This is a genomic window from Pseudomonas prosekii (assembly GCF_900105155.1).
Taxonomy (GTDB): Bacteria; Pseudomonadota; Gammaproteobacteria; order Pseudomonadales; family Pseudomonadaceae; genus Aquipseudomonas; species Aquipseudomonas prosekii.
This window is the reverse complement of sequence record NZ_LT629762.1, coordinates 1373283-1428501: the sequence shown is the minus strand read 5'-3', so window position 1 is coordinate 1428501 and position 55219 is coordinate 1373283. Positions and strand designations below refer to the sequence as shown.

Genomic DNA, 55219 nt, shown 5'->3' with positions numbered 1-55219 from the left:
ATCTGGGCGGCACCATGCGTCTCGGCGCACAGGATTGCCTGCTGGAGCCGGGTTCGCTGGTTCACGATTGCTACGCCAAAGACGTGATCGTCGAACGTCACCGTCATCGTTACGAAGTGAACAACAACCTGCTGCCGCAAATCATGGAAGCCGGCCTGAAAATCTCCGGTCGTTCCGGTGATGGCGCGTTGGTTGAAGTGGTCGAAGCACCGGATCATCCTTGGTTCGTCGCTTGCCAGTTCCACCCGGAGTTCACCTCGACACCGCGCGACGGTCACCCGTTGTTCACCGGTTTCGTTAAAGCAGCGTTGACTCAACACCAGAAGAAGGCTTGATTCCAATGGCGCAGAAGATCATCCGTGTAGGCGATATCGAGATTGCCAACGACAAGCCAATGGTGCTTTTCGGTGGCATGAACGTGCTGGAAAGCCGCGACATGGCGATGCAGGTCTGCGAAGAGTACGTAAAGGTTACCGAGAAACTCGGTATCCCTTACGTGTTCAAGGCCAGTTTCGACAAGGCTAACCGTTCCTCCGTGACCTCTTACCGTGGCCCCGGCCTGGAAGAGGGCATGCGCATTTTCCAGGACATCAAGCAAGCCTTCGGCGTGCCGATCATCACCGACGTCCACGAGCCTGAGCAGGCTGCGGTCGTCGCTGAAGTCTGCGACATCATTCAGTTGCCGGCCTTCCTGTCGCGCCAGACCGACCTCGTGGTCGCGATGGCCAAGACTGGCGCGGTGATCAACATCAAGAAAGCCCAGTTCCTTGCGCCGCACGAGATGAAACACATCCTGAGCAAGTGCGTGGAAGCGGGTAATGATCAGTTGATCCTCTGCGAACGCGGTTCGAGCTTCGGCTACAACAATCTGGTCGTCGACATGCTCGGCTTCGGCATCATGAAGCAGTTCGAATACCCGGTGTTCTTCGACGTGACTCACGCGCTGCAAATGCCTGGTGGTCGTTCCGATTCCGCTGGCGGGCGTCGCGCCCAGGTCACCGATCTGGCCAAGGCCGGCATCAGCCAGTCGCTGGCGGGTCTGTTCCTCGAAGCCCACCCGGATCCGGACAATGCCAAATGCGACGGCCCTTGCGCCTTGCGCCTGGACAAACTGGAGCCATTCCTGGCCCAGCTCAAAGCGTTGGACGAACTGGTTAAGAGTTTTCCGACGGTAGAAACCGCGTAAACCTCTTTTCTCCGGTAAAGTACCGCACGATTTAATGTTCAGGCCCTCGGGCCTGAGCCTTATCGTCCGCAAGACTGCCCGCTGCACATCACTTGCCGACGGTAAAAGATTTCCTCTAGCTGCGTCGTTTTCGTCAACTTTGGAGTGTTTACAACAATGGCAAAAATCGTCGACATCAAAGGTCGTGAAGTTCTCGACTCCCGTGGCAATCCCACCGTCGAAGCGGACGTGCTTCTCGATAACGGCATCATCGGTAGCGCTTGCGCGCCGTCCGGTGCTTCCACTGGCTCGCGTGAAGCACTCGAGCTGCGTGATGGCGACAAGAGCCGTTACCTGGGCAAAGGTGTACTCAAAGCCGTAGCCAACATCAACGGTCCGATTCGTGACCTGCTGTTGGGTACCGATCCAAGCGACCAGAAAGCCCTCGATCACGCGATGATCAAGCTCGACGGCACTGAAAACAAAGGTTCCCTGGGCGCCAACGCGATCCTCGCCGTTTCCCTGGCCGCGGCCAAGGCAGCAGCACAGGACCAGGACCTGCCGCTGTACGCTCACATCGCCAACCTGAACGGCACGCCGGGTGTTTACTCGATGCCGGTGCCGATGATGAACATCATCAACGGTGGCGAACACGCCGATAACAACGTCGACATCCAGGAATTCATGGTTCAGCCGGTTGGCGCCAAGTCTTTCTCGGAAGGTCTGCGCATGGGCACCGAGATTTTCCATCACTTGAAAGCTGTGCTGAAGGCCCGTGGCCTGAGCACTGCAGTTGGTGACGAAGGTGGTTTCGCGCCGAACCTGGCGTCCAACGAAGACGCTTTGAAAGTGATCTCCGAAGCCGTGGCCAACGCCGGTTACAAGCTGGGCACCGACGTGACCCTGGCACTGGACTGCGCGGCCAGCGAATTCTACGAAGACGGCAAATACAACCTGTCCGGCGAAGGCCAGGTGTTCACCGCTGAAGGTTTCGCTGATTACCTGAAAGGCCTGACCGAACGTTATCCGATCATCTCGATCGAAGATGGCCTGGATGAGTCCGACTGGGCTGGCTGGAAGATCCTCACCGACAAGATCGGCGAGAAGACCCAATTGGTAGGCGACGACCTGTTCGTGACCAACACCAAGATCCTCAAGGAAGGCATCGATAAAAAGATCGCCAACTCGATCCTGATCAAGTTCAACCAGATCGGCACTCTGACCGAAACCCTGGAAGCCATCCAGATGGCCAAGGCTGCCGGTTACACCGCCGTGATCTCGCACCGCTCCGGCGAAACCGAAGATTCGACCATTGCCGACCTGGCCGTGGGCACTGCGGCTGGCCAGATCAAGACCGGTTCGCTGTGCCGTTCCGATCGCGTGTCCAAGTACAACCAACTGCTGCGTATCGAAGAGCAGTTGAATGGCAAAGCCAAGTACAACGGTCGCAGCGAATTCCGCGGTTGAGCTGTACGTGGTAAAAAGCGCTACACGGTAAAAAGGTATGGGATTGTGTCGAAATAAGTCGCGACAGCGATGGATTTGCCACTAATCTGATGTCTCAAGAGCACAAGCCTGGGTCTTCCAGGCTTCGTGCTATCAGAAGCTTCATAGTTTTGGCATGGCTGTCTTTTTTCACTGGATACCTGATATTCGATGCGCAGTCCCAATTGGTTGTTCCTCGTCTTGCTCCTGCTGCTGGCTGGCCTGCAATATCGCCTGTGGGTGGGAAATGGCAGCCTGGCGCAAGTGGCCGAGCTGACTCAGCAGATCGCAGATCAACACGCTGAGAACGAAGGCTTGCTGGAGCGCAATCGGGTGATGGACGCCGAAGTCAGTGAGTTGAAGAAAGGCATGGAGACCGTTGAAGAGCGAGCTCGTCATGAGTTGGGCATGGTCAAGGACGGTGAAACCCTTTACCAGTTGGCTCAATGATCCAGTCGTTACCGGCCTTCTGGGCCGTGATTCCTGCCGCGGGCGTCGGTGCCCGAATGGCTGCGGACCGTCCCAAGCAATACCTGCAACTGGGCGGCCGAACAATTCTCGAACACAGCCTCGGCTGTTTCCTTGACCATCCTTGCCTGAAAGGCCTGGTGGTCAGTCTTGCTGTTGATGATCCTTATTGGCCAAACCTGGCCTGTGCTGACGATGCGCGGATTCAGCGCGTCGACGGCGGCGTCGAGCGTTCCGCTTCGGTGCTTAATGCCTTGCTGCATTTGCACGCGTTGGGTGCCGACGAAGAAGACTGGGTGTTGGTGCACGACGCTGCGCGGCCCAATCTGGCGCGCGATGACCTGGACAAATTGCTCGGTGAACTGGCCGATGATGCGGTCGGTGGCTTGCTCGCAGTGCCGGCGCGGGACACGCTGAAACGCGTCGACAAGCACGGGCGCGTGGTTGAAACCGTGGATCGCAGTGTGATCTGGCAAGCGTATACGCCGCAGATGTTTCGCCTCGGCGCGCTGCATCGGGCGTTGGCTGACAGTCTGGTGGCGGATGCCGTTATCACTGACGAAGCGTCGGCGATGGAGTGGGTGGGTCTGGCACCACGCTTGATTGAAGGGCGCTCGGATAACCTCAAGGTTACGCGGCCGGAAGATCTGGAATGGTTGCGGTTACGTTGGGCTAATCGCCGCTGAGTTTTTTGTTGACTGGCCTGCCGCCATCGCGAGCAAGCTCGCTCCCACAGTGGATTTGAGTTCGACGCGTAACCCCTGTGGGAGCGAGCTTGCTCGCGATGGCGGTGGTTCGGTCAACACATCACTCAGACCCGATACTCCGGCCGCTCAGCCAACCCTTCCTTCAAATAATCCACCAACTTCCTAACCTTCGGCGACAGATGCCGTTGCTGTGGATACAGCGCCCACACCGCGGTATTCGGCGGTTGATGCGCTTCCAGTAACGAAATCAATTCGCCGCTTTTCAAATGCTCCAGCACGTAATAATCCGGCAACTGACACAACCCCACGCCCAACAGCGCCGCATCCAGCACCGCTTGCCCACTGTTGCAACGCCAGTTGCCCTGCACTCGCTGGGAAAATTCGCGGCCGTTCTGTTCCAGTTGCCACAGATCCGAACTGCCGATCAGGCAATTGTGCCGACTCAATTCCGACAAACTGTGTGGGCGACCATACCGTTCCACGTAGGACGGTGACGCGCACAGGTACATGCGGCGCGGCGCCAAGCGTGCGGCCACCAGTCGGGAGTCCTGCAAGCGACCGAGGCGGATCGCCAGATCGAGGCCTTCATGCACCAGATCGAGTTGGCGATTGCTCAGCTCGATGTCGATCCGCAGTTGCGGATACAGCGCCATGAACCGTGTCACCAGCGGCACGATAAAGCGCTCGCCGTAAGCCACCGCGCAAGTCATGCGCAGCATGCCTTTGGGCTCGCTGGTCAGATCGCCGACCGCACGCAGCGCTTCTTCGCGGCCATCCTGCAAACGCTGGCAATGTTGCAGGAAGGTTTGCCCGGCTTCAGTCAGCGTCACTCGGCGCGTGCTGCGATACAGCAATCGCGTCTGAAGTCGTTCTTCCAGACGTACGATTTGTCGACTGACATGCGAGGAAGAAACCCCAAGACGCTCCGCAGCAGCGGTGAACTGGCTGCATTCGGCAACGGCGACAAATTCGTCGATCCCTTCCCAACGATTCTCAGACATCGTTGATTATCCCTGTACGGCAATAATATTTTGCATTTGGCCCGATTATTCATCGTTCGGCCATGTATTACACTCCTGTTCTTGTTTTTTTATTCATTGGATTCTCTGGAGAGTCAGCATGATCAAGTCGCGCGCCGCCGTAGCCTTCGAGGCGAAGAAACCCCTTGAGATCGTTGAAGTCGATGTCGCCATGCCGAAGGCCGGTGAAGTTCTGCTTCGCGTCGTGGCTTCCGGGGTTTGCCACACCGACGCTTACACCTTGTCCGGCGCCGACCCGGAAGGCATCTTCCCGTCGATCCTCGGCCACGAAGGTGGCGCCGTGGTTGAAGCCATCGGCGAAGGCGTGACCTCGGTTGCGGTGGGCGATCATGTGATTCCGCTGTACACCCCGGAATGCCGCCAGTGCAAATTCTGCCTGTCGGGCAAAACCAACCTGTGCCAAGCGATTCGCTCGACCCAGGGCAAAGGCCTGATGCCGGATGGCACCACGCGCTTTTCCTACAAGGGTCAGCCAATTTTCCACTACATGGGCACCTCGACCTTCTCCGAGTACACCGTGCTCCCGGAAATCTCCGTTGCGAAGATTCCGAAAGAAGCGCCACTGGAAAAAGTCTGCCTGCTCGGCTGCGGTGTCACCACCGGCATCGGCGCGGTGCTCAATACCGCCAAGGTCAAACCGGGTGACACCGTGGCTATTTTTGGCCTCGGCGGCATTGGCCTGTCAGCAGTCATCGGCGCTGCCAAAGCCAAGGCTGGGCGGATTATCGCGATCGACATCAACCCGGAGAAATTCGAAATCGCCAAGCAATTGGGTGCGACCGATTGCGTCAACCCGAAAGACTTCGATCGTCCGATCCAGGAAGTCATCGTCGACATGACCGATGGCGGCGTCGACTTCTCCTTCGAATGCATCGGCAACGTGCAACTGATGCGTGCAGCCCTTGAGTGCTGCCACAAGGGTTGGGGCGAATCGGTGATCATCGGTGTCGCCGGTGCTGGCCAGGAAATCGCCACGCGTCCATTCCAACTGGTCACCGGGCGCGTCTGGCGCGGGTCGGCGTTCGGTGGCGTGCGCGGTCGTACCGAGTTGCCGAGCTATGTCGAAATGGCCGAAACCGGCGAGATCCCTCTGGATACTTTCATCACCCACACCATGGGCCTGGAAGATATCAACAAGGCATTCGACCTGATGCACGAAGGCAAGAGCATCCGTACCGTCATCCATTTCTAAAAACAGCGACAGGCCTCCCGCCAAAAGCTGCAAGCGAGCGCGCCTCGACTTGCAGCTTGAGGCGGGTGGCGTGCAACTGGGAGGATTCCCGTGAGCCTGGAAAACATCTCTTGCCAGAAAAGCTTCGGCGGCTGGCACAAGCGTTATCGGCACCGTTCCGAGGTGCTCGGTTGTGACATGGTGTTTGCCGTATACCTGCCGCCGCAAGCGGAGCAGGGCGGCAAGTTGCCGGTGCTGTACTGGTTGTCCGGTTTGACCTGCACCGACGAAAACTTCATGCACAAGGCTGGCGCGATGCGCATGGCCGCCGAGCTCGGGCTGATCATTGTTGCGCCGGACACCAGCCCGCGCGGCGCCGATGTGCCGGGCGATCCGGATGGCGCCTGGGATTTCGGCCTCGGTGCCGGTTTTTACCTGAATGCCACACAGGAACCCTGGTCGCGGCACTATCGGATGCATGATTACGTGGTGCAGGAATTGCCGGCACTGGTCGAAGCGCATTTCCCGGCATCGACCAAGCGCGGCATCAGCGGCCATTCCATGGGTGGCCACGGTGCGCTGGTCTGTGCGTTGCGCAATCCCGGGCGTTATCAGTCAGTGTCGGCGTTCTCGCCGATCAACAACCCGATGGATTGCCCTTGGGGTCAAAAGGCCTTCTCCCGCTACTTGGGCGAGGACCGTTCAAAGTGGCGTGAATGGGATGCCTGCGCGCTGATCGCCGAGGCCGACGAGAAGCTGCCGTTGCTGGTCGATCAGGGCGATCGCGACGATTTTCTCGCCACTCAACTCAAGCCTGAAGCCCTGCAGCATGCCGCGAAACTTGCCGGCCACCCGCTGACGTTGCGCCTGCAACCGGGCTACGACCACAGCTATTTCTTCATCGCCAGCTTCATTGACGATCACTTACAGCATCACGCACGCGCCCTAGCCGAGTAATGCGGGTAGAATCACGCCCTGACAAAAATCGGGGCGTTTTTTTATGCGTATTGGCCACGGCTATGATGTGCACCGTTTCGCTGAAGGCGATTTCATTACTCTGGGCGGCGTGCGCATTGCACACAGCTTCGGGCTGCTCGCTCATTCCGACGGTGACGTCCTGCTGCACGCCTTGAGCGATGCCTTGCTCGGCGCGGCTGCGTTGGGCGATATCGGCAAACATTTCCCGGACACCGACCCGACCTTCAAGGGCGCCGACAGCCGCGCGCTGTTGCGTCACGTGGTCGCGCTGATCCACGCCAAGGGCTGGAAAATCGGCAATGTCGATAACACCATCGTCGCCCAGGCCCCGAAAATGGCCCCGCATATCGAATCGATGCGCGCGCTGATTGCCGCGGATCTTCAAGTTGAGTTGGATCAAGTGAACGTGAAAGCTACCACCACCGAGAAGCTCGGCTTCGTCGGTCGCGAAGAAGGCATCGCCGTGCATTCCGTTGCCTTGTTGCTGCGCGCATGAACGAAGCGCAATTGCTCGGCCCGCGTGCGTATGGTGATGCCCTCGGCAGCGCCGTGCTGAAAGCCACGGCGGAAGATTTCCAGGTCGATGAAGTCCTCAATATTCCCCTGAGTGGCGACGGCGAACACCTGTGGATCTGGGTGGAAAAACGCGGTTTGAACACTGAAGAAGCGGCCCGGCGAATTGCCAAGGCTGCCGGCGTGCCGTTGCGCACCGTCAGTTACGCGGGGCTCAAGGACCGTCAGGCATTGACGCGCCAGTGGTTCAGCGTGCAACTGCCGGGCAAGGCTGACCCGGATCTGTCGGCGGCTGAAAACGACACGTTGAAGATCCTCAAGACCGGTCGGCATAAACGCAAACTGCAACGCGGTGCCCATTCGGCCAACGGTTTCACGTTGCGCCTGACGCAATTTGCCGGCGACAAAGCGGCGATCGAAGAGCGTCTGCAATTGATCGCCAAGCAGGGTATTCCCAATTATTTCGGCGCCCAGCGCTTTGGTTTTGACGGCGGCAACGTCGTTGATGCGCGTGCCTGGGCGGCGCGCAAAGCGTTGCCGGAACAGCGCAATGTGCGTTCGCGTCTGTTGTCCACGGCACGCAGTTTTCTCTTCAACCAAGTGTTGGCGGCGCGGGTTGCCGACGGTACCTGGCAGCGTGCGCAGGTCGGCGATCTGCTGGCCTTCACCGACAGCCGCAGTTTTTTTCCGGCGGGTGAGGCTGAATGCAGCGATCCGCGCCTGGCGATTCTTGACCTGCACCCGACCGGCCCGCAGTGGGGCGAAGGTGACTCGCCGACGACGGGCGCTGTCCATGAACTAGAGCAGGCAATCGCCAACCGCGAAGCAGACTTGCGCGACTGGTTGATTAACGCCGGTATGAGTCACGAACGCCGCATCCTGCGGCTGCCCATTGCTGGGTTGACGTGGCATTATCCCGAGCCTGACATTCTGCAACTGGAATTCGTCCTGCCGGCCGGATGCTTCGCCACCGTATTGGTGCGCGAACTCGTCGATCTGGTGCCGGTGGGGCAGACGGACAGCCCATGCGTATTCTGATTTCTAACGACGATGGGGTAACCGCACCCGGTCTCGCCGCGCTTTATGCTGCGCTGGCGGATTTCACCGAGTGCGTGGTTATCGCCCCGGACCAGGACAAAAGCGGCGCCAGCAGTTCGCTGACGCTCGACCGTCCGTTGCACCCGCAAACCCTCGCCAACGGCTTTATCAGCCTGAATGGCACACCGACCGATTGCGTGCACCTGGGCCTCAATGGCCTGCTGGAACGCGGTCCGGACATGGTGGTTTCGGGGATCAACCTCGGCGCCAACCTCGGTGACGACGTGTTGTATTCCGGCACGGTGGCGGCGGCCCTCGAAGGGCGCTTCCTCGAACGTCCTGCGTTTGCCTTTTCGCTGGTCTCACGGCAAGTGGAGAACCTTCCCACAGCCGCTTACTTTGCGCGCAAACTGGTCGAGGCTCACGCCGACCTCCAATTGCCACCGCGCACGGTACTCAACGTGAACATTCCCAACCTGCCGCTGGACCACATCCGCGGCATTCAACTGACCCGCCTCGGGCACCGCGCCCGCGCTGCCGCGCCGATGAAAGTGGTGGACCCACGCGGCAAGTCCGGTTACTGGATTGCCGCGGCCGGCGACGCCGAGGATGGCGGCCCGGGCACCGACTTTCATGCGGTGATGCAGGGCTATGTTTCAATCACTCCACTACAACTGGATCGCACCTTCAATGATGCCTTCAGAAGTCTCGATGGCTGGCTGGAGGGGCTGCACTAATGGGTCGTGAACAAGACGATATGCTCCGTCGCGGCATCGGCATGACCTCGCAACGTACCCGCGAGCGCTTGATTCAACGGTTGTACGAAGAGGGCATTTGCAACGCCAAAGTGCTGGAAGTCATCCGCCGCACGCCTCGTCATCTGTTCGTTGACGAAGCCTTGGCGCACCGCGCCTACGAAGATACCGCGCTGCCGATCGGCAACAACCAGACCATTTCCCAGCCTTATATGGTGGCGCGCATGAGCGAGCTGCTGCTGGAGGCCGGTCCGCTGGACAAGGTCATGGAGATCGGCACCGGCTCGGGTTATCAGACTGCTGTGTTGTCGCAACTGGTTGAGCGGGTGTTCTCGGTGGAGCGCATCAAGGTTTTGCAGGATCGAGCCAAGGAACGTCTGGTCGAACTCAACCTGCGCAACGTGGTGTTCCGCTGGGGCGATGGTTGGGAAGGCTGGCCGGCACTTGCGCCGTACAACGGCATTATCGTCACCGCCGTCGCCACTGATGTGCCGCAAGCGTTGCTCGATCAATTGGCTCCGGGCGGACGCCTGGTGATCCCGGTCGGCTCCGGCGAGGTCCAGCAATTGATGCTGATCATCCGTGAAGAACAGGGCTTTTCCAGACGTGTGCTGGGGGCGGTGCGCTTTGTGCCACTGCTCAACGGGCCGCTGGCCTGAGCATTTGTTCGGCGGCGCTGAATTCTCACAGATCGGCCGTGTCTTACAGCGGCGACGTTTGTTTAAACGGGATTCATCGGCGGGCAGCAAACGTGTGCGAGCGGTGAATTCGCTTCATTAAAGGTAAAGCCTGCATCGCCCGTTATACTTGCGACATTTCGTGCCGAAACACGGCAATCCATATTTTCAGCCACCACAAAGGGAGCGGCGGGTGAGTCTCACAGTCATTGCGCAGCGTATGGGTACAGCAAGCTTTCAGCGCCTGGTGACTGGCCTTGTCTTGAGCACGTTGCTGGTCGGTTGCTCCAGCACCAAGTCGAGCACCGTGGGCGTGGTCGATCGCAACAAATCGGTCAACCAGCGTCCGGCAGTGACCACCGGGCAATATGTCGTTCGACCAAAAGACACCTTGTTCTCGATCGCTTTTCGCTACGGCTGGGACTACAAAGCCCTCGCCGCACGGAACAATATTCCTACGCCGTATACGATCCATCCGGGTCAGACAATTCGCTTTGACGGTCGCGCCGGTTCAACGCCGCCGACGGTGTCGAGCTCGTCCACTTCAACGCCTTCCTCGACGTTGAAAACCACGGTAATCCGCCGCCAGCCGAATGGCGCAACGACCAGCACAGCGGTGGTTGCACCGTCCGTCGCGAGCAAGGTTCCGCTTGCTCCACTGCCTCCAGCGGGCCCAGCCCCGACCGGCTGGGGATGGCCATCTAATGGCATATTGATTGGTAAATTCTCTTCAAACGGTAGTTTGAATAAAGGAATTGATATCGCCGGGGATTTGGGACAGCCTGTTTTAGCTGCGTCTGATGGGACGGTGGTATACGCCGGGAGTGGCTTAAGGGGCTACGGCGAATTAGTCATCATCAAACACAGCGATACCTACGTCAGTGCCTACGGACATAACCGCAGGCTTTTGGTTCGGGAGGGACAGCAGGTCAAAGTCGGGCAGACAATTGCCGAAATGGGGTCAACGGGCACAGACCGGGTGAAACTGCATTTTGAGATTCGCCGCCAAGGTAAACCTGTAGATCCGCTGCAATTCCTGCCGCGTCGTTGATTTGTTGTCAGCCTGTTCCGTCACGTAGAGGGGACAGGCTTCAGCGCTGCCAAGGATAAAGGCGCCGCTTGAGCTTGAGGTCGAACTCACCAAAGGACTATAACAATGGCTCTCAGTAAAGAAGTGCCGGAGTTTGACATCGACGATGAGGTTCTCCTTATGGAGACCGGCATCGCCACGGAATCGATGTCGGACGATGAAGGGGCAGCTCCACCTTCCGTTCGTACTAAATCCAAACACTCCGCTTCGCTAAAGCAGCACAAGTACATCGACTACACACGGGCACTCGATGCTACGCAGCTGTATCTCAATGAAATCGGCTTTTCCCCTCTGCTTTCCCCGGAAGAAGAAGTGCATTTTGCCCGTTTGTCGCAAAGTGGCGATCCGGCTGGGCGCAAACGCATGATTGAAAGCAACTTGCGGCTGGTGGTGAAAATCGCCCGACGCTACGTCAATCGCGGCTTGTCGCTGCTGGACCTGATCGAAGAGGGCAACCTCGGTCTGATCCGCGCAGTGGAGAAATTTGACCCTGAACGCGGCTTCCGCTTCTCGACCTACGCAACCTGGTGGATTCGTCAAACCATCGAGCGCGCGATCATGAATCAGACCCGGACCATCCGGCTGCCGATTCATGTGGTCAAGGAACTCAACGTGTACCTGCGGGCTGCACGCGAGCTGACGCAAAAGCTCGATCACGAACCCTCACCCGAAGAAATCGCCAACCTGCTGGAGAAACCAGTGGGCGAGGTCAAGCGCATGCTGGGCTTGAACGAGCGGGTTTCTTCGGTCGACGTCTCGCTGGGTCCGGATTCGGATAAAACCCTGCTGGACACCCTTACTGACGATCGCCCGACCGATCCATGCGAACTGCTGCAGGACGATGACCTGTCCCAGAGCATTGATCAGTGGCTTTCGGAGCTGACCGACAAGCAACGCGAGGTGGTCATTCGCCGCTTCGGCCTGCGCGGTCACGAGAGCAGCACGCTTGAAGACGTGGGCCTGGAAATCGGTCTCACCCGGGAGCGGGTCAGGCAAATCCAGGTTGAAGGCCTCAAGCGACTTCGCGAGATTCTCGAGAAGAACGGCCTGTCGAGTGAGTCGCTGTTCCAATAAAGCGGTCATTCACTGGCAATGAAAAGCCCCGACTGGTTCGGGGCTTTTTGTTGTCGGCAGGAAACCACTGGATCGTAGACTCGTGCTGTAAGACTTCGCTTACTCTCTCGTAAGTGTTCGTTATTTTTACAGGTTGGCAGTTGGCGCTTTTGTTGGGTGTTGGTCTTTAACTAACTGAAAATTAAAGATATTTATTTTCATTAAGCTCATATGACAGCCCGAACCAGCTGCGCAGGCCGGTTGCCGATGTCAGGGATTTCTCTAGTATCTGAACTGTGTCGACGGACAGACACACCCTTCAAGGATGAGGGGAAAGGACATTGCAGGACGCAATTCATCAGGACGATGAAAAGGATTAAAGGGAATAAGGACGAAATGTGGGCGGGTCAAACCGCCCCTTTTTTTCGCCTGCAGAAAAGTCGTTTGCTGCTGGAAAAACAAAAAAGGCCCGCGAGGGGCCTTTTTCGAGAACGCGGGGCAATCAGCGTTCGAGATCCTTGATCTTGCCTTTGACGCCATCCCACTCTTCGGCATCGGGCAACGATTCTTTCTTCTCGGTGATGTTTGGCCAGATCTCGGCCAGATCAACGTTCAGCTGGATGAATTCCTGCATGTCTTCCGGGACTTCATCTTCAGAGAAAATGGCCACGGCCGGGCATTCCGGTTCGCACAGTGCGCAGTCGATGCACTCATCCGGGTGAATCACCAGGAAGTTCGGGCCTTCGTAAAAGCAGTCCACCGGACAGACTTCTACGCAGTCGGTGTACTTGCACTTGATGCAGTTGTCGGTGACGACGAAGGTCATTTCTAATTTTCTCCTCAGGCGGCGGCAGCGGAGCCCCTTCACGTTGGGGTCGCCAGGTTTGGGAGCGATAGTCTGCAGGCCGGCTAAACGCCTGCAGCATCCCAAACCGCGCGAGATTCTAACAGCTTGCAGGCAAGTGCGTTAGATCCGTGTCTTTAGTGCATAGAGCATTTCTAACGCACGACGCGGACTCAGATCATCCAGGTCGAGTTTAGCCAGTTCGTCGAGCACCGGATGCGGCAGGCTGGCGAACATGTCGCTCTGCTGCGGCGCGGCCGGTTTGCCCTTGACCGGTTTCGGTACTTCGTGGGGCAGGGCGGTGGCCTCAAGGCGACCCAGATGCTCGCGAGCACGCACGATCACTTCGCTCGGCACGCCGGCCAGTTGCGCGACCGCCAAGCCGTAGCTCTGGCTCGCCGGGCCGGGCAGCACGTGGTGGAGGAAGACGATGCGTTCGTTGTGCTCGGTGGCATTCAGGTGCACGTTGGCCACCAGCGGTTGCGCTTCCGGCAATACGGTCAGTTCAAAGTAGTGCGTGGCGAACAGCGTGTAGGCGCGCAGATAGGCCAAGCGCTCGGCCGCCGCCCACGCCAGCGACAGGCCGTCGAAGGTGCTGGTGCCGCGACCGACTTCGTCCATCAACACCAGGCTGCGCTCGGTGGCGTTGTGCAGGATGTTCGCGGTTTCGCTCATTTCGACCATGAACGTCGAACGCCCGCCGGCCAAGTCATCGCTGGAGCCGATGCGGGTGAAGATCCGGTCCACCAGCGACAGTTCGCAACTGGCCGCCGGGACGAAACTGCCGATGTGCGCCAGCAACACGATCAACGCGGTCTGGCGCATATAAGTGGACTTACCGCCCATGTTCGGGCCGGTGATCACCAGCATGCGCGTGTTGTCGTCGAGGCTCAGGTCGTTGGCCACAAACGGCGTGCTCAGCACTTGCTCGACCACCGGGTGACGACCCTGGCTGATGCGCATGCACGGCTCTTCGACGAAACGCGGGCAGTTCAGATCGAGGTTCAGCGCACGTTCGGCGAGGTTGCTCAGCACGTCCAGTTCGGCGAGTGCAGCGGCGGTGTCTTGCAGCGGCGGCAGTTGCGCGATCAGGCTTTCGAGCAGCGCTTCATAGAGCATCTTCTCGCGCGCCAGGGCACGGCTCTTGGCCGACAGCGCCTTGTCTTCGAACGCTTTGAGTTCCGGCGTAATGAAGCGCTCGGCACCTTTAAGCGTCTGGCGCCGGATGTAGTCTGCAGGCGCCGACTCGGCTTGCTTGCTCGGCAACTCGATGAAATAGCCATGAATGCGGTTGTAGCCGACTTTCAGGTGCGAAAGGCCGGTGCGGGCCTTTTCGCGCGCTTCGAGATCAATAAGGAACTGCCCGGCGTTTTCGCTGAGCGATTGCAGGTCGTCGAGTTCGGCGTCGTAACCGGTTTTCAACACGCCGCCGTCACGGATGACCGCTGGCGGGTTGTCGATAATGGCTTTTTCCAGCAGCGCCGCCAGTTCCGGGTAGGTGCTGGTGGTCGCGGCCAATTGAATGATGTGCGGGGCTTCGAGCTCGCGCATCGCCACTTGCAACTCGGGCAGCGCGCCGAGGGCATCACGCAGGCGAGCGAGGTCGCGAGGGCGGGCGTTACGCAGACCAATCCGCGCCAGAATTCGCTCGATGTCGCCGATTTCCTTGAGCTGCGGTTGCAGCTTTTCGAAACGGTAGCTGTCGAGCAGATTGGTGATCGAGGTCTGACGCGCGAGCAATACAGTCAAGTCGCGCAGTGGACGGTTGAGCCAGCGGGTCAGCAAGCGGCTGCCCATGGCGGTCTGGCAGCGATCGACCACCGATTGCAGGGTATTGTCGCGCCCGCCCGCCAGATTGGTGTCGAGCTCGAGGTTGCGACGGCTCGCGCCATCGAGCACCACGGTGTCGTCCAGGCGCTCATGACGCAAACTGCGCAAGTGCGGCAGGGCGGTGCGCTGGGTTTCCTTGGCGTAGCTGAGCAGGCAACCGGCGGCGCCGATCGCCAGCGTCAGGTTTTCGCACCCGAAGCCTTTAAGGTCTTGCGTGGAAAACTGCTGGCAGAGACTTTTCAACGCCGAGTCGCGTTCGAAATCCCACGGCGCACGGCGACGAACCCCACGACGTTTCTCCGCCGGCAGGTCCTTCGGCCAGTCATCCGGGATCATCAGTTCCACCGGATTGACCCGCTCCAGTTCCGCCAGCAGATTTTCCCAACCCTTGATTTCCAACACGGTGAAGTTGCCGCTGGTGATGTCGAGCACTGCCAGACCGAACAGACGCTCATCGCCCAGCACCGCAGCGATCAGGTTGTCGCGACGCTCATCGAGCAACGCTTCATCACTGACTGTGCCCGGCGTAATAATCCGCACCACCTGACGATCAACCGGGCCTTTGCTGGTCGCCGGATCGCCGACCTGCTCACAGATCACCACCGACTCGCCAAGCTTCACCAGCTTCGCCAGATAACCCTCGGCGGCGTGGTAAGGAATCCCACACATCGGAATCGCCTGCCCCGCCGATTGCCCCCGGGCCGTCAGGGTAATGTCCAGCAACTTGGCGGCCTTCTTCGCGTCTTCATAGAAGATCTCGTAGAAGTCGCCCATGCGGTAGAACATCAACTGGTCGGGGTGCTGATTCTTCAGACGCCAGTATTGCTGCATCATCGGCGTGTGGGAGGACAGATCGGAGAGTGCTTTATTCATCGGAAATCAGGAAAACTCGTTGAAAGATGTAGGGCAAAGGAGGGGCATCGGCCCGGCTTTTCCGCGATGGGCGCAAGGTTAACATGGGTGGTCTGTGGGGCGCAGGCATCTGAGCCCGATGGCGCCTCGGACCATTACCGTGGAACAAAAAAAGCCCGGCATTTGGCCGGGCTTCTCGATGATCTGCGAAGTGCTGTCAGCCTTGTTTGGTCTCGACTTGCATCATCACAAGATTCTGCTGTTTGGTCGCCTCGATCAAAACCTCACTGTAAACGCGTTTTTTTTGCTCCGATTTAGCGTTACGGATAAAGTCGGCAAAAAGGCTTTTGGCACCCTTGTTACTGCCTGGCTTGATCGAAATCATGATTTCGCTCCTGATGATAATTCGAGCGTGGCCTCAAGATCGGCCCGCGTATGGCGCTCAGGTATATGGTAGTCAATCTTATCGACGCCGGCTTTGTAAAGACGTCCTGAGTTATCGATATGTTTGAGCAGCAAATCCACATGTATATCGCTGCCGTACTCTAGCTTAAGTGCGTTTACAACGTCACGCGCTGCGAAATACTGATCGATGAAATGCGCCTTGCGAATTCTTCTGCCCTCCGCTTCCTCTCGGGCTTTGACAAAGCCCCAGGCAAGTTGTGGATTTTGATAGACGTACAGGATTTGTACAAACCGTCCCTTTTTCAAGGATCTCTCGACATTTTTTCTGGCGACATCAATGTTTGAAAACGTGCCGTCGAGTAGAAAAGATTGTCTCTGGTCGAGAGCGAAGTCGAGTATTTTTTCGACGAGGATCGAAACGCCGCCCTGAAAAAGCCAAGAGTTAGCACCGGTGTATTCCGAAAACTCGTTCCGAAGCTCGTCCGGATCAATCCTCAAGATTTTCGTATCGGCGAAAAGATTCAAAAGGGCGATTGATGCTTCAGTTTTACCAGCCCCAGGGGAGCCCGCCATGAACACCGACACCGGTGCTTCTTCCGGGGGATAAATTGCTTGGTTCGTCCGACGCGTTCCGATTGCCTTCTTGTTTGCACGAGCGAAGCTCACCGCTTGGGCAGATACCTTTATCTCTCCAGGCGTCATTTGATGCCTTGCGGGTATCGTCTCATTCACCACGAGCAAACTCCTTTTTGTTAGTCGTAATCTTCGGAGCTGCGAAGCTTAGCCCGGTCAGTCAAGGTTGAAGCGGTAGTAAATGAAAACAAGAATTGTGTGCCTACTTTGCAGGGCAGGGTCAGCAAAGCACTCACAGAAGCTGGCGGCAGACCTCTTTTTTCAGGTTTATGCATATCTGCATTTGTTTTCCTGAAAAACATCAAGCATTATTCGCGTTATGCAAAAACGCAACGTTTCCTCAGTCTTAAGAGCATTGCTCGATCAGCACGGGATCTCCCCCACGGAGCTTCACCGTCGCACGGGTGTGCCGCAATCCACGCTTTCGCGGATTCTCAGCGGGAAGATTGTCGATCCTTCGGATAAACACATTTCGAAGATCGCCGAATACTTCGCCGTGAGCACCGACCAGTTGCGCGGGCGCATGGACCTTGCGCCCGCCGCTGGCGGTGGCCGCGATCATCTACATTCCGAACTCAAGGACATAAGTTTGTGGGACGACGACACCCCAGTTGATGACGACGAGGTGTCCGTGCCCTTTCTTCGCGAGGTTGAATTGGCGGCAGGATCAGGAAGATTCGTCATCGAAGAGAGCGAGCGCTCAAGCTTGCGCTTCGGCAAACGCAGCCTGCGGCACAACGGGGTGCAGTTCGATCAAGCCAAATGCGTGACGGTACGCGGCAACAGCATGTTGCCGGTGCTGCGCGATGGCGCGACCGTCGGGGTCAACGCCGGCAAGTGCGGGATCGGCGACATCGTCGACGGTGACCTCTATGCGATCAACCATAACGGCCAGTTGCGGGTGAAACAGCTTTACCGCTTGCCGACCGGTATTCGCCTGCGCAGCTTCAATCGTGACGAACACCCGGACGAGGACTACACCTTCCAGGAAATCCAGGAAGAGCAAATCGTCATCCTCGGTCACGTCTTCTGGTGGGGCATGTACGCCCGCTAACGTCACCGCCCGCCGATAAAACCCGCTGCCCGGCGGGTTTTTTTTCGTCTGCAGAAAACTGCCAACACCCGCATTCGCGGGGCTTCCATGCGTTTGCGCATCCATCATGCATAAATAAATGCATTTACGCATTGACTGTATATGCATCCATGCATATTCTTTGTCTCAAGCGGCTCAACAAAGCAGCTCGAAACCAGGATCTTTAGTTCCACGACAAAGGCAGCGATGAACCGGCCTCAACGGTTCAGAGGGTTGGCAACTGACCCGGGTGTGCAGCGTAAAGCACCAAAAGCAGTTATCCGGCGGGCAGGGACCGCGGTCGGAAAAACAATTTGAATCGATCCGTACCGCGCCAGTAGCGCCGAACGATCAGCGAAGGACCGCATTACTGAAAAGCCCGGCGCGCTGCCGGGCTTTTTGGAATGCCTACCTGATGTCAGGCACGTCGAGAGACAAGGTTTGAAACACCTATCCATTCCTCTACCCACACACAAAGACAACCAACTCATCCTTCATCAATTACACCAGGAGGTGTGACATGACAAACGAGCAACAAGCGTTGCTGGACATGCCGATCTGGCTTGTCATCGTCCTCGCCCTGGTGGGCGGGGTGTCTGGCGAAATGTGGCGCGCCGACAAGGAGGGCGCCCGAGGCTGGGCGCTGATCCGGCGCCTGGCATTGCGCTCCGGGGCCTGCGTGATCTGCGGGGTCTCGGCAATCATGTTGCTGTACGCCGCCGGGGTGTCGATCTGGGCGGCTTGCGCATTCGGTTGCCTGACGGCGATGGCCGGGGCGGACGTGGCCATCGGGCTTTACGAGCGTTGGGCGGCGAAGCGCATTGGTGTCTGCGATGTGCCGCCGCGTGATTCTCGTTCTGATCAGCCATAAGCCGCAGCCCTGGAGGCATCAATGACCGTCGTACTGGAAAAACCTTCGCAGCTTGTTGCGGCCATCGCCGAAACGCTGCGGATTGCCTTTCCCGGCCTGAAGACCGGGCTTCACCAAGACTTTGCCAGCGACGACGAATCCGCCTGGATTTTGATCGCGATTGACCACGACGAACCCGGCGACCGCGCCAATAACGGACGTATTGCACATGCCCTGACGGTGTCGCTGCAAATCGTCCTGCCGACCGCGCAACCGGGTTGGGATCTGGCCTGCGAGTTGAAACACCTGATCACCGATAACTGCTGGAAGCTCCCCGGTGATCAATGCGACGTGCCGCTGAATATCGATGGCCTGCCATCAGTGTTCCTCAGCGCGACACGGCAATACCACGCCTGGACGGTTTCTTTCACCCAGACGCTGTACCTCGGCCCGCTGTTGCTCGACGACCCGATCGGCGTGGCGAAATTTGCCCGCACCTGGGAAGTGTCGGACATCGACGACCCGGCTCAATACACCGCACTGGAGGACTAGCGCATGTTGGAAGCGCTGCTAACGATGCAACTGGGGCCGATCATCGAACGATTGGCGCAAATCGACACCGAGCTCGATGACCTGTACCGGCGCGCCGACAGTTTTTGTCGGATTGGCGTATGTCAGCAGGTCGATCCGGCGAGCAATACCTGCCGCGTCAGCCACGGTGATTTGCTGACACCGGCGATTCGCTTTTTCAACCCGAGTGCCGGCGCCCAGAGCGAATCGCGGATTCCCTCTGTCGGCGAGCAATGCCTGCTGCTCAACCATGGCGGGGGCGAGGGCGGCGGCCAGTCCGTTGCGCTGTTCGGGCTTAACGGTGACCAGTATCCGCCGGCCTCGACGCAGGCTTCGTTGACGCGTCGCCTCTATCAGGACGGCAGCGAAAATGGTTACGACCACGCCGCTCATGTCTTCCACTGGAAAAACGGCCCGGCCGCGTTTACCGGCTCTCGCGAGTCTCTGGAACTGAACATCGGCGCGGCCCGACTGGCGATGACGCCGCAGGCAATTACCTTGCAGCTCGGCGCGGTCGGCCTGCTGATCGACGCCGGCGGCGTGCACCTGAGCGGCCCATTGGTGGATCACCAGGGCCGCGTCATCAGTACCGCATAAAGAGTCTTCCCCATGATCGGAATCGATAGAAACACCGGCGCCAGCGTCGACGATTGGCCGCAGTTTGTGCAGCGCGCCACTCGGGCGTTGACCACGCCTCTGGGCACTCGTCAAAAACGCCCTTTGTATGGCAGCACTCTCCCCGAACTACTCGGGCAAAACCTTGGCGACGATGTGCTGATCCTCGCCCAGAGCCACGCTGCGCAAGCCTTTTACAACGCGCAAAACGGCATCGGTGATTTCGAGCCGCAAGTCATCGTCGCCAGTCGGCAGGGGGCGGGATTGCTGCTGCGCTTCGCCGGCACCTGGAAAAACCGTCAACAGACCTTCGAGGTGGTGACATGAGTATGTTGATCCCCGGCCAAAACCAATTGGCCGAGCCGGCCATCGTCACGGTCGAGGTCTTTGAAGACTTGCTCGCCGAGTTCAAGACCTTTGTCGTGGAATACGTCGGCGCCCGTTCGCCCGAGAGTGCGGCAAAACTGCTGGTCAGCCTCGACAACGAAAGCGAATTGCTGACCCTGGCGCTCGAAGCCTTTTGCGTGCGTTTGCAAATCCACGAACGTAAATACAACGCCCGGATCAAGCAGATGCTGGCGTGGTGGGCCACTGGCAGCAACCTTGATGCACGCCTCGCGGACATGGGCCTTGAGCGTCAATTGCTGGACCCCGGCGACCCGGCGGCATTCCCGCCCGTGCCGCCGGTTTACGAAAGCGACGATGACGCCCGGTTGCGTTATTACCTGGCGCCGCATGCACCGGCGGCGGGGTCGCGGATGCAGTATCGGCGGGAAGTTTTCACCCTCGGCGAACGGCCCGCAGTGAAGGTCGACAGCGCCTTTGCCGGGGTGCTGACCGTCACTTACACCTTCAGCCCGGACGGCTTCGCCGCACAGGTCAAGGATGGCAACGGCCGTCGCACTGCGCCTGGCGAAGTGCGGGTCACGGTGCTTGCCCGAGAGGGCGATGGCACGCCGTCCGCTGAACTGTTGCAAGGCGTGCGCCAGCACTTTGCCCGGCCCGACGTGCGCCCGGAAACGGACCTCGTCACTGTGCAAGGCGCGCAAATCAAAAACTACAAAATCCGCGTCGTCGCGAAGATCAACGCCGGCCCGGATTCCGGATTGACCAAAGTCGCCGCGCAGCAGCAGTTGCAAGCCTATGCCGATGCGTGTCATCGCCTCGAAGGACGCGTCGACCCGAGCTGGATCGACTACACGCTGCACAGCGCCGGCGCGGTTCAATTGCAAATCCTTGAACCGCTGGCGCCGATTGTCACAAGCGCATTCCAGGCCCCGTATTGCACGGGCGTCGAGGTTGAGGTGGACACGCTATGAGTGATCACCGACCGCGCCCGAGCCTGCTGCCGGCCAACAGTTCAGCGCTGGAAAGGGCACTGGATATTGGTTTCGGCAGATTGCTGGAGCGCATTCAACCGCCGTTTCCGCAGTTGATGAATCCGGCTGAGACACCAATGGCATTCTTGCCATACCTCGGCGCGGATCGCGGGGTCAGCGAGTGGAGTTCCGAAGCGCCTGAAGCTGAGAAGCGCTTGACGGTCGAACTCGCTTGGCCCACCGCACGGCAGGCCGGTACTCGAAAGGCGCTGGAAAACGCCGCCAAAGGTTTGCGGCTCCAACCCGATGTGCGGGCCTGGTACGAGCAAACGCCTCCGGGCGCGCCTTACAGCTTTTCCGTCAGGGCTTTTACCGAACAGCCTTACAGCGAAGAAATCGATGCGCGCCTTGATCGACGCCTGGCGGACGCCAAAGGTGAGCGCGACACCTTAAAGGTCTCCGTCGGCCTGAGTGCCTTCGGCAATCACGTCATCGGCGCCGCCACCCTATGCGGCGAACTGACCACGGTTTATCCGATTTTCATCGAAGGGCTCGAAGCCTCGGGTCAGGCCTTCATGGCCGCCGGGCTCTACACCGTCGAAACCTCCACTATTTATCCTCAGGGGTCCTAAATGGCCGACTACTACACCCTGCTTACCAACGCGGGGATCGCCTACGAAACTGCCTGCAAAGCGGCGGGCCTGCCGATCAAGTTGTCCCAGATTTCCGTCGGTGACGGCGGCGGTGCGGTTTACAACCCGGCCGCCACCGACACCGCACTCAAGCGCGAAGTCTGGCGCGGGCCGCTCAATGCACTGTTCCAGGATGAGAAAAACCCGAGCTGGCTGCTCGCTGAAGTGACCATCCCACCGGACGTGGGCGGCTGGTATGTGCGCGAGGCCGGGATCTGGACCGATACCGGGGTTTTGTACGCCATCGTCAAATACCCGGAGTCGTTCAAACCGGTTCTGGCCACGTCGGGGTCGGGGAAAGAGTTCTACATTCGCTCGATTTTCGAAACCAGTAATGCGTCCTTGGTGACGTTGCTGATTGACGACACCGTGGTGAAAGCGACACGTGCGTGGGTTACTTCCTATGTCGCTGACGAACTCGCCAAGCTCGACAGCAAGCAATCGGTACGCGTCGCGACTACCGCTAACATCACGTTGGCCGGACCTCAAACAATTGATGGCATTGCAGTTGTTGCGGGTGATCGGGTTCTGGTTAAAAACCAGACGGCCGCGAAAGATAACGGCATCTATGTTGCCGCAGTCGCGGCCTGGGTGCGGGCGAAAGACGCGGATGTCAGTGCAGACGTGACGTCGGGTCTGATCGTCTCCGTGGAGCAGGGGGCAACGCTGGCCGATACCCGCTGGCAGTTGATCACTGATGGAGCAATTGTCCTGGGCACCACGGCGTTGACGTTCCAGAACGTGACGCAAGGCTTTGCGCCGCTCAATGCGCCTGCATTGGTCAGCCCTACGGCGAATACGCCTCCGCTGTTTGATGATTCGAAAGCGCTTGCCACGACGTCGTTCGTTCAGCGAGCGTTGGGTAACGCGTCTGGGGTTAAGCCTCTAGACGTCGCTACTACCCTGCTACCAGCAGATAGCGGTAAAGAGATTGCATTGTTTGGTTCTTCAACCTTCAGCGTAACTTTGCCACTCGCCAGCGGGTTGATTCCGGGGTGGAGAATTACGGTTTCGTCGGTAAACACGGGGGTGATTACTTTCATCGCCCAGGGTGGAAGCCCTATGTCTATGGGCAGCACCGACACCCCCAGCCTGCCAGTGAAAGCGGGAGACACCGCAGAGATTCTTTGGAACGGTTTGTCCTGGCGCATAGCGGGAGGCTCCCAACTCAAGTACTCGCCAGCGTTTGCAAGTTCAATGCTTCCAAATGGCAGCCAGAAGTTACCGAGTGGCCTGATTATGCAGTGGGGTTATCAGAACCTTCCCGCTAGTGCCACCACGACCTACTCGTATCCTATTGCCTTTACGAATGGATGCTTAAGCATCGTTGCGACTTTTGGAACCCCGGCGCAGGGCACGGTCAACGCCGATATGGTCAGCGCTAGCCAATACAAACTTCAAAACCTGTATGCAGGTCAGCAAATTGCGCGATGGATTGCCATCGGCTACTAAGGAGATCCTATGTTCTATTCTGCGCAAACAGGCGGTTTTTACAGCGCCGAGATTCATGGTGCTCGCCTGACTATGACTCAGGACCCTGCTTGGATCAGGCCAAAGATCAATATCGTCCTACTGCCGGGGGAGTCGGTGCAGGTTGGCGATGAGTTGATGAGGAACGAGGGTGAAGAGCCGACAACGATACGGAATGTACTCGATATGAGTGCTGTTCCCGACATGCTTGAAGTCGTCAGCCAGAACTGTTTGATTCCCGAAGATGCGGTAGAAATAACGGACGAGTGCCGCCACGAAATGTTGCGAGGGCAATCTCTTGGCAAAATGATTGCTCCTGATGATCGTGGTTATCCGATACTTATCGATCGACCACTACCTTCCCTGCAGGAGGCCGCGTTAGCAGAGCGGACATGGCGTGATGCCCGGCTTACAGCGACCGATGGCGTGATAACACGCCACCGTGATGAGTTAGAGGAGGGAGTTACGACTAGCTTAACTGCCGAGCAATACGCCGAGCTGCAAGTCTACCGGCGCAAGCTGCGCGACTGGCCGCAAGGCGCGGAGTTTCCTCTGGAGGATCACCGCCCCGTTGCACCCACCTGGCTGTCCGGCCAGCTCCAATAAGCGCCCCCACCGTCGGGGCGTTTTCTTATCCGCTACATCCCAACACCACCCGAAAGCCCCAATCGAATGGGGCTTTTTCGTTTCTGGAGAAACCAAAATGGCAGAACGCCAAACTTACACCGTCCTCGTCCCATTCCCCGTTGGGCGTGGTCATTGGTCGACCGCTGGCGAGGACCTCGACTTGCTCGACGTCGAAGCCAACGCACTGCTGAGTGCCGGTCGCCTTGAGCTGAAAACTCCTACCACCCAGGCCGATAAGGCCGCTGCCAAGAAGGCTGAATAACCATGGCTGAGGTTTTGAACTTCGAGCACAACGGCATTACCGTCAATGCCACTGAATCGCCCGAGGCCATGGGTGGCCTGGGCGACAACGTTATCGGTCTGGTCGGCACTGCGCCCAACGCCGATCCGCTGATCCCGCGCAATTCGCCGTTTCGCATCAACAGCTTCACCACCCAAGGGCTGCTCGATCCGACGGGCGCCGAGTCGGGCACGCTGTTTCACGCGGTGTACCAGATTCTCAAAGTGGTGAAAGTGCCGGTCTATGTGGTCATCGTCGAAGCGGGCGGCGCCGCGGCGGACACCGTCAACAACGTGATCGGCGGTGTCGAGCCGGTGACCGGACGCAAACTCGGCTTGGCTGCGTTGGGCGGTGTGCCGGAAGACCTGACCATCATCGGTGCGCCAGGCTTCACCGGGACCAAAGCAGTGGCCAGCGAATTCGCTTCGTTCGGCAAGCGCATCAAGGCCCGTGTAGTGCTCGACGGCAAGGATGCCGCGGTCGCTGATCAAGTGACTTACAGCCAGGAACTGGGCGGTGCGGACCTCGGTTTCGACCGTTGCCTGCTGGTGCACAACATGCCGGCGGTGTACTCCAAGGTCGCGAAGAAAAACGTGTTCCTCGCGCCATCGAGCCTGGCCATCGCCGCGCTGGCGAAGGTCAAGCAATGGGAAAGTCCGGGCAGCCAGGTGACCTACGCCGAGGACGTTTCGCGGGTTGTCGAATACAACATTCTCGACACCTCCACCGAGGGCGATCTGCTTAACCGCTACGGCATCAGCTATTACGCCCGGACCATCCTCGGCGGCTTCTCGCTGCTGGGTAACCGTTCGATCACCGGCAAGTTCATCAGCTACGTCGGCCTCGAAGATGCGATCAGCCGCAAATTGGTCAAGGCCGGACAGAAAGCCATGGCCAAAAACCTGACCAAATCCTTCATGGATCAAGAGGTCAAGCGCATCAACGACTGGCTGCAAACCCTGGTCGCCGACGAAACCATTCCCGGCGGCAGCGTGTACCTGCACCCGGAATTGAACAGCGTCGAGAAGTACAAGAACGGCACCTGGTTCATCGTCATCGACTACGGTCGCTTCGCGCCGAACGAACACATGGTTTATCAACTCAACGCCCGCGATGAAATCATCGAGCAGTTCCTGGAGGATGTTCTCTAATGTTTACCAACCGTGTAAGACAGGCCATTGCGGCCACCCTGCAGGGCCTGCCGTTGTCGGCGACCGTGGACGATTTCACCCCGCCGAAGATTGAATTCGACGTGGAGGACATGCGCGGCGGGCGCTTTATCGTCGAGCAAATGGTCAAGGGCGCCAAGCCGCTCGCCTGCACGCTGACCCTGCAGGGCATGGGCCCGGAAGTGATGCTGGCGATGGGCGTGAACATGGGTGATGACATTCTGTTGAGCGTGCGTGAAGCCGGTCAGGATCAGGATGGCAACACGTGGTTCACCTACCACACGGTCGGCGGCAAGCTGAAAATTCTGACCGAGACCAAGATGAAGATGGGCGACAAACCCACCACTGCGCTGGAACTCACTTGCCGCACGTACAACCGTATTGAAAACGGTATCCCTGTAGTCGACATCGACGTGCGTACCCAGAAGTTCATGCTCAACGGCGTCGACATCCTCGGCGACGCCCGCCGCGCGGTGTTGATTACCTGATCCGCGCCACCGCCGCCGGTTAAACGCAAAACCTATGGGAGCGAGCCTGCTCGCGGTAGCGCCGTGCCCGACACATTGCTGCCGGATGAGGCCAAGCCTTCGCGAACACGCTCGCTCCCGCGATGCACTTTGATTGAGCGGTATGGCGCGATACCTCCCCACGATCCACCAAGGAATCCCTTCATGTCCTGGATACCTCCTACGCATGTGCTGCTGTCGCCGATTACCGCTGACGACGAATCGCAGATCACCCAGATCAAACTCAAACCGCTGTTTTACGCCGCGCAAAAAGACGCTTTGGCCCGCGCCGGTGACGATGAGGACGATCAGTTTTTCGAACTGGCGAAATTGGCCAGCGGTTTGTCGGTCAAGGAGCTCGATCAGCTCAAACGCCCTGACTACGTGAGCATCGCCCAGTACGTGCACGAAATGTCGACGCGTCCGGCCTCGCATTTCCTGCAGCAGGCCAACGCCGCCGAGGAAAAATCTGACCTCGCGCAATCGCCTGATCCCGATCAAGTGCAATTGCTGCAACCACTCAATGCGGGCGGCCGCAGCATGACCACGCTGAGCCTGGAAATGCCGGTGCTGCGCGCGACCAAAGCGATGAAAAAACTCAAGACCGCCAAGGAACGCGCCGAATTCATTACCGCGCATTGCACCGGCCTGATGCTGCCCGATCTGGACCTGTTGACCGTGCCTGACTGGACCCAGTTGCAGGTGCGCATAGACGATTTTTTAAACAAACCGGCGGCCTTCTTTCAGAGCGCGACATCGAAGTAATCCTCGATGTGGTGCCGCTCATTTACCCGGTAAGTGAAGCGCAGATTCTGGAGTGGGACGCTGGCAAGGCATTGCGCCGCTACGACATCGCGGTCACTCGCCTTGGCCTCAAACAGGAGTAGAGCGAGATGGCGGAAGATACTTATTCGCTCAAGTTCAGCGCAGTCGATCAAGACGCCTGGGCGTTGAATGGCGCTGGCAAACACGCCGATCTGGCGCCGCCCGATACCTCGAGCACGGTTGCCCCGGATGCGCAGCAGGGGTTCGCCGGGCTGAGTCTGGCGCTGGCCGGGGCGAGTCAGGAAATCAACGCGCTGACCAAAGAGCAGGGACAGTTGCGCGCGGTGCTGGAATCCCTCAATACCACGCTCACCTCGCAACGTTCGTTGTTGCAAGGGATGAACGACAAGTCTGGGCCTATGGTCGGTTCGAGCGCTGGCGCTGACCTGAGCAGCAAAAGCGCGGGCAGTGACAATCAACCTTATGCGCCGTTGCGGCCCGCGATCAATCTCGACGCGGCGATGGCCGATCTGGCGTTGGTGATCAAGTTCGAAGGTGATCAGCGCCGGGAACTGGCGATCACCAACGAGAAAATGGCCAGTGAGCGATTGGTCGCCCCGAGCAAAGCGAGCGCGGTGGATCTGACCAATGTCGAGATCGCGGCGGCCAAGGCTGGTGTGGGTAACGACCAGCGCGACGCCCGCGGAAATGTCGATACGCTGAAGCGACAGGACAAAATTGTCGAGTTCACCCGCGACGCGGCGATTACTGCGTCGGCTTTCAAGCTGAATGTGCAGGACGCCTCTGAGCTGTTGATCGGCTGGCGCACCTCGATGAATCTGGATCGTCCGCAAACGCAAGACCTTGCCGACGCGACGAGTGTGCTCGGCAGAAACATGAGCGCATCGGAGGCCGATATCGGCTCGATCCTCAGTCATTACGGAGCGGCTGCAACCAATGCCGGCATGGCGCCCGAACAGGCTGCGGCGCTCTCGGCGGCGTTGCTCAATGCTGGGGTCAAAACGACTGATGCGGGGGTCGCCTTCGAAAAAATCACCACGACCTTGGCGTCGGGTGAGGCGAAGACCCCAGGCCAGCAAGCGGCGTGGACGCAACTGGGGCTTGATCCAGGATTGCTTGCCAGCGGCATGCAAGAACGTGCGCCGCAGACCATCGTTTCCGTGCTCCAAGCATTGAAGGCACAACCCGCCGCCGAACGCTCCGGGCTCGCCACGCAGTTGTTCTCTGTCGACAAGCCGATTGTGCAATTGCTGCAGAACGTCAGCGAAGTCGAGCGCGCCTTCAAGCTGGTCGCCAAGAAGGAAACTTACGCGACCTCTGAAGGCGTCGACAAGAGCGCGGTGCAACAAGCGGCGCAGATCCGGGCCGAGAGTTCGCAAGCGCACTGGGACGGTTTCAACGCGCAATTGGAACGACTGAAAATCTCGGTCGGCGACAGCGTATTGCCGCTGTTCAATGGCCTGCTGCTGCCAATCGGCGCGGCCACCAATAGCCTGAGTAGTTTCGCCGAGATGTTTCCGGTGGTGACTGGGGCACTGGTCGTGGGCGCCGCAAGTTTCAAGACCGCGAAAATGCTCGACACAGTCAAAGGCTGGTTGGGCGCCGACGACGGTTCTGGCAAGGCTGGAGGCAACAAACCACCCGGCCTCGGCAGCAGGCTGATGACCCGCGCTGCCTCGATGAGCAGTCTCGTTACTGAAAAAATCAGCAGCGTGTACAACTCGAGCGTTTCCCGAGCGACGGCAACCGCCGAGCAATTCAAATCCGTGGTCAGCAGCCGTTACGCGGGCATGACGTCCAGTGCCGGTCGAAGCTTGATCGGTCAATCGAGCCGCATCGGTCGCGTCGCGGGTCCGCTGGCAACGCCGCTGATGCTGGTGGATTCGGGTATCGACGTGGCCAAGGGCGTCCGCAACAAGGACGCCAGTCTGGTCGGCGCGGGCGTCGGTTCGGCGGTCGGTGGGCTCGCAGGTTTCTACGCCGGAGCCGCTTCCGGCGCCGCGATTGGCACGTTCATTTTCCCCGGCGCGATGACCGCCGTCGGCGGTTTGGTCGGTGGGGTGCTGGGCGGGATCGGCGGCAGCGCTGGCGGCAGGCAGGTTGGTTCGTGGCTGGGCGACAAACTCGTCAGCCCGGTCAATCGCCTGGCACCTCCCGAGCAGATGAGCAAGAACCTCGCCGGCGCGCAGGCGAATAACCGCAACATCACCTTTGCCCCCGTGATCAACATCAGCGGCCAGGACCCGACGCAGGCGCGGCAGATTGCCAAACTTGTGCAGCAGACGCTCCACGCGCAATTCATGCCGCTGATGCTGGGCAATCCACTCGCCGCGCGGCGCGACGCGGCGCTCACCGATGGAGGTGTTTGATGCGACAACAAATGGCCTTGGGCAGCTTCATTTTCGGTCTGTCCAGAGACTTCGCCTACAGCGGCCTGGTTCGCTCGTCGAGTGGCGGTTGGGTTGACCTGAAGATTCTCACCAGCAAACCGAAATCCAGCCAGACCGGACAAGCTCTGGAAACGCTGAGCATTTCCGGCAAATCGATGTACGCGGTGGCCATGCAGCGCCTCGACGAGTTGCGTGCGTTGCAGGCGTTGCGCGTGCCGCTGCCATTGGTCGACGGCATCGGCCGCAACTGGGGACTGTGGCGCATTGACAGTGTGTCTGAGACTCAGTCCGACATCATCGATGACGGCACTGCGATGCTGAATAGCTGGACCATTCAATTGTCGGAGTTCGTCAATGCGTAGGGTCAGAAGTATCGCCGGCGATTCAGTCAATCTGTTGCTCTACCGCGAGCTCGGCCGCAGCGATGATGCGATCGAAGAAGCGCTGTGGCGCTTGAATCCGAGCCTCGCCGAACACGGCCCGGTGCTGCCGGCCGGAGTGTCGGTGGTGTTGCCCGAAGTGTTGCCGCAGCTATTGGCCGCAGCGCCCGTTTCGGCGTGGGATTAAGGAGGTTACATGACACTTGGATTTACACCGGCCGTGGAGATTTACGGCGCCAACGCCAAGCTGCTCAACGAGCGGCTGGTCAGTTGGGTGCACACCGATGCGTCGGGGATCGAGTCTGACAAGATCAAACTCATTATTGATATTGAAGGGCTCGAAGGGCTGCCCAGCCTTGGCGGCAGAATCGGTTTTCGGGTGGGTTACCAAGAGACCGGGCTGGTCGACAAAGGCGTGTTTGTGATCACTCAGCGCAAGCCGTCTCTGTACCCGCTGCAGTTGTCGCTGACGGCGATGTCGGCGCCGTTCAGTGTCGGTGATGAGACCGGCTTCAAGCAGCGTCGATCTGCCAGTTATGGTCCCATCACCCTCGGCGCGCTGTTTCGCCAGTTGACCATGAAGCACGGTTTTTCACCGCGTGTGGCGCCGGAGCTGGAGTCGAAAAAAATTGATCACATCGACCAGAGCAACGAAACGGACATGGGTTTTCTGACGCGTGTCGCGGCTATTTATTTCGCCGTGACCAAGCCGATCAAGGGGCTTTATGTGTTGGCGTTGCGCGGGCAATTGACATCGATTTCGGGGAAACCGGTCACCGAAGTTGTGCTCTCCGTGACAAAGAACAATCGCCCGGGCGACCCGGCTTTTATCAGCGCGGTGCTTGATGAGAAGGCCCAATCCAAATATCAGGGCTGTGTGACGACCTGGTGGGATTCAGCGGCGGGCAAGCAGCGTACGTTCCAGTTGGGCGTCGCGCCGTTCAGAACCCTGCCACGGCGTTGCCAGAACGAAGATCAGGCCAGGGCTGCAGCCGAGGGCGAATTACGCAGGCTGGAGCGCGAGGCTTTCACGCTGACCATTACCTGTCCGGGCCATCCGGACCTGGCGGCGGAAGGGGTAATTCACCTCGACGCCACCTGGCCGAAAATCATGCAGGGCCGATGGTCCGTCAACACGCTGACCGCCAGTGGCAGCCGCGCAGAAAGCTATCAATGCACCCTCGTTGCGAACTGCCTCGATCCTTCGCAGTAAAAACTCGTCGCTATTTTTTTTGATTCTGGAGCGCTTTCATGATGATCAATCCGATCCTCGCGCCGCTGCCCCTTACGTCGGCACAATTGCAGCAACTGTTCCCCAACGCCCGCACCCAAGCGGGCGTTTTCATTTCCGCCCTCAACACCGCCATGAGCCACCGCAACATCAACACGCCGAAACGCATCGCCGCGTTCCTCGCGCAGGTCGGCCACGAGTCGGGGCAGTTGCAGTACGTGCGGGAGTTGGGCAGCGACCAATACCTGAGCAAGTACGACACCGGCAGCCTCGCCGCGCGTTTGGGCAATACCCCGCAGGCGGATGGCGACGGCCAGAAATACCGCGGCCGTGGGCTGATTCAGATCACCGGACGCGATAACTACCGAACCTGCAGTCTTGGCTTGTTCGGCGATGATCGTTTGCTGTTTATCCCCGAGCTGCTGGAAAAGCCGCAATGGGCCGCAGAATCCGCCGCGTGGTTCTGGGAGCAGAAAGGCTTGAACGAACTGGCTGATCGCGACCAGTTCAACAGCATCACGGGGCGCATCAACGGTGGTCTCAACGGGCTCGAGGATCGCCTGCAATTGTGGGCGCGGGCGAGGGCGCTGTTATGCCAGCCTTCGGCCTGATGTCCTGGCGAGTGATCGGGGTTGTGCTGTTGGTGGCTGTGTTGGCGGGTGTTGCGGCGGCGCTGGCCTGGCAGGTTCAGGATTGGCGGTTTGGCCGGCAACTGGCGGAGCAGGCCAGATTGCACGCTGAAACGCTGAGTCAATTGAGCGAAGCAACGGCCACCCAGCAACGGGCCGAGCAGGCTAGACGTCAGGCTCTGGAGCAGCGTTTGTCGGCCAGTGAGCAAACCCATTATCGAGTGCTAAGCGATGCCCAACGTGATCAGGATCGCTTGCGCGATCGTCTTGCTACTGCTGATGTGCGCCTGTCAGTCCTTCTCGACGCCAGCGACGTCGTCGCCAATTGCGCAATGCCCGCCGCCACCGGCGCCGGCGGCGTGGATCATGGCGCCGCACGAGCCCGACTTGACCCGGCGCATGCTCAACGAATTATCGCCATCACCGACGCCGGCGACCGCGGATTGATTGCCTTGCAGGCGTGTCAGGCGTATGTCAAAGCCTTGGATCGCTAACATTTGGACCCATGCTGCGGCTTGCAAGCGGCATTTGCTCGTGTACGGTGGTTCCATTGCGCTCGATCAGGAGAGGACTGTGAAAGAAATCACCCAGCTGGCCGCTGAACTTGGCAGACGCCTGCAGGTTCTCAATGCTCATGTCACCACTGCCGAATCGTGTACCGGTGGCGGGATTGCCGAGGCGATCACGCGTATTCCCGGGAGCTCGGCATGGTTTGAGGCTGGCTACGTGACGTACTCCAACCGGCAGAAAACCGCACAATTGAATGTCCCCGAGGCGTTGTTTGAATCGGTGGGCGCGGTCAGTCGCGAGGTGGTCGAGGCCATGGTGGTTGGCGCGCAGGGCAAAAGTCATGCGCATTTTGCCGTGGCGGTCAGCGGTGTCGCGGGGCCGGATGGCGGCTCGGCGAGCAAGCCGGTGGGCACGGTCTGGCTTGCCTGGGGTGTCGGCGATGCGGTTTTCAGTGAGGTCCAGCACTTTGCCGGCAACCGCGACGAGGTCCGCCGACAAACGGTGAAGGCCGCGCTAGAGGGGCTGCTGCGCCACGCCGCCGGAGAAATCTCAAATCAGGGGTAGGCGATCCTCAAACGCTGTGGAATAATACTGGCTACTTATACAGGTGTTGGCCGTCAGGCCTTATTGATTACGTGAGGACTTTAATGGACGACAACAAGAAGAAAGCCTTGGCTGCGGCCCTGGGTCAGATCGAACGTCAATTCGGCAAGGGTGCCGTGATGCGTATGGGCGATCAAGACCGTCAGGCGATCCCGGCTATTTCCACTGGCTCTCTGGGTCTGGACATCGCGCTCGGCATTGGCGGCCTGCCAAAAGGTCGAATCGTCGAGATCTACGGTCCTGAATCCTCCGGTAAAACCACACTGACGCTGTCCGTGATCGCCCAGGCCCAGAAAGCCGGCGCGACCTGCGCATTCGTCGACGCCGAACACGCACTCGACCCTGAGTACGCTGGCAAACTGGGCGTCAACGTCGACGACCTGCTGGTTTCCCAGCCGGACACCGGCGAGCAGGCCCTGGAAATCACCGACATGCTGGTGCGTTCCAACGCGGTTGACGTGATCATCGTCGACTCCGTTGCTGCACTGGTGCCGAAGGCTGAAATCGAAGGCGAAATGGGTGACATGCACGTCGGCCTGCAAGCCCGTCTGATGTCCCAGGCGCTGCGTAAAATCACCGGTAACATCAAGAACGCCAACTGCCTGGTTATCTTCATCAACCAGATCCGGATGAAAATCGGCGTGATGTTCGGCAGCCCGGAAACCACCACCGGTGGTAACGCGCTGAAGTTCTACGCCTCGGTTCGTCTGGACATCCGCCGTACTGGCGCGGTGAAAGAAGGTGACGAGGTTGTTGGTAGCGAAACCCGCGTCAAGGTTGTGAAGAACAAGGTTGCTTCGCCGTTCCGTCAGGCCGAGTTCCAGATTCTTTACGGCAAAGGCATCTACCTCAACGGTGAGATGATCGACCTCGGTGTGCTGCACGGTTTCGTCGAGAAGTCCGGCGCCTGGTATGCCTACAACGGCACCAAGATCGGTCAGGGCAAGGCCAACTCGGCCAAGTACCTGGCAGAAAATCCGGACATCGCCGCAACGCTCGAGAAGCAACTGCGTGACAAGCTGCTGAGCCCGGCACCGGACGTCAAGGCATCGCCAGCCAAAGCGACTGCTGATGACCTGGCTGACGCTGATATCTGATTGATCCGATGACCGCCGTACTCGATACACTCGTCGCGGTGCGGCGAACCGCCATGGACCTGCTCGCCCGACGCGAGCACGGTCGAGTCGAGCTGACGCGTAAACTGCGTCAGCGCGGCGCTCTCCCTGAAATGATCGACACCGCGCTCGACCGGCTGACGGAAGAGGGCTTGCTCTCCGAATCCCGCTACCTCGAAAGCTTTGTCTCCTACCGAGCCCGTTCCGGCTATGGGCCGTTGCGGATCCGCGAAGAACTCAGCCAACGCGGCCTGCAGCGTCCTGACATCGAACTCGCATTACGCGAGAGCGGTATCAATTGGCAGGAACAGTTGGAAGACACCTGGCGTCGCAAGTTTGCCGGGCACCTGCCGATCGACATGCGTGAACGTGCCAAGCAAGGGCGTTTCCTCAGCTATCGGGGGTTTTCCATGGAGATGATCAGCCGCTTGTTCAGCGGTCGAGGAGTCGACGATTAAATGAAAACGGCCCGCTATTTCGATAGCGGGCCGTTTTTTTTTGCCTGTCGTTTAGCTCACGTTGGACGGTTCCCGCGAACGCTGTTGCGCTTGGGGTTGGGGCTGCTCCCAGTTTTCCGGCAGATTGATGTAATCCACCAGTTCGCGCAGGCGCCCGTGGTCACGGGCATTGAAGGTGAAAGCCAGCCGCGCCAGATGGCTGAACTGCGGATCATCGTGCTCTTCGCCGGCATAAACGTGCTGATGGAAATGATCGCTCAGGCACAAATCGGCAAATGCCGTTTGCATCTCTTCGAGCGCATCTTCGCTGAGTTGATGATTCATGCGGATCACAAACTGCTTTTTGAGCCAGCGGCTGGAGTGGAAGTTGCTGTAGAACCGGTTGATCTCGGCCACCGCCTCTTCGGCGCTGTAGACCAGGCTGACCAGCTTCAAATCCGTGGGCAGGATGTACCGGTTGTCCGCCAGTTGATGCTGGATAAAATCCAGCGCGCCTTGCCAGAACGTGCCACCCGGCACATCCAGCAACACCACCGGCACCAAGGGGCTTTTGCCCGTCTGAATCAAGGTCAGTACTTCCAGCGCTTCGTCCAGCGTGCCGAAACCGCCAGGGCACAAAACCAGCGCATCAGCCTCTTTGACGAAGAACAGCTTGCGGGTAAAGAAGAAGTGGAAGGACAGCAGATTGGTCGTGCCTTGCACCGTCGGGTTGGCATGTTGCTCGAAGGGCAGGGTGATATTGAAACCCAGGCTGTGCTCCCGACCGGCGCCTTCATGGGCGGCGGCCATGATCCCGCCGCCGGCACCGGTGATCACCATCAGGTCCGAGCGTGCAATCGCAGCGCCGAGTTCGCGGGCCATGCCATACAGCGGATGTTCAATCGGCGTGCGCGCCGAGCCGAAAACCGTGACTTTGCGACGTCCCTTGAACTGTTCCAGCACACGAAAGGCGTGCTCCAGTTCGCGCAGGGCCTGCAGGGTGATCTTGGCGTTCCAGCGGTTGTGATCTTCCTGGGCCATGCGTAGCACAGTCAGGATCATGTCGCGGTAAATCGGAATATTGGGGCTGTTCGGTGAAACCAGCTTGAGTTGCTCTTCGACCTTGCTGATGAGGTCGTGGCCGCTTTCTTCAAAATGACGGCTGAGGAGGTCATTCGGTAGGTAAGGCATTCAACTTCTCCTTGCATGCAGGCTGTGGTTTTTCCAGTGCATGGAAAAAACCTTCGCAACAAATACACAACGGGCCGCTCCTTTTCGGCCTTCAATACAGTGTGAATAGATTAAATCTAGTCCCTCGAGGGCAATTGCGCTGGGTTGATCATTGCGCCGCAAAGTCTTTCCTGGCAACCGCTTATTAACGAATCCCAAGGTGGTTTCGCCGCTCGTCTGAACGTGGTCCCAGTGGCTGTGGCTCTGATTTACTAAGTTACAGGTGTGACACGACAACTTTGCGTCAACGACAACACGCAAGGTTCGCGCGATTCAGGGATCAGAGGGTGTGCAGGGAGGCGGGAAGCCATGGCCAGATTGATTCTGGAGATCGATGCGCAACTGTATCGATTATTGAAATCGTCAGCCGAGACCAATCATTTGAGTCTTGAAGAGGAGTGCTGTCGGCGTCTGGGCGGCGGTGAGCGCCGGTCGCGCTATTTGCAGGCATTGTTGGCAGAATTGCGCGCCGAGGATGAACAACGGCGCGCTAATTCTCGATAACTGCTTCTTCCGATAATTACTTCTTCTTCGCCGGACCGGCTTTCGGGCAATCGGATTCCTGATAGCTGGCAGAGCCGACGTTGCGGTTGGTCTTGACTTCGGTGAAGTCGTAACGCATCACCGCGCCTTTGGCCATCAGTTTGCGGAACGATGGATTGTTGCAGACCGAGGCGCCCAGCTGGAAATACACGGCTTTGGGGTCAGCGCGCATTTTGTCGGCATGGCTGCTTTGCACGCTCAGGTGGTTGATCAGCGTAGTGCCTTCAACGGTGTAGCCCTGATCAAGAATGTCTTCGTTAATTGCCCGTGGCGTGCCGACGCTGCTCTGTGCGGCGACGTTGCGCAGTTCTCGACTGAGATTTTGCTCACTCAAGGAAGCAGCTTGAGCGCTGAAGGACGACGCCAGCAAAACGGCAGCGGTGGGAACGATAAGGCGCAGCATGAAACTCTCCTGGTTCAGTGACTGGTGATTTCGACCAGCCACATGACTGTGCGTTCAGTGGCGGCGAATTATAGGGGAGCGGGCCCGGACGGTACAGGCTTGCGCCAGCCGCTCTGATAAACTGCGGCACTTTCCACGTTGCCGAGTGCCTTTTTGTGTCGATTTACCTTGCCTGTCGGCGTTGCCTGCGATGAATCCCGTGCCTGCCAAGTTTGCGATAAACGCCGTGGCCCGTTTGCGCGATCAGCGCGAAGAGGAAGGTATCAAGCCGATTCAGGCCCGTGGCTGGCGGGCAACGCGGTGCCGCGCCTGCCGCGTGATCGAGAGCCATTGCCTGTGCGCGTGGCGTCCGCAGGTCGAAACGCGTTCGGGCGTGTGCCTGATCATGACCAACAAGGAAGTGTTCAAACCGAGCAACACCGGTTGGCTGATTGCCGACGTGGTGCGCGATAACCATGCCTTTATATGGTCGCGCACCGAAACCGATCAGCAGTTGCTGGATTTGCTGGCCGATCCGCAATGGCAACCGTATCTGGTGTTTCCCGGCGAATATGTCGAACCCGAGCGGGTGACCAATACCGTCGACGTCGATAGCAGCAAGCGTCCGCTGTTCATTCTGCTCGACGCCACGTGGACCGAAGCGCGGAAGATTTTCCGCAAAAGCCCTTATTTCGATCGCCTGCCGATCCTCAGCCTGTTGCCGGAAAAACTCTCGCGTTACCGCTTGCGCCGCTCGACCCGCAGCGAGCATTTGTGCACCGCGGAAGTGGCCGCGTTGTGCCTGGATCTGGCGGGCGACAGCGCCGCGGCCTCGGCGCTGGACGCTTACTTCGACGTCTTCAGCCAACATTATCTGGACGCCAAGCAACAGCTGGAAATGAACGTTGAAACACCGGCGCACGCCGAGCTGAAGCCATTCGTGCAGAACACGGCGCCGGTGATCGGCTGATTGTCGCCCATACTGCAAAGAACTGTCCCGGCAACGCACCTTGACCACCCTTGTTTGGCTGGGCATGCTTGGCGCCGATTGGGGTGCGGCCAAAGTTTGATACGCCGACTTCTTACGTCCGGGAACTGCTTGATCAGCCCACGTAATTGGCGTTGAACGTGCCCTGTTGGTGCAGCTCCGTGGCTGCACCCAGAGTTGTTTTGGCGAGGCCTGAATGCATCAGGCGTCCCATGAAAAAACAGGATCATTTGAAAAATGGCCACATACGAAATCCTGATTGCCGATGACCATCCTCTTTTTCGTAGTGCGCTGCACCAGGCGCTGACCCTGGGCCTGGGCCCCGACGTGCGTCTGGTAGAAGTGGCGAGTATTGCCGAGCTGGAAACCCGTCTCGACGAAAAGGCCGATTGGGATCTGGTGCTGCTGGACCTGAACATGCCCGGCGCTTACGGTTTTTCCGGGCTGGTGCTGCTGCGCGGGCAATACCCGCAGATCCCGGTGGTGATGATTTCGGCACAGGAAGAAGCGACGATCATGGTCAAGTCCCGTGAATTCGGCGCCAGTGGTTTTATCCCGAAGTCGAGCGACCTCGGGGTTATTCAAAAAGCCGTGCGTGCGGTGCTGGATGGCGATGTGTTCTGGCCGCCGCAGGCGTTTGAAGCGGTGAGTGTGTCCGCCGAGGCCAAGGCTGCCAGTGAAGGGCTCGCAAGCCTGACGCCGCAGCAGTTTCGCGTACTGACGATGGTCTGCGAGGGTTTGCTGAACAAGCAGATCGCCTATGAGCTGAGCGTGTCCGAAGCGACCATCAAGGCGCATGTCACGGCGATTTTCCGCAAGCTGAATGTGCGGACCCGAACCCAGGCTGCTTTGCTCTTGCAACAACTTGAGTCAATTTCGAACAATTAAGCGCCGCTTATTCACGCTTTTTTGACTTTGATTACTCTAGCTTTCCCACTCCTTTCTGGTCAGTTGCCCACTCTATGTCACCTTTTAAAGGCCAGACCGGCCTAAAACGCATCCTCAACGCCTCCGGTTATTCACTGGACGGTCTGCGCGCAGCCTTCACCGGCGAAGCGGCTTTTCGGCAACTGGTGTTGCTCAACGTCGTTCTGATTCCGCTTTCGTTCTTCCTGAACGTCAGCCGCGTCGAGCAAGCGTTGCTGATCGCCGTGTGTCTATTGGCGCTGATTGTCGAGTTGCTGAATTCGGCAGTAGAAGCGGCCATCGACCGCATTTCCCTTGAATTGCACCCGCTGTCGAAGAACGCCAAAGACATGGGCAGCGCCGCGCAGTTCGTGGCGTTGACCATGATTGCGCTGGTGTGGGCGGTGATCCTGCTTTAAGCGATGCTCGGCAGGACGATCTCGTCGCTGCGCTGAACCCCAGCGGTGAAAGCGCGGCACAGTTCGAGGAATTCGCGCATCGCCGGTGTCTGGAATTTCTGTTTGTGCCAGATGAAATAGAACTGCCGCGCCAGGTCCAGATCCGGCGTTTCCACCGCCACCAGACTGCCGCGGCGGAACGCATCGCGCAGCGCCAGGCGTGAAATGCAGCCAATCCCCAACCCTGATTCCACTGCGCGTTTGATCGCTTCGGTGTGCTCCAGCTCGAGGCGAATATTCAACGCGCTGCGATGGTGACGCATGGCTTGATCGAAGGTCAGCCGCGTGCCGGATCCTTGTTCACGCAAGATCCACGCTTCGTGACTCAATTCTTCCATGCTCGCGATCCCGCGTTTGGCCAGCGGATGTTGCGGCGCGCAGAACACCACCAGTTCATCCTCGACCCAGCTCTGCACTTCGATGTCCGGATGGCTGCAATCGCCTTCTATCAGACCCAGATCAATTTCGTAGTGAGCGACTTGTTGCACGATGTTGGCAGTGTTCTGCACGTGCAGTTTCACTTGGCTTTCCGGGTGGCGCTGCATGAAGCTGCCGATCAGCAACGTCGCCAGGTAATTGCCGATGGTCAGCGTCGCCCCCACCGCCAACGAGCCGAAACCGGATTTGCCGTTGAGCAAGTCTTCGATCTCTTTGGACTGGTCGAGCAGCGCCACCGCTTGCGGCAACAGTTGTTTGCCGAGGGCGTTAAGGCTCAGGCGTTTGCCGGCGCGGTCGAACAGTTGGCAACTGGATTGGCGCTCCAGCTCGGTGATCGAGGTGCTGGCCGCCGATTGCGAGAGGTTGAGCAGACCCGCAGCACGGGACACGCTTTCCTGCTGAGCAACGGCGACGAAGACTTGAAGTTGACGTAGAGTAAATCGCATATCTATATAACCGATAACCCTTATCTTAATAATCCAGTTAACAGATATTGTGGCTGCCATTAGAATGCGATGCAATTGCGCACATCGGTTCATTTTTCACGCAGCCAGCGCAGACCAATCTCCAGGAGTCCCACGTACATGAGCAACATGAACCACGAGCGTGTCCTCAGTGTTCACCACTGGAACGACACTCTGTTCAGCTTCAAGTGCACCCGCGATCCGGGCCTGCGCTTCGAGAACGGTCAGTTCGTGATGATCGGCCTGCAACAGCCCAATGGCCGCCCGCTTATGCGCGCTTACTCGATTGCCAGCCCGAACTGGGAAGAGCATCTGGAGTTCTTCAGCATCAAGGTGCCTGATGGCCCGCTGACTTCCCAGTTGCAGCATCTGAAGGAAGGCGACGAGATCATCATCAGCAAGAAGCCTACCGGCACGCTGGTGCTGGATGACTTGAAGCCTGGCAAACATTTGTACCTGCTCAGCACCGGTACCGGTCTGGCGCCGTTCATGAGCGTCATCCAGGACCCGGAAACCTACGAGCGTTTCGAAAAAGTGATCCTGTGCCACGGCGTGCGTTACGTCAACGAAGTCGCTTACCGCGAGTTCATCACCGAGCACCTGCCGCAGAATGAGTTCTTCGGCGAGGCCCTGCGTGACAAGTTGATCTACTACCCGACCGTGACCCGCGAGCCGTTCGAGAACGAAGGTCGTCTGACCGATCTGATGCGCAGCGGCAAGCTGTTCAGCGACATTGGCCTGCCACCGATCAACCCGCAGGACGACCGCGCCATGCTCTGCGGCAGCCCGAGCATGCTCGACGAAACCAGCGAAGTGCTGAACAGCTTCGGCCTGAAAGTGTCGCCACGCATGCGCGAGCCGGGTGATTACCTGATCGAGCGCGCGTTCGTCGAGAAGTAAACCCGCTGCGATCCTTGTGGGAGCGAGCTTGCTCGCGATAGCGCTATAACAGCCAACATCAATGTTGAATGTGAAGGCCTCATCGCGAGCAAGCTCGCTCCCACATAAAAGCAAAAGCCCGCATTGCCTGAGAAGGCAATGCGGGCTTTTTCGTTTTCGGCGTTTAAGTGTTCGCGGGGATAACTTCGAGGACGCGAATCAAACCAGCCTCGGGATAATGCCAACGCACATCCAGGTCCCAGAATTGCGCGCCATATTCGCGTTCCGGCGCAGGAGTCTGGTAGGCCGGGCGTGGGTCTTGCGCCAGACACTGCTCGATCAACGCCACCAACGGCTCATCCAGACGCTGAGCATGGCCATGCGCCTGCTGCAATGCCGAATCCGTCCACTGCACGGGAATCAGCTGCGGTGCTGCACTGGCGATGCTGTTGGAGGCGCTGTCGATGATGTCGGCGTAAGGCACGTAGGGCTTGATGTCTAGAATCGGCGTGCCGTCGAGCAGGTCGATCCCGGAGATGAACAGCCGATTGGCTTCGACCTTGTCCAGTTTGACCACCGATTGACCGATGCCGTTAGGCCGATGGGTCGCGCGGGTGGCGAACACGCCCATGGATTTGTTGCCGCCCAGACGCGGCGGGCGGACTTTCAGGCGCGGCTTTTCTTCCAGGGCCTGGTGAAACAGGAACAGCAGCCAGACATGACTGACCTGCTCCAGCCCTTGCACCGCGTCACCTTGATCGAACGGCGCCACCAGTTCCAGCACGCCACGCGCGGCCGGGGCCAGTTGCGGTTGGCGCGGGATGGCGAATTTCTCCTTGAAGCAGGAGCGCACGAAGCCGATGGGGGAAACGCTGTAGGTCATGGTTTGGGTCGAGGCGGGAATGGAGGCGGGCATGATAACCCGATCGACCGTTACATCGGTGGTGCCTGTCAGTCCGCCATCGCGAGCAGGCTCACTGCCACACTGATCTCCCGTGCGGCACAGATCAAATGTAGGAGTGAGCCTGCTCGCGATGGCGATTGCGAAAACGCCTTCGCGGGCAAGCCTCGCTCCTACAGGGAGCAGGCGATTACTGCGGGCGAACGCGCAGGGTCAGGCCTTTGAGGAAGTTGCGCAGCAACTGGTCGCCGCACGTGCGGTAGTTGGTGTGGCCGAACTTGCGGAACAGCGCGCTCAGCTCAGGCTTGGACACCGGGAACTCGGACGCCTTGAGGATCGCGTGCATGTCGTCTTCTTTCAGTTCGAAGGCCACGCGCAGTTTCTTCAGGATGATGTTGTTGGTCACCGGCGTTTCGATCGGCTGCGGTGGACGGCTTTCGTCCTTGCCGCGCTTGAAGATCACCAGGCCATCGAGGAAGTGCGCCATGACTTCGTCTGGGCAGCGCACGAAACCTTCCTCGTCCTCTTCTTTCTTGTCGAGGTAGGTCAGCAGGTCTTCCATGGACACGTCCATGCCGCCGATCTTGATGATCTCGATGAGTTTCTTGTCGCTGATGTCGAGCATGTAGCGCACGCTGCGCAGTACGTCGTTATGAATCATGGTGTGCAATCCTGATATCGGCAGTGGGCGCCGCCTAAAAAGCGGCGCCGAGATGTAGGGCGGCGTGAAAAGTCTTAGAACTTCTCTTTGCCGGACAGGTAGCGCCATTGGCCCAACGGCACTTTGCCGATGGACACGCCGCCGATGCGAATGCGACGGATGGCGACGACCTTCAGGCCGACGGCCTGGCAGAACAGGGCGATCACGCCCGGTTGCGGGTTTTTCATGGCGAAGCGCAGGCGGTTCTCGTTCTGCCAACTGGCCTTGACCGCCGGCAGCTCCTTGCCTTTGTAAGTGAGGCCGTGGTTCAGGCGATTGAGGCCGTGAGCCACCATGTCGCCTTCAACCTCGACCACATATTCCTGCTCGATTTTCGCCGCATCCGCCGTGAGCTTGCGCAGGATCTTCCAGTCCTGGGTGAACACCAGCAGACCGCTGGCGTTGGCCTGCAGGTCGGTGCTGGCGGTCAGGCGCAGGAAGTGGCCCTTGAGCGGCCGCTTGCTGAAGCGGTGTTCATCGCTCAGGGTCTCGGGGCTGAGGGTTGCCAGCGCGGTGTCTGCGTCCATGCCCACGGGCACGTTGAGCAGAATGGTCACCGGCTCCGGCGCGGTCGCCTTGGCCTCTGGGTCGAGCTCGACTTTCTGGTTCTCGACCTTGAATTGCGGCTCGTCGATGACTTCGCCGTCAACGGTGACCCAGCCGCCCTCGATGAACAGCTCAGCCTCCCGACGGGAACAGCCGACGAGTTCGATGAGGCGTTTGGAGAGACGAATCGGGTCAGTCATGACAGGGCCGTAACAAAAAAGGGGTGGGCATTGTACCTGCTGGGCGCCGGTTAATCCCGGCTCCATTTGCGAGGTTCGGCTTTTTGTGGGAGTGAGCCTGCTCGCGGTAGCGGTGGTTCAGTCAATTTAGCTGTTGAATGACACACCGCTAGCGCGAGCAGGCTCACTCCCACCGTTGTTCTGTGTGGTGTCAGCCGTTGCGCGTGCGTTGTTGTGTTTGGCGCAAACGCATGTGCAGCAGCGGATAGGGCTGGCCCATGCCGTCATGCTCGGTGCGGCCAATCACCTCGAAACCCTGCTTGAAGTAAAACCCCAGCGCTTGCGGGTTCTGCTCGTTGACGTCCAGTTCGTAAGCGTTCAAATGCTCCAACGCATAACGCAGCAACTGTTTGCCCAAACCCTGACCGCGATGCGCCGGGTCGATGAAGAGCATTTCAATCTTGCCCGCCGCGATCCCGGCAAACCCGGTGATGCGCTGGCGCGAGTCTTTGGTGCAGATCAACATCACCGCATCGAGGTAACGGGTCAGCACCAGGTTCTTCAGCAGTTCGATGTAACTGTCTGGCAGAAAGTCATGGGTGGCGCGCACCGAAGCCTCCCAGACCCGTGTGAGTTCTGCGTAATCGCTTTGTTTCGGCGTATGAATGACCGAGTGTTGGCGCATGCCCGCCTGGCTCCGATGAATGGATGAATGATGGAGGCGAATCCGTTCTTCACAAAACGATAGACCGAAAAAAGCCCCGCATCTCGTCGAGAGAGCGGGGCTTTGCGGTTTTTTTGCGTTTAGATCTGTTCAGCCCACAAGTCGTATTCGTCGGCGTCGGTGACTTTGCACCAGACTTTGTCGCCCGGCTTAAGGTTGCTGCCGTTGTCGATAAATACGTTGCCGTCGATTTCCGGAGCATCGAAGAAGCAGCGGCCGACCGCGCCTTGCTCGTCAACTTCATCGACCAGCACTTCGATTTCACGGCCGACACGCAGTTGCAGGCGCGCCGAGCTGATCGCTTGCTGGTGCGCCATGAAGCGATCCCAGCGGTCTTGCTTGACGTCGTCCGGAACGATGGCCGCGTCCAACAGGTTGGCCGGTGCGCCTTCGACCGGCGAGTACTGGAAGCAGCCGACGCGATCAAGTTGCGCTTCGGTCAGCCAGTTCAGCAGGTACTGGAAGTCTTCTTCGGTTTCGCCAGGGAAACCGACGATGAAGGTCGAGCGGATGATCAGGTCCGGGCAGATCTCGCGCCAGTTCTTGATCCGCGCCAGGGTCTTGTCTTCGAACGCCGGACGTTTCATCGCTTTGAGGACTTTCGGGCTGGCGTGCTGGAACGGGATGTCCAGGTACGGCAGGATTTTCCCGGCGGCCATCAGCGGAATCAGCTCGTCAACGTGCGGGTACGGGTAAACGTAGTGCAGGCGCACCCAGACGCCGAGCGAGCTCAGGGCTTCGCAGAGTTCGGTCATGCGGGTTTTCACCGGCGCGCCGTTCCAGAAACCGGTGCGGTACTTGACGTCGACGCCGTAGGCGCTGGTGTCTTGCGAAATCACCAACAGCTCTTTGACGCCGGCCTTGACCAGACGCTGCGCTTCGTCGAGGACGTCGCCGACCGGACGGCTGACCAATTTGCCGCGCATCGACGGGATGATGCAGAAGCTGCAGCTATGGTTGCAGCCTTCGGAAATCTTCAGGTACGCGTAGTGGCGCGGCGTCAGTTTCACGCCTTGCGGCGGCACCAGGTCGATCAGCGGGTTGTGATCCTGACGCGGCGGCACAGCGTCGTGCACGGCGTTGACCACTTGCTCGTATTGCTGCGGACCGGTCACGGCGAGCACGCTCGGGTGGACCTTGCGAATATTGCCTTCCTCGACACCCATGCAGCCGGTGACGATGACCTTGCCGTTTTCCTTGATCGCTTCGCCGATCACTTCCAGCGATTCAGCCTTGGCCGAGTCGATGAAACCGCAGGTGTTGACCACCACCACATCGGCGTCTTCGTACGTGGAGACGACGTCATAGCCTTCCATGCGCAGCTGGGTAAGGATGCGCTCGGAGTCGACCAGTGCTTTGGGGCAACCCAGAGATACGAAGCCAACCTTTGGATTGGCCGTGGCGGGAGTGGTGGACATGTCTAACCTCGGTATTTGTTGACGCCTCCAGCCGGGAACGGCAAGGCGACTGACGGGCACTTGGCGTGCCTCTGATCAAAAAGTGCGCAATTCTAGCGATGGGCGAGGCACTTGACCAGCTTTATGAGGGAAATGCGACGAGTGCTGCGCTATGCTTCGCGCCGTTGAGCTTTATCGAATTTTTACAGTCAACAAATCGTCTGTAACCTGAAGTAAAACAGCGCATGCTGCACGGCAAAGCATAGTGCTTCTTATAAGAAGTCCGGGTCTGAGTAGTAGGAGTTTTTGGATGGGTCAGGCAAGTAGTCAGACGGCGGGCGGCGAACATTCAGCAGCAAAACCGATCGGCATGCTGGTCGCGGCGGTTGGGGTGGTTTACGGCGATATCGGCACCAGCCCGCTGTATACGCTCAAGGAAGTTTTCTCTGGCGCCTATGGTGTACCGGTCAACCACGACGGTGTATTGGGCATCCTCGCGCTGATCTTCTGGTCGCTGATCTGGGTAGTCTCGTTCAAATACATGATGTTCGTGCTGCGCGCCGACAACCAGGGCGAGGGCGGGATCATGGCCCTGACCGCGCTGGCCCGTCGCGCCGCCGCCGGGCATCCGAAACTGCGAACCTTGCTGGTGGTGTGCGGGCTGATCGGCGCGGCGCTGTTCTACGGCGACAGCATGATCACTCCGGCGATCTCGGTACTCTCGGCGGTCGAAGGCCTCGGGCTGGCATTCGATGGCATCGACCATTGGGTCGTGCCGTTGTCGCTGGTGGTGCTGGTGGCGCTGTTTTTGATTCAGCGCCACGGTACCGCGCGCATCGGCATTCTGTTCGGGCCGATCATGGTCACCTGGTTTGTCGTGCTTGGCGCCCTTGGCGTTTACGGCATTCTGCAACACCCGGAAGTGCTTCAGGCGATGAACCCGGTGTGGGCCGTGCGCTTCTTTATTGTCCATCCGGGCATGGGCGTGGCGATTCTCGGCGCGGTGGTGCTGGCACTGACCGGCGCCGAAGCGCTGTACGCCGACATGGGCCACTTCGGGCGCAAGCCGATTGCCCGCGCGTGGTTCATCCTCGTGTTGCCGGCGCTGGTGCTTAACTATTTTGGCCAGGGCGCGTTGCTGCTCGGTGACCCGGAAGCGGCGCGCAACCCGTTCTATCTGTTGGCGCCAAGCTGGGCGCTGATCCCGCTGGTCGGTCTCTCGACACTGGCCACGGTGATCGCCTCGCAAGCGGTGATTTCCGGCGCGTTCTCCCTGACCCGTCAGGCGATCCAGCTCGGCTACATTCCGCGCATGCACATCCAGCACACCTCCAGCGCCGAACAGGGCCAGATCTACATCGGCGCGGTGAACTGGTCGCTGATGGTTGGCGTGATTCTGCTGGTGCTCGGCTTCGAATCTTCCGGCGCGCTGGCCTCGGCGTACGGCGTCGCGGTGACCGGCACCATGCTGATGACCACCGTGCTGGTATCGGCGGTGATGTTGCTGCTGTGGAAGTGGCCACCGATCCTCGCAGTACCGTTGTCGATCGGTTTCCTCGTCGTCGATGGCCTGTACTTCGCCGCCAACGTACCGAAAATCGTCCAGGGCGGCGCATTCCCGGTGATCGCCGGCATCGTCCTGTTCGTCCTGATGACCACCTGGAAGCGCGGCAAACAGCTGCTGGTCGAACGTCTCGACGAGGGCGGCCTGCCACTGCCGATCTTCATCAGCAGCATCGCCGTGCAACCGCCGCATCGCGTCCAGGGCACCGCCGTGTTCCTCACCGCGCGCCCCGACGCTGTGCCCCACGCGCTGTTGCACAATTTGCTGCACAACCAGGTGCTGCACGAGCAAGTGGTGCTGCTGACCGTGGTCTACGAAGACATCCCGCGAGTGCCGGCATCACGCCGTTTTGAAGTCGATGCCTACGGCGAAGGCTTCTTCCGGGTCATCCTGCACTTCGGCTTCGTCGACGAACCGGACGTGCCGCAAGCGCTGAAGTTGTGCCATCTCGATGACCTGGACTTCAGCCCGATGCGCACCACCTACTTCCTCAGTCGCGAAACCGTCATCGCCTCGAAACTCGAAGGCATGGCACGTTGGCGCGAAGCACTGTTTGCGTTCATGTTGCAGAACGCTAACGGCAATCTGCGCTTCTTCAACTTGCCGCTGAACCGGGTGATTGAGCTAGGGACGCAGGTGGAGATGTAAGCTTTGATGAAAAGCCCCCGTTGCCGTTGAGGTAGCGGGGGCTTTTTTGTGGCCTATCACAATGGCTTTGGAGGGATGACGATCTCCTGTGGGAGCGAGCTTGCTCGCGATAGCGTTGGATTCGTCACTTTCAATGTTGCCAGTGCCGACGTCATCGCGAGCAAGCTCGCTCCCGCAAGAGTTCTGCGGTGTTATTTACTCTCAGGCAGCTCATCTTCAGATTCGGTCTTTGCCCGCAAAGGTCGCGGGGTCAATACCTTCACTACATCATCGATCACGGCCTTACCCATTGCCGTCAGATAATGCGCGGCCCAGGCATAGCGATCAGTGTCCCTGGCGTAAGCAGCATCCTTGGCGAAGGATTTGGCGAGGTACAACAGGTCGGAGGCTTGTGACAATGCGTCAACGATGGGGACACCGCCTCGGACGTTGAATAACGGCTGGTTCGGGCAGTAGATGACGGGGGTGAAGCCGATGGTTTTCAGATCTGAAGGTGTGGACGAATTTGTTTTGCTCATTGTTTCGCTCCTTAAAACGAGGAGCTGCCGTATTCGTTACCACACGAATAAGTGGCAGCTGTACGCAGGGTGGTAAACCGGAAGAGCAAAGAAACCGGCAGACCCGAAGGTCTCCCACGCACAACTGCCATAACACGGGATTACAGACGTAAAAACGCACGAAATCGTGATGGGAGCGGTGTTGCACTTTGCCTAACCGGGTTACCACACCCGATCGCTGATTGGTCAGCGACGTCTGGAGAGTATCCCGATGAAGAAAAGCGCAACAAGGCGGCAAAGTGCCCAAACGCGAGATTCGGAGTTTGCCTACAAGGTCTGTCGGCGTCATCCGATATTTCGCGACTTAAAGTAAACAAAACTAAACACGGCGGGGCAGGTTTCCCGGTGAAACCTGATGAATATCGGAAGGTCTTGACGGCTCGATATTTTCCATGACACAAGTGTCCACGTTTTATGGAATGTGGACACTTGGAGTTTTTAGCTTCATGAAGAGTCAAGATATTTTGCTTTTGTTCAAGATGGCCAGCCTGCACGCCCAGGAAGAAAATCTTTTTGGGAAGATGGAATCTGAGTCGAATTCGAGCACGGTTGAGGAATTGCTAAGGCCCCAGCAGATAAATCGAATGACGGCAGGGGGACGAGTGGGGCAGCCACTAGTCACCTATCCCCCTGATGGTGAAGAAACTGTATTCCACCGCCAGGAGTTCAACTCACCCTTGGGCGAGGAGGATGGGTGGGAGGGGTGGTCGGAGCCCGTACCTTCTACGCCGCTGACGAGCTGGAGTGAAGCTTACTCGTTGCGTGCGTTGTCTGCGTCTCTTGGGCTAAGCAAAAGCGAGATTTCAAACTCCATAGCCAGATGTCGCGAGTCTGGATTGCTGACCAATGACTACGACACCGGGCTTGCGAAAGTTAATCGGCGAGAGCTGCTGAAAATCACCGAGCACGCTTTGAAGTACTTTTTCCCCGTGAAGCCGGGCGCAATGGTTCGCGGTATTCCAACAGGCTTCGCGGCACCAGCGCTGTCCAAAAGCATCAAGAGCGCTGGCGGGCTGATTCCGGTTTGGCCTGATGCACTCGGAACTGAGCGTGGTCAGGCGATAGAGCCGCTTTACAAAACTGTGCCGGAAGCGGTTAAGAAGGATAGGACCCTTTATCATTACCTCGCGCTTGCTGATGCGATCCGTCTTGGCGGCCCGCGAGAATGTGGCGTGGCGATTAACATTCTAAAGGCAGGGATGGGGCTCAAATAGCATGTCATCAAACGCTGATCACAACTATGAGCTCATAGAGTTTGTTGCAGACGGCTTGGGGGAGGAGTTTCTCGCTGAGGTTGCCTTCGTCGGCGGTTGCACCACGGCCATGCTGGTCACGGATGCGGCTGTGCTGGACGACATTCGTTTCACTGATGATGTTGACTTGGTAATCGAACTGGCAGGCATTAGCGCCTGGCAACACCTCATAGAACGTCTGGCGACCAAGAACTTCAAGATCACTGGTGAAGACGAAGTCAACTGTCGTTTCCGCTTCAACGACGTCGTTGTTGACGTGATGCCTTCTGATCCCGCTGTTCTCGGATATGCCAACCGTTGGTTCGTGGAGGGGCTGTCGAGGGCTGATAAATTTACGTTGCCCAGCGGTACGGTCATCCAGATATTTAAACCGACTTACTTTCTTGCGACGAAGCTAGAGGCCTTTAGCGGTCGCGGTGAGGGCGACCCGTACCACAAAGACGTCGAAGACATCATCATCTTGATTGATGGTCGTACAGAGCTTTTGGAAGAAGTTCGCCAGGCTGAGTCTGAGCTCAAGGACTTCATCACCACTGGAATTCGAGAACTCACGGCGCTCAGTGGTATCGACTACGTGATTGAAAGCTCGGGCTCGGTGCAGGCTAATCCGGGCAGAGGGCGAATCATCCACATGCGCATGAAGGATCTGGGCAACGCATGAGATACGCCACCAGATCAGTAATCGGACGGAGCAGGAAAGCCAATCATGACTGTGCTGGAGCTCTCTGCGACGGCGACAGAGGGCTGTTCGTCATCACGGACGGTACGTCGAAGTCCGGCAGTGGCCAATTGGCTAAATGCTTCGTAAAAGGTGTTTTAGCGGCCTACCCGAAACACATAGATCAGGGAGGCGATATCACTGAGCATGGATCAGTGGAGCAGGTTCTTGGTTCAGTGCTGGCCGAGCTTCACCCCACTTTGTTTGCGGACCAGACAGGGACCACGTGTTACCTGATCGGTTTCGCTGCTCATGGAAAGCTCACGCTTGCGTATGAGGGTGACTGTTCGTGCGGTGTAGTGACACCGGCAGGCACGATCGAGTGGATTACGCCGCCCCACTGCAAGGCCAATTGGAGGCGCGACCGTTCGCACCGCGAGCTGGCGCAAGATCCGGCTCGAAACCGGGTAACCCGTTGCCTGAAGGTTAATCGTGCCCCGGACCCTGACTTTGTTTTCCATCCATTGGCCGTCGGTGAGCGACTGGTGTTCGTAACCGATGGCTTCTGGGCGGAGTTAACGGAGTCGCAGCAAAGCAGCTTGCTGGCAGCATCGGATAGCGACTTTATCGCTGTTGAAGATGACGTAACGTGGATAGATGTTCAGCTTTAGCCTTGAAAGCACAAAGCATCGACATGAAGTCCGGCTAGCTGGTAGCACTTCATGTTTGTACATGTAAAAAAAGCCCCCGCAGCCTTATGAGTGCGGGGGCTTTTTGTGGGCGGCGTTCAGATCACTCCTGAGCCGCCGTCTCCTTCGCTTGACGCTTCTCGATGATGTCCACCAACCGCTGTGCCAGCGCCGGGTAGTTCTCATCGAAGTGATGCCCGCCAGGCAATTTCATCGCTTCGCCCACCGCAGTCTTGTCAGTGCAGCCACTCTCGTCGACTTCTTCTTCGCCGTAGATGCACACCACTTTGTCGGCGGGCAGTTTGGCCATTTCCGGGCCGGTGGCGGCTTCTTTGCCGGCGTTGCCGAGCCAGCCTTCGACTTCGATCTCGAAGCTGCCGGTGCGGGCGAACGCCAGCAGAATGATCGCGTCGACGCGTTGCTGCTCCGCTGGCTCCAAGCGGTTGTAGATCGCCGGGAGGACGTCAGCGCCGAACGAGTAGCCAGTGAGGATGAAGCGTTTGGTGCCCCATTTCTGCCGGTAGTGCTGCATCAGTTCGGCGAGGTCCAGAGCACTTTGCTCCGGGCTCTTGTGCTGCCAGTAGTAGCGCAGGGTGTCGATGCCGACCACCGGGTAGCCGATCTTGGCCATCTCGCCCGCCACGTCGCGGTCGAGGTCGCGCCAGCCGCCGTCACCGGAGAGGAACAGGGTGACGGTGTCCTTGGCCTGGCCAGCCGGGACTTCGACGACCGGAATCTGCAGGCCGCCCGCGGCTTTGTCGCCGCCGACGAGGATCTTGCGCAGTTCGTTGTTCAGCACTTGTGGCAGGTTGATGTCGTAGTCGCTGATGCTGGTTTCAGCGTTAGGTTGATCGCGCACAAAACCTGCGCTGGTGTCGTCCGGGTTGTCGTTCCAGGCCGCCAGCCAGTGGCCGTGGGTCGCAGTTTTTGGCAGCAGGTGCGTGCAGCCGGGTTTTTCCAGCGCGAGGTCGACGGAAACGGCTTGAGCCTTGTCGTCCTTCTGCTCGGCCAACCAGCGCCACGCCAGCACAGCGCCGGGGCCGATGCCGCTGACCAGCGTTGCCGGACCTTGCAGTTGACGCAAACCCGATTGCAGCGCGCGGCTTTGCAGCAGGCAATCCTTGGGCAGGATCACCTGGACGATCTGCGCCGAACCGCTGCGGCTCAAGGTCTTGAGTTGCTGGTCATTGAGTTTCTGTTCGTCGGGCACCGCCACCAGCACCTGAGCCTTCGGCGTGGTGCCGGGGATCACGCGGGTCATGGCGACGCCATCGGCCGGCGGCAGTTGTTCGAGCGTCGGTTCCGGTGCCGGGCGTTTCATGTACCAGTAACCGCCACCGGCAATCAGGGCCAGCACTACCAGTGTCGCCAGTACGTACCGCAAGGAGCGTTGAATCATCAGCGTTTCACCAATCCAGTCAAGCCGCCTGCAATCAGGGCGGCAGTATCGGCCAGCGCCACCAGCGGATCGAGTCCGGCGGGCACGGCCATATAACGGGGTTCCCAGTCAGGCTGGAATTTGTCTTTGAAGCGGCGCAAGCCTTGGAAGTTGTACAGCTGCTCACCACGGCGGAATACCATCGAGCCCAGACGCTGGGTCAGCGGTGCGCCACGCCGGGGTTGTAGCCCCGAAAGCGGCACCATGCCCAGGCTGAAACGTGCGTATCCATGGTTTTTATAATGTTGAATCAGGCCGACCATCATGAATTCCATGGTCAGCTTCGGCGCTTCCGGGTGCGCGCGCATCAGGTCGAGGCTGGCCAAGTCATGGCTGTAAGTCTCGAGCAGGTTGGCGAATGCCACCGGGCGTCCTTCGAAACGAATCACCGCGACACGGAAATGCTTGAGGTATTCATTGCTGAAACGGCCGAGCGAGAAGCCTTTCTCGCGCACGTTCTTGCCGGTCAGCCAGGCATCGGAAATCACCTTCAGCTCATCCATCGGCGCGTGGCCCGGTTCGTGGATTTCCAGCGACAAACCGTCGCGGGTGCCACGGTTCCAGGTGTAGCGCAGGTCTTTCATCTCTTTGCCCTTGGCTTCGAGATCAAAGCGATGCAGATCGACCCGCGCTTCTTCGCCAAGCTTGATCGCGGTCAGGCCGATGTCCATGTAGTACGGCAGGTTCTCGGCGCGCACCTGATAGAACACCGGGCGGGCGTGGTGGATGTCACAGAGGTCGCGGAACTGCCAGATCATTTCCGCACGTTGCTGGCTCGGACCGATCGGGTCGTACAACGCCACCAGGCTGCGGCCACGGCGCGCGTACATCAGGAACGCCTGGTCGTTGGGATGAAACAGCAACGCCTTGTCACCGGTGAGCGCGAGGCCGCCGTCGGGTTGCGACGATGCCATGAGGATTTTCACCGCGCGGTCCAGCTCTTCGGTGGTCGGCAAATGAATCACCGGACGCGCCGTGCGTAGCAACCAGGTCAGCGAAACCACCACCAGCAGCACGGCGGCCCCCAGCAGCGAGCGCAAACCACGCGGCGCATCGGCGTCGAGGGTGAACTGCCACCAGAGTTGATGGCTGTAAGGCACATCCTGATACGCAAACAGCAGCAGCCACATCGACGCCGCGAGTACGCACAGGCTGGCCACCAGATACAGCGGCGAGAACGGCAGTTCAGTCAGGCGGCTGGCGCGATAGAACGAACTGCGAAACACCCCGAGCAGGCTCGCGGTGAGGGTCATCAGGCAGGCTTCTTCCCAGTCGAAACCCTTGAGCAGCGAGAGCAGGGCGCCAACCAGCAACAGAATGGTGGTCAGCATCCATGCCGCCGAGAGTCGGCGGCGCAGGCCTTGGGCCAGCAGCAAACACAGCACGCCGATCAGGCTCGCACCAAAGTGCGAGGCGTCGACCAAGCGGTGCGGGATCAGAAAACCGATGTGTTCCAGTCGGGTGTCGATCTCCGGAGTCGCGCCGGAAAACAGCAGCACCACGCCGGACAAGAACACCAGCAAAGCGAGGATTGGCGCCGCAAGACCGGACGCCGCGCGCAGCGACTGCCGCGATTGGAACAGGCGTTGGCCTTCATTGATCAGCAGGAAGATGCACGCGACCAGCAGCGGCAGCACCACGTAAATCAGACGATAGAGCAGCAGCGCCGCGGCGAGTGGCGCAGCGCCGAGCGTGTCGGCGAACGCGGCGAGCAGAATCGCTTCGAACACGCCGACGCCGCCGGGTACATGGCTGAGCACGCCGGCGGCCAGCGCCAACAGGTAAACCAGCAGGAACGCGCCGAAGGGCGGCGCTTCCGGCAGCAACAGATACAACACGGTGGCGGCCGCAGCGACGTCCAGCGCGGTGATCACCAGTTGCAAGAAAGTCAGGCGCCGACCCGGCAGGCGCAGCGTGCGGCGGCCGGCCTTGACCAGCAGGTTGTCCGGGTAGGGCTGTTCCGGTAAACGCCGACGGTAAATGCCGATCGCCAGCACCGCAGTCAGCAGCAGCACCGCAGCAGCGATCACGCCGAGCAAAATTTCGGAAAGTCCCAGCGCGGCAGAGGCGGCGGGCAGGTTGCTCAAGGTCGCGAGCGCTGCCAGTGGTGGTAGCGCGCAACCGAGCGAGAGGCTGGCAAACAGCGTCATGTGCGCGACGTCGGCAGCGCCCAGACCATGGCGTGCATATAAACGGTAGCGAACCGAGCCGCCCGAGAGCATCGACAGGCCGATTGCGTTACCGATGGCGAATGCAGTGAAGCCGCCCAGCGCCAACGTGCGCGGCGCAAGCTTCACGCCGGCGTAGCGGCTGGCCGACCATTCATAGCCGAGCAAAATGACGAAGCCAACGATGGTCGCGACCAGCGCACCGATCAATGCCGGTTTCGGCACTTCCAGGATCGAGTCGTGCAGCGCATACAGATCAAGTTCGCTTAATAGATGGCGACAGGCAATCAGCGCGATGGCGAACAACAGCAGGGTGACCGCCAGACCAATCGGCTGGCGATACTTGCTGACCCGATCAAGCAGGCGCAAACGCTCGGCTTTGATCGGTTGTGTCGCGGTGACGGGGTCTTGTGGATCAGACGAATTGGCGCGCATCAATCACCTCTTGGATTGTGCGCGACAGGATGGAGGTATCGAGCCAAGTTACCAATCCCTGTAGAAAAAAATAATCACAAATTGTAACGCCTCTCACCGCTGTTCGGTGATCGCGCGTCATCGGTCGTACACGGCCTGCCAAGGGCTCAGCATAGACTGGCCTGAAGGCGAGGGCGGTTCTGGTACGGTTCACTGCACGGTGACAGATCATTGTTGCGAAAGGACTTTTTCGACAGATACAAAAAAGGCCACTCTTTCGAGTAGCCTTTCTTGATGTTTGGTTGCGGGAGCCGGATTTGAACCGACGACCTTCGGGTTATGAGCCCGACGAGCTACCAGACTGCTCCATCCCGCGTCTGTGTGGCGGCATTCTACAGAGGAACGCCGGGGTGTCAACGGTTAACTTTGAATTAGGTCAAATAAGCGTGAATTAGCGTCCGATGGTGACGAGTGACAGGTAAGCATCGGAATCAGAACGATTTCTGCTTTATTGCCTGTGCGCGGTCAGGTGTTGAATCAGACAAAATAGACGCGCACAAAAAAGGCCACTCTTTCGAGTAGCCTTTCTTGATGTTTGGTTGCGGGAGCCGGATTTGAACCGACGACCTTCGGGTTATGAGCCCGACGAGCTACCAGACTGCTCCATCCCGCGTCTGTGTGTCGGCATTCTACAGCGCAGCGCGAGGGTGTCAACCTTCAATGTGAAGAAAAACGCTTGTTGTTCAATCGCTTAGCATTGGAAAGGGGCGGGTGAAAGCGCTACAAGGCAGGCATGGCAAGGGCTGCAGCTCTATTGGAGGGGGGCGTTCGATTGAGAAAACAAATTCATCGCGCCTTTTCCTGCGCGTAATAAAGAAGATTCAGAGTACTGGTGCTATATACAGGTGTCAGTGAGATACTGCCGGCCCGGCGCGTTAACGCCGTATTTATCCGCCAAGAACACCGCTTTTATATGACTCAACGCAAAATCATCCACGTCGACTGTGACTGTTTTTACGCCGCCATCGAGATGCGTGATGACCCGCGCCTGGCCGGCAAGCCTCTGGCGGTGGGTGGTTCGGCGGACCGGCGCGGCGTCATTGCGACCTGTAACTACGAAGCGCGGGCCTATGGCGTGCG

61 protein-coding genes and 2 tRNA genes (2 of these 63 only partly in view) are annotated in these 55219 nt (G+C 58.9%); 45 read left to right on the top strand and 18 right to left on the bottom strand.

What is annotated here, in order from left to right:
- From BLU01_RS06675 to ispD, 5 genes are all read left to right on the top strand, one after another.
- Positions 1–335 carry the final stretch of a CTP synthase gene (locus BLU01_RS06675; protein ID WP_092272412.1) on the top strand. The gene continues 1297 nt to the left of window position 1, outside the view, so only the last 335 of its 1632 coding nucleotides appear in the window; its start codon lies beyond the left edge, outside the window; the stop codon is at positions 333–335.
- 5 nt (positions 336–340) lie between these two features.
- Positions 341–1186 (top strand): 3-deoxy-8-phosphooctulonate synthase, encoded by an 846-nt coding sequence (gene kdsA, locus BLU01_RS06670; RefSeq protein ID WP_092272409.1) that lies wholly within the window; start codon positions 341–343, stop codon positions 1184–1186.
- 156 nt (positions 1187–1342) lie between these two features.
- On the top strand, positions 1343–2632 hold the full coding sequence (gene eno, locus BLU01_RS06665; protein WP_010462792.1) for a phosphopyruvate hydratase: 1290 nt from the start codon (positions 1343–1345) through the stop codon (positions 2630–2632).
- Between the two features lie 189 nt (positions 2633–2821).
- Positions 2822–3100 (top strand): cell division protein FtsB, encoded by a 279-nt coding sequence (gene ftsB / locus BLU01_RS06660; protein ID WP_008028992.1) that lies wholly within the window; start codon positions 2822–2824, stop codon positions 3098–3100.
- The gene (gene ispD / locus BLU01_RS06655) at positions 3097–3804 is read left to right on the top strand and encodes a 2-C-methyl-D-erythritol 4-phosphate cytidylyltransferase (protein ID WP_092272406.1); all 708 of its coding nucleotides are present in this window, start codon (positions 3097–3099) and stop codon (positions 3802–3804) included. Before ftsB ends, ispD begins: the two co-directional genes overlap by 4 nt.
- A gap of 125 nt (positions 3805–3929) precedes the next feature.
- Here ispD and BLU01_RS06650 read toward each other — a convergent pair whose 3' ends face one another.
- Positions 3930–4826 carry a LysR substrate-binding domain-containing protein gene (locus tag BLU01_RS06650; RefSeq protein WP_092272403.1) on the bottom strand — a complete coding sequence of 299 codons (897 nt, stop codon included), beginning with the start codon at positions 4824–4826 and terminating at the stop codon, positions 3930–3932.
- Between the two features lie 118 nt (positions 4827–4944).
- Here BLU01_RS06650 and BLU01_RS06645 point away from each other — a divergent pair, with 118 nt between their 5' ends.
- The 8 genes from BLU01_RS06645 (at position 4945) to rpoS (ending at position 12161) form a co-directional block, all read left to right on the top strand.
- Positions 4945–6057 carry an S-(hydroxymethyl)glutathione dehydrogenase/class III alcohol dehydrogenase gene (locus BLU01_RS06645; RefSeq protein WP_092272399.1) on the top strand — a complete coding sequence of 371 codons (1113 nt, stop codon included), beginning with the start codon at positions 4945–4947 and terminating at the stop codon, positions 6055–6057.
- Positions 6058–6147: 90 nt separating this feature from the next.
- Entirely contained in the window at positions 6148–6993 is an 846-nt protein-coding gene (gene fghA / locus BLU01_RS06640) for an S-formylglutathione hydrolase (RefSeq protein WP_092272396.1), read from the top strand.
- A gap of 43 nt (positions 6994–7036) precedes the next feature.
- Positions 7037–7510 (top strand): 2-C-methyl-D-erythritol 2,4-cyclodiphosphate synthase, encoded by a 474-nt coding sequence (gene ispF, locus BLU01_RS06635; protein ID WP_092272393.1) that lies wholly within the window; start codon positions 7037–7039, stop codon positions 7508–7510.
- Positions 7507–8565 (top strand): tRNA pseudouridine(13) synthase TruD, encoded by a 1059-nt coding sequence (gene truD, locus BLU01_RS06630; RefSeq protein ID WP_092272390.1) that lies wholly within the window; start codon positions 7507–7509, stop codon positions 8563–8565. The genes ispF and truD overlap by 4 nt, the downstream gene beginning before the upstream one ends.
- Entirely contained in the window at positions 8553–9302 is a 750-nt protein-coding gene (gene surE / locus BLU01_RS06625; RefSeq protein WP_092272386.1) for a 5'/3'-nucleotidase SurE, read from the top strand. The genes truD and surE overlap by 13 nt, the downstream gene beginning before the upstream one ends.
- 41 nt (positions 9303–9343) lie before the next feature.
- Positions 9344–9979 carry a protein-L-isoaspartate(D-aspartate) O-methyltransferase gene (locus BLU01_RS06620; RefSeq protein WP_177327881.1) on the top strand — a complete coding sequence of 212 codons (636 nt, stop codon included), beginning with the start codon at positions 9344–9346 and terminating at the stop codon, positions 9977–9979.
- Positions 9980–10190: 211 nt separating this feature from the next.
- Positions 10191–11048 carry a peptidoglycan DD-metalloendopeptidase family protein gene (locus BLU01_RS06615; protein WP_092272381.1) on the top strand — a complete coding sequence of 286 codons (858 nt, stop codon included), beginning with the start codon at positions 10191–10193 and terminating at the stop codon, positions 11046–11048.
- Positions 11049–11153: 105 nt separating this feature from the next.
- Positions 11154–12161 (top strand): RNA polymerase sigma factor RpoS, encoded by a 1008-nt coding sequence (gene rpoS / locus BLU01_RS06610; RefSeq protein WP_092272378.1) that lies wholly within the window; start codon positions 11154–11156, stop codon positions 12159–12161.
- Positions 12162–12642: 481 nt separating this feature from the next.
- Here rpoS and fdxA read toward each other — a convergent pair whose 3' ends face one another.
- The 4 genes from fdxA to BLU01_RS06595 form a co-directional block, all read right to left on the bottom strand.
- Positions 12643–12966: a ferredoxin FdxA gene (gene fdxA, locus BLU01_RS06605; protein WP_064393166.1), complete on the bottom strand. Its 324-nt coding sequence runs from the start codon at positions 12964–12966 to the stop codon at positions 12643–12645.
- A gap of 141 nt (positions 12967–13107) precedes the next feature.
- Positions 13108–15687 carry a DNA mismatch repair protein MutS gene (mutS, locus tag BLU01_RS06600; protein WP_092272375.1) on the bottom strand — a complete coding sequence of 860 codons (2580 nt, stop codon included), beginning with the start codon at positions 15685–15687 and terminating at the stop codon, positions 13108–13110.
- Positions 15688–15883: 196 nt separating this feature from the next.
- Complete coding sequence (locus BLU01_RS27740) at positions 15884–16051, bottom strand: hypothetical protein (protein ID WP_167370419.1); 168 nt, start codon at positions 16049–16051, stop codon at positions 15884–15886.
- Positions 16048–16773, bottom strand: a complete 726-nt coding sequence (locus tag BLU01_RS06595; RefSeq protein ID WP_092281491.1) for a zeta toxin family protein — start codon at positions 16771–16773, stop codon at positions 16048–16050. The genes BLU01_RS27740 and BLU01_RS06595 overlap by 4 nt, the downstream gene beginning before the upstream one ends.
- A 250-nt stretch (positions 16774–17023) precedes the next feature.
- Between BLU01_RS06595 and BLU01_RS06590 the strand changes: the two genes are divergently transcribed.
- The 22 genes from BLU01_RS06590 to recX all read left to right on the top strand — a co-directional run bounded on the left by BLU01_RS06590 (position 17024) and on the right by recX (position 33976).
- Positions 17024–17758, top strand: a complete 735-nt coding sequence (locus tag BLU01_RS06590; protein WP_092272372.1) for a LexA family transcriptional regulator — start codon at positions 17024–17026, stop codon at positions 17756–17758.
- Between the two features lie 538 nt (positions 17759–18296).
- On the top strand, positions 18297–18647 hold the full coding sequence (locus tag BLU01_RS06585; protein ID WP_092272368.1) for a phage holin family protein: 351 nt from the start codon (positions 18297–18299) through the stop codon (positions 18645–18647).
- Positions 18648–18668: 21 nt separating this feature from the next.
- Positions 18669–19178, top strand: coding sequence for a hypothetical protein (locus BLU01_RS06580; RefSeq protein WP_092272364.1), 510 nt, complete (start codon positions 18669–18671; stop codon positions 19176–19178).
- Between the two features lie 3 nt (positions 19179–19181).
- On the top strand, positions 19182–19793 hold the full coding sequence (locus BLU01_RS06575; RefSeq protein WP_092272361.1) for a phage baseplate assembly protein V: 612 nt from the start codon (positions 19182–19184) through the stop codon (positions 19791–19793).
- A gap of 12 nt (positions 19794–19805) precedes the next feature.
- Entirely contained in the window at positions 19806–20138 is a 333-nt protein-coding gene (locus BLU01_RS06570) for a phage baseplate protein (protein WP_092272358.1), read from the top strand.
- Positions 20135–21130, top strand: coding sequence for a baseplate J/gp47 family protein (locus BLU01_RS06565; RefSeq protein ID WP_092272355.1), 996 nt, complete (start codon positions 20135–20137; stop codon positions 21128–21130). Before BLU01_RS06570 ends, BLU01_RS06565 begins: the two co-directional genes overlap by 4 nt.
- On the top strand, positions 21127–21762 hold the full coding sequence (locus tag BLU01_RS06560; protein ID WP_092272352.1) for a phage tail protein I: 636 nt from the start codon (positions 21127–21129) through the stop codon (positions 21760–21762). Before BLU01_RS06565 ends, BLU01_RS06560 begins: the two co-directional genes overlap by 4 nt.
- Positions 21763–23274 (top strand): phage tail protein, encoded by a 1512-nt coding sequence (locus BLU01_RS06555; protein WP_092272349.1) that lies wholly within the window; start codon positions 21763–21765, stop codon positions 23272–23274.
- Between the two features lie 9 nt (positions 23275–23283).
- Complete coding sequence (locus tag BLU01_RS06550) at positions 23284–23898, top strand: phage tail assembly chaperone (protein WP_231987133.1); 615 nt, start codon at positions 23284–23286, stop codon at positions 23896–23898.
- A gap of 97 nt (positions 23899–23995) precedes the next feature.
- Positions 23996–24181 carry a hypothetical protein gene (locus BLU01_RS06545; RefSeq protein WP_092272346.1) on the top strand — a complete coding sequence of 62 codons (186 nt, stop codon included), beginning with the start codon at positions 23996–23998 and terminating at the stop codon, positions 24179–24181.
- Between the two features lie 2 nt (positions 24182–24183).
- Positions 24184–25350, top strand: coding sequence for a phage tail sheath protein (locus tag BLU01_RS06540; RefSeq protein ID WP_092272343.1), 1167 nt, complete (start codon positions 24184–24186; stop codon positions 25348–25350).
- Positions 25350–25856, top strand: coding sequence for a phage major tail tube protein (locus tag BLU01_RS06535; RefSeq protein WP_092272340.1), 507 nt, complete (start codon positions 25350–25352; stop codon positions 25854–25856). Before BLU01_RS06540 ends, BLU01_RS06535 begins: the two co-directional genes overlap by 1 nt.
- Before the next feature lie 183 nt (positions 25857–26039).
- On the top strand, positions 26040–26639 hold the full coding sequence (locus BLU01_RS06530; protein WP_092272337.1) for a phage tail assembly protein: 600 nt from the start codon (positions 26040–26042) through the stop codon (positions 26637–26639).
- 128 nt (positions 26640–26767) lie between these two features.
- On the top strand, positions 26768–29029 hold the full coding sequence (locus BLU01_RS06525) for a phage tail tape measure protein (RefSeq protein WP_092272334.1): 2262 nt from the start codon (positions 26768–26770) through the stop codon (positions 29027–29029).
- Positions 29029–29412, top strand: a complete 384-nt coding sequence (locus BLU01_RS06520; RefSeq protein WP_092272331.1) for a phage tail protein — start codon at positions 29029–29031, stop codon at positions 29410–29412. The genes BLU01_RS06525 and BLU01_RS06520 overlap by 1 nt, the downstream gene beginning before the upstream one ends.
- Positions 29405–29617 carry a tail protein X gene (locus tag BLU01_RS06515; RefSeq protein WP_092272328.1) on the top strand — a complete coding sequence of 71 codons (213 nt, stop codon included), beginning with the start codon at positions 29405–29407 and terminating at the stop codon, positions 29615–29617. The genes BLU01_RS06520 and BLU01_RS06515 overlap by 8 nt, the downstream gene beginning before the upstream one ends.
- A gap of 9 nt (positions 29618–29626) precedes the next feature.
- Positions 29627–30643, top strand: coding sequence for a phage tail protein (locus tag BLU01_RS06510; protein WP_092272325.1), 1017 nt, complete (start codon positions 29627–29629; stop codon positions 30641–30643).
- 41 nt (positions 30644–30684) lie between these two features.
- Positions 30685–31272, top strand: coding sequence for a glycoside hydrolase family 19 protein (locus BLU01_RS06505; protein WP_408003138.1), 588 nt, complete (start codon positions 30685–30687; stop codon positions 31270–31272).
- A complete protein-coding gene (locus BLU01_RS06500; RefSeq protein ID WP_092272322.1) occupies positions 31254–31784 on the top strand; it encodes a lysis system i-spanin subunit Rz in 531 nt (176 codons plus the stop codon). The genes BLU01_RS06505 and BLU01_RS06500 overlap by 19 nt, the downstream gene beginning before the upstream one ends.
- Positions 31785–31863: 79 nt before the next feature.
- Positions 31864–32364 (top strand): CinA family protein, encoded by a 501-nt coding sequence (locus BLU01_RS06495; RefSeq protein ID WP_092272319.1) that lies wholly within the window; start codon positions 31864–31866, stop codon positions 32362–32364.
- A gap of 83 nt (positions 32365–32447) precedes the next feature.
- Positions 32448–33500, top strand: coding sequence for a recombinase RecA (gene recA, locus BLU01_RS06490; protein ID WP_092272316.1), 1053 nt, complete (start codon positions 32448–32450; stop codon positions 33498–33500).
- Positions 33501–33508: 8 nt separating this feature from the next.
- Positions 33509–33976: a recombination regulator RecX gene (recX, locus tag BLU01_RS06485; protein WP_092272313.1), complete on the top strand. Its 468-nt coding sequence runs from the start codon at positions 33509–33511 to the stop codon at positions 33974–33976.
- A gap of 51 nt (positions 33977–34027) precedes the next feature.
- Here the strand turns inward: recX and BLU01_RS06480 are convergent, their stop codons facing one another.
- Positions 34028–35146, bottom strand: coding sequence for an LOG family protein (locus BLU01_RS06480; RefSeq protein WP_092272310.1), 1119 nt, complete (start codon positions 35144–35146; stop codon positions 34028–34030).
- Between the two features lie 348 nt (positions 35147–35494).
- Here BLU01_RS06480 and BLU01_RS06475 point away from each other — a divergent pair, with 348 nt between their 5' ends.
- Positions 35495–35689 carry a hypothetical protein gene (locus BLU01_RS06475; RefSeq protein WP_054047053.1) on the top strand — a complete coding sequence of 65 codons (195 nt, stop codon included), beginning with the start codon at positions 35495–35497 and terminating at the stop codon, positions 35687–35689.
- 16 nt (positions 35690–35705) lie between these two features.
- Here the strand turns inward: BLU01_RS06475 and BLU01_RS06470 are convergent, their stop codons facing one another.
- Positions 35706–36131, bottom strand: a complete 426-nt coding sequence (locus BLU01_RS06470) for a PA3611 family quorum-sensing-regulated virulence factor (protein ID WP_092272307.1) — start codon at positions 36129–36131, stop codon at positions 35706–35708.
- 190 nt (positions 36132–36321) lie between these two features.
- Here BLU01_RS06470 and BLU01_RS06465 point away from each other — a divergent pair, with 190 nt between their 5' ends.
- The 3 genes from BLU01_RS06465 (at position 36322) to BLU01_RS06455 (ending at position 38423) form a co-directional block, all read left to right on the top strand.
- Entirely contained in the window at positions 36322–37080 is a 759-nt protein-coding gene (locus tag BLU01_RS06465; protein ID WP_092272304.1) for a tRNA-uridine aminocarboxypropyltransferase, read from the top strand.
- A 255-nt stretch (positions 37081–37335) separates the two neighbouring features.
- Entirely contained in the window at positions 37336–37986 is a 651-nt protein-coding gene (erdR, locus tag BLU01_RS06460) for a response regulator transcription factor ErdR (RefSeq protein WP_092272301.1), read from the top strand.
- A gap of 74 nt (positions 37987–38060) precedes the next feature.
- Positions 38061–38423 carry a diacylglycerol kinase gene (locus BLU01_RS06455; RefSeq protein ID WP_092272298.1) on the top strand — a complete coding sequence of 121 codons (363 nt, stop codon included), beginning with the start codon at positions 38061–38063 and terminating at the stop codon, positions 38421–38423.
- Here BLU01_RS06455 and BLU01_RS06450 read toward each other — a convergent pair.
- Complete coding sequence (locus BLU01_RS06450; protein ID WP_167370418.1) at positions 38420–39346, bottom strand: LysR family transcriptional regulator; 927 nt, start codon at positions 39344–39346, stop codon at positions 38420–38422. The genes BLU01_RS06455 and BLU01_RS06450 overlap by 4 nt on opposite strands.
- Positions 39347–39484: 138 nt before the next feature.
- Between BLU01_RS06450 and fpr the strand changes: the two genes are divergently transcribed.
- Positions 39485–40264: a ferredoxin-NADP reductase gene (gene fpr / locus BLU01_RS06445; protein WP_003443014.1), complete on the top strand. Its 780-nt coding sequence runs from the start codon at positions 39485–39487 to the stop codon at positions 40262–40264.
- A 163-nt stretch (positions 40265–40427) separates the two neighbouring features.
- Here the strand turns inward: fpr and tsaA are convergent, their stop codons facing one another.
- The 5 genes from tsaA to rimO all read right to left on the bottom strand — a co-directional run bounded on the left by tsaA (position 40428) and on the right by rimO (position 44711).
- Complete coding sequence (tsaA, locus tag BLU01_RS06440) at positions 40428–41126, bottom strand: tRNA (N6-threonylcarbamoyladenosine(37)-N6)-methyltransferase TrmO (protein WP_092272292.1); 699 nt, start codon at positions 41124–41126, stop codon at positions 40428–40430.
- A 208-nt stretch (positions 41127–41334) separates the two neighbouring features.
- The gene (locus BLU01_RS06435; protein WP_092272289.1) at positions 41335–41805 is read right to left on the bottom strand and encodes a YehS family protein; all 471 of its coding nucleotides are present in this window, start codon (positions 41803–41805) and stop codon (positions 41335–41337) included.
- 74 nt (positions 41806–41879) lie between these two features.
- On the bottom strand, positions 41880–42590 hold the full coding sequence (locus tag BLU01_RS06430; RefSeq protein WP_092272286.1) for an rRNA pseudouridine synthase: 711 nt from the start codon (positions 42588–42590) through the stop codon (positions 41880–41882).
- A gap of 190 nt (positions 42591–42780) precedes the next feature.
- Positions 42781–43254, bottom strand: a complete 474-nt coding sequence (locus tag BLU01_RS06425; protein ID WP_092272283.1) for a GNAT family N-acetyltransferase — start codon at positions 43252–43254, stop codon at positions 42781–42783.
- A gap of 119 nt (positions 43255–43373) precedes the next feature.
- Positions 43374–44711 carry a 30S ribosomal protein S12 methylthiotransferase RimO gene (gene rimO, locus BLU01_RS06420; protein WP_092272280.1) on the bottom strand — a complete coding sequence of 446 codons (1338 nt, stop codon included), beginning with the start codon at positions 44709–44711 and terminating at the stop codon, positions 43374–43376.
- 289 nt (positions 44712–45000) lie between these two features.
- Here rimO and BLU01_RS06410 point away from each other — a divergent pair, with 289 nt between their 5' ends.
- Positions 45001–46902, top strand: a complete 1902-nt coding sequence (locus BLU01_RS06410) for a potassium transporter Kup (RefSeq protein ID WP_092272277.1) — start codon at positions 45001–45003, stop codon at positions 46900–46902.
- A 191-nt stretch (positions 46903–47093) separates the two neighbouring features.
- Here BLU01_RS06410 and BLU01_RS06405 read toward each other — a convergent pair whose 3' ends face one another.
- Positions 47094–47420: a DUF3077 domain-containing protein gene (locus BLU01_RS06405; protein WP_092272274.1), complete on the bottom strand. Its 327-nt coding sequence runs from the start codon at positions 47418–47420 to the stop codon at positions 47094–47096.
- Positions 47421–47905: 485 nt separating this feature from the next.
- Here BLU01_RS06405 and BLU01_RS06400 point away from each other — a divergent pair, with 485 nt between their 5' ends.
- From BLU01_RS06400 to BLU01_RS06390, 3 genes are read left to right on the top strand one after another with little or no spacing between them, the layout of a single operon-like run.
- Entirely contained in the window at positions 47906–48673 is a 768-nt protein-coding gene (locus BLU01_RS06400) for a MarR family transcriptional regulator (protein WP_092272271.1), read from the top strand.
- A gap of 1 nt (position 48674) precedes the next feature.
- Positions 48675–49373 carry a hypothetical protein gene (locus tag BLU01_RS06395; RefSeq protein WP_092272268.1) on the top strand — a complete coding sequence of 233 codons (699 nt, stop codon included), beginning with the start codon at positions 48675–48677 and terminating at the stop codon, positions 49371–49373.
- Positions 49370–50041, top strand: coding sequence for a PP2C family protein-serine/threonine phosphatase (locus BLU01_RS06390; RefSeq protein ID WP_092272265.1), 672 nt, complete (start codon positions 49370–49372; stop codon positions 50039–50041). Before BLU01_RS06395 ends, BLU01_RS06390 begins: the two co-directional genes overlap by 4 nt.
- A gap of 121 nt (positions 50042–50162) precedes the next feature.
- Here the strand turns inward: BLU01_RS06390 and BLU01_RS06385 are convergent, their stop codons facing one another.
- The 4 genes from BLU01_RS06385 to BLU01_RS06370 form a co-directional block, all read right to left on the bottom strand.
- Entirely contained in the window at positions 50163–51458 is a 1296-nt protein-coding gene (locus tag BLU01_RS06385; protein WP_092272262.1) for a virulence factor family protein, read from the bottom strand.
- Positions 51458–54100, bottom strand: coding sequence for a bifunctional lysylphosphatidylglycerol flippase/synthetase MprF (gene mprF, locus BLU01_RS06380; RefSeq protein ID WP_092272258.1), 2643 nt, complete (start codon positions 54098–54100; stop codon positions 51458–51460). Before mprF ends, BLU01_RS06385 begins: the two co-directional genes overlap by 1 nt.
- Positions 54101–54378: 278 nt before the next feature.
- Positions 54379–54455: transfer RNA gene (locus BLU01_RS06375), tRNA-Met, on the bottom strand.
- Between the two features lie 220 nt (positions 54456–54675).
- A tRNA-Met gene (locus tag BLU01_RS06370) sits at positions 54676–54752 on the bottom strand.
- A gap of 300 nt (positions 54753–55052) precedes the next feature.
- On the opposite strand from BLU01_RS06370, the gene dinB reads away from it, so the two are divergent.
- Positions 55053–55219, top strand: partial view of a DNA polymerase IV gene (gene dinB, locus BLU01_RS06365; protein ID WP_092272256.1) — the 5' end (the start) only. Its footprint extends 895 nt past the window's final position; only the first 167 of its 1062 coding nucleotides appear in the window; it begins with the start codon at positions 55053–55055; the stop codon falls past the right edge of the window.

Bases quoted from the DNA above. Each gene is read 5' to 3' on its own strand.
- kdsA (WP_092272409.1), top strand. From the start codon at position 341: ATGGCGCAGAAGATCATCCGTGTAGGCGATATCGAGATTGCCAACGAC.
- eno (WP_010462792.1), top strand. From the start codon at position 1,343: ATGGCAAAAATCGTCGACATCAAAGGTCGTGAAGTTCTCGACTCCCGT.
- ftsB (WP_008028992.1), top strand. From the start codon at position 2,822: ATGCGCAGTCCCAATTGGTTGTTCCTCGTCTTGCTCCTGCTGCTGGCT.
- ispD (WP_092272406.1), top strand. From the start codon at position 3,097: ATGATCCAGTCGTTACCGGCCTTCTGGGCCGTGATTCCTGCCGCGGGC.
- BLU01_RS06650 (WP_092272403.1), bottom strand. From the start codon at position 4,826: ATGTCTGAGAATCGTTGGGAAGGGATCGACGAATTTGTCGCCGTTGCC.
- BLU01_RS06645 (WP_092272399.1), top strand. From the start codon at position 4,945: ATGATCAAGTCGCGCGCCGCCGTAGCCTTCGAGGCGAAGAAACCCCTT.
- ispF (WP_092272393.1), top strand. From the start codon at position 7,037: ATGCGTATTGGCCACGGCTATGATGTGCACCGTTTCGCTGAAGGCGAT.
- truD (WP_092272390.1), top strand. From the start codon at position 7,507: ATGAACGAAGCGCAATTGCTCGGCCCGCGTGCGTATGGTGATGCCCTC.
- surE (WP_092272386.1), top strand. From the start codon at position 8,553: ATGCGTATTCTGATTTCTAACGACGATGGGGTAACCGCACCCGGTCTC.
- BLU01_RS06620 (WP_177327881.1), top strand. From the start codon at position 9,344: ATGACCTCGCAACGTACCCGCGAGCGCTTGATTCAACGGTTGTACGAA.
- rpoS (WP_092272378.1), top strand. From the start codon at position 11,154: ATGGCTCTCAGTAAAGAAGTGCCGGAGTTTGACATCGACGATGAGGTT.
- fdxA (WP_064393166.1), bottom strand. From the start codon at position 12,966: ATGACCTTCGTCGTCACCGACAACTGCATCAAGTGCAAGTACACCGAC.
- mutS (WP_092272375.1), bottom strand. From the start codon at position 15,687: ATGAATAAAGCACTCTCCGATCTGTCCTCCCACACGCCGATGATGCAG.
- BLU01_RS27740 (WP_167370419.1), bottom strand. From the start codon at position 16,051: ATGATTTCGATCAAGCCAGGCAGTAACAAGGGTGCCAAAAGCCTTTTT.
- BLU01_RS06595 (WP_092281491.1), bottom strand. From the start codon at position 16,773: ATGACGCCTGGAGAGATAAAGGTATCTGCCCAAGCGGTGAGCTTCGCT.
- BLU01_RS06590 (WP_092272372.1), top strand. From the start codon at position 17,024: ATGCAAAAACGCAACGTTTCCTCAGTCTTAAGAGCATTGCTCGATCAG.
- BLU01_RS06585 (WP_092272368.1), top strand. From the start codon at position 18,297: ATGACAAACGAGCAACAAGCGTTGCTGGACATGCCGATCTGGCTTGTC.
- BLU01_RS06580 (WP_092272364.1), top strand. From the start codon at position 18,669: ATGACCGTCGTACTGGAAAAACCTTCGCAGCTTGTTGCGGCCATCGCC.
- BLU01_RS06575 (WP_092272361.1), top strand. From the start codon at position 19,182: ATGTTGGAAGCGCTGCTAACGATGCAACTGGGGCCGATCATCGAACGA.
- BLU01_RS06570 (WP_092272358.1), top strand. From the start codon at position 19,806: ATGATCGGAATCGATAGAAACACCGGCGCCAGCGTCGACGATTGGCCG.
- BLU01_RS06565 (WP_092272355.1), top strand. From the start codon at position 20,135: ATGAGTATGTTGATCCCCGGCCAAAACCAATTGGCCGAGCCGGCCATC.
- BLU01_RS06560 (WP_092272352.1), top strand. From the start codon at position 21,127: ATGAGTGATCACCGACCGCGCCCGAGCCTGCTGCCGGCCAACAGTTCA.
- BLU01_RS06555 (WP_092272349.1), top strand. From the start codon at position 21,763: ATGGCCGACTACTACACCCTGCTTACCAACGCGGGGATCGCCTACGAA.
- BLU01_RS06550 (WP_231987133.1), top strand. From the start codon at position 23,284: ATGTTCTATTCTGCGCAAACAGGCGGTTTTTACAGCGCCGAGATTCAT.
- BLU01_RS06545 (WP_092272346.1), top strand. From the start codon at position 23,996: ATGGCAGAACGCCAAACTTACACCGTCCTCGTCCCATTCCCCGTTGGG.
- BLU01_RS06540 (WP_092272343.1), top strand. From the start codon at position 24,184: ATGGCTGAGGTTTTGAACTTCGAGCACAACGGCATTACCGTCAATGCC.
- BLU01_RS06535 (WP_092272340.1), top strand. From the start codon at position 25,350: ATGTTTACCAACCGTGTAAGACAGGCCATTGCGGCCACCCTGCAGGGC.
- BLU01_RS06530 (WP_092272337.1), top strand. From the start codon at position 26,040: ATGTCCTGGATACCTCCTACGCATGTGCTGCTGTCGCCGATTACCGCT.
- BLU01_RS06525 (WP_092272334.1), top strand. From the start codon at position 26,768: ATGGCGGAAGATACTTATTCGCTCAAGTTCAGCGCAGTCGATCAAGAC.
- BLU01_RS06520 (WP_092272331.1), top strand. From the start codon at position 29,029: ATGCGACAACAAATGGCCTTGGGCAGCTTCATTTTCGGTCTGTCCAGA.
- BLU01_RS06515 (WP_092272328.1), top strand. From the start codon at position 29,405: ATGCGTAGGGTCAGAAGTATCGCCGGCGATTCAGTCAATCTGTTGCTC.
- BLU01_RS06510 (WP_092272325.1), top strand. From the start codon at position 29,627: ATGACACTTGGATTTACACCGGCCGTGGAGATTTACGGCGCCAACGCC.
- BLU01_RS06505 (WP_408003138.1), top strand. From the start codon at position 30,685: ATGATCAATCCGATCCTCGCGCCGCTGCCCCTTACGTCGGCACAATTG.
- BLU01_RS06500 (WP_092272322.1), top strand. From the start codon at position 31,254: ATGCCAGCCTTCGGCCTGATGTCCTGGCGAGTGATCGGGGTTGTGCTG.
- recA (WP_092272316.1), top strand. From the start codon at position 32,448: ATGGACGACAACAAGAAGAAAGCCTTGGCTGCGGCCCTGGGTCAGATC.
- recX (WP_092272313.1), top strand. From the start codon at position 33,509: ATGACCGCCGTACTCGATACACTCGTCGCGGTGCGGCGAACCGCCATG.
- BLU01_RS06480 (WP_092272310.1), bottom strand. From the start codon at position 35,146: ATGCCTTACCTACCGAATGACCTCCTCAGCCGTCATTTTGAAGAAAGC.
- BLU01_RS06475 (WP_054047053.1), top strand. From the start codon at position 35,495: ATGGCCAGATTGATTCTGGAGATCGATGCGCAACTGTATCGATTATTG.
- BLU01_RS06470 (WP_092272307.1), bottom strand. From the start codon at position 36,131: ATGCTGCGCCTTATCGTTCCCACCGCTGCCGTTTTGCTGGCGTCGTCC.
- BLU01_RS06465 (WP_092272304.1), top strand. From the start codon at position 36,322: ATGAATCCCGTGCCTGCCAAGTTTGCGATAAACGCCGTGGCCCGTTTG.
- erdR (WP_092272301.1), top strand. From the start codon at position 37,336: ATGGCCACATACGAAATCCTGATTGCCGATGACCATCCTCTTTTTCGT.
- BLU01_RS06455 (WP_092272298.1), top strand. From the start codon at position 38,061: ATGTCACCTTTTAAAGGCCAGACCGGCCTAAAACGCATCCTCAACGCC.
- BLU01_RS06450 (WP_167370418.1), bottom strand. From the start codon at position 39,346: ATGCGATTTACTCTACGTCAACTTCAAGTCTTCGTCGCCGTTGCTCAG.
- fpr (WP_003443014.1), top strand. From the start codon at position 39,485: ATGAGCAACATGAACCACGAGCGTGTCCTCAGTGTTCACCACTGGAAC.
- tsaA (WP_092272292.1), bottom strand. From the start codon at position 41,126: ATGACCTACAGCGTTTCCCCCATCGGCTTCGTGCGCTCCTGCTTCAAG.
- BLU01_RS06435 (WP_092272289.1), bottom strand. From the start codon at position 41,805: ATGATTCATAACGACGTACTGCGCAGCGTGCGCTACATGCTCGACATC.
- BLU01_RS06430 (WP_092272286.1), bottom strand. From the start codon at position 42,590: ATGACTGACCCGATTCGTCTCTCCAAACGCCTCATCGAACTCGTCGGC.
- BLU01_RS06425 (WP_092272283.1), bottom strand. From the start codon at position 43,254: ATGCGCCAACACTCGGTCATTCATACGCCGAAACAAAGCGATTACGCA.
- rimO (WP_092272280.1), bottom strand. From the start codon at position 44,711: ATGTCCACCACTCCCGCCACGGCCAATCCAAAGGTTGGCTTCGTATCT.
- BLU01_RS06410 (WP_092272277.1), top strand. From the start codon at position 45,001: ATGGGTCAGGCAAGTAGTCAGACGGCGGGCGGCGAACATTCAGCAGCA.
- BLU01_RS06405 (WP_092272274.1), bottom strand. From the start codon at position 47,420: ATGAGCAAAACAAATTCGTCCACACCTTCAGATCTGAAAACCATCGGC.
- BLU01_RS06400 (WP_092272271.1), top strand. From the start codon at position 47,906: ATGAAGAGTCAAGATATTTTGCTTTTGTTCAAGATGGCCAGCCTGCAC.
- BLU01_RS06395 (WP_092272268.1), top strand. From the start codon at position 48,675: ATGTCATCAAACGCTGATCACAACTATGAGCTCATAGAGTTTGTTGCA.
- BLU01_RS06390 (WP_092272265.1), top strand. From the start codon at position 49,370: ATGAGATACGCCACCAGATCAGTAATCGGACGGAGCAGGAAAGCCAAT.
- BLU01_RS06385 (WP_092272262.1), bottom strand. From the start codon at position 51,458: ATGATTCAACGCTCCTTGCGGTACGTACTGGCGACACTGGTAGTGCTG.
- mprF (WP_092272258.1), bottom strand. From the start codon at position 54,100: ATGCGCGCCAATTCGTCTGATCCACAAGACCCCGTCACCGCGACACAA.